The following is a 53,609-nucleotide window of genomic DNA, read 5'->3' on the forward strand; positions in this document are numbered from 1 at the left end:
GCCCCCGCCACCCCCGAACCCGCCGACCGCGCCCGTGAGCAGCGGGCCGAACAGGCCGAGGAAGATCAGCGGCTGGAGCAGCGAGAAGATCAGCGTGAACGGGTCGCGCAGGACGAGCAGGATCTCGCGCGTGAAGACGGCCCAGGTGTCGGCGAGGAACTTCGCGACCCCGGTCCGCAGGAACGCGTCGGTGCCGGGCGTCGTGCGGCTCGCCGGCGTCGAGAGGTCGGTGCGCGTGCTCATGCGGCCTCCTCTCGCAGGCTGCGCCCGGTGAGGTTGAGGAACACGTCGTCGAGGCTCGCCTGCTTGAGCTCGGCCGAGCGCACCGCGAGGCCGCCGACGCGCAGCGTCTCGATGGCCTCGGGCAGCCGGTCCGCGCCGTGGGTCGTCGAGATCCGGACGGTCACGACGCCGTCGGCGCCGCTCGTGGTCTCGACCTGGCCCACGTCCTCGGCGAGCGACGCGCGGACGCGGCCGACGACGTCGGGCACCGCACCCGCCCCCTCGCCGGCGACGCTGCTCCCGCCCGCCGTGGGGACGACCGCGAGCGTGATGACGTCGTCGGCGTGGCTGTGCTTGAGCGCGTCCGGCGTGGCGTCCGCGATGATCTCGCCGTGGTCGATGACGACGACGCGCTCGGCCATGCTGTCGGCCTCGTCGAGGTAGTGCGTGGTGAGCACGATCGTCATGCCGTACCGCTCGCGCATCGCGGCGATGTGCTCCCACAGGTTGGCGCGCGCGTGCGGGTCGAGTCCCGTCGTCGGCTCGTCGAGGAACAGCAGCGGCGGGTGGTTCATGAGCCCGAGCGCCACGTCGAGCCGCCGCCGCTGGCCACCGGAGAGCGACTGGACCGTGCGCTTCTCGAGCCCGCCGAGGTCGAGCGCCTCGAGGAGATCGGTGGCGCGCCGCGTGTACTCGGCGGGCGGCAGGCCGTAGAAGCGGCCCTGGTTGTGCAGCTCGTCGAGCACGCGGTAGGAGTACCCGCCGCCGTTGCCCTGCCCGATGAAGCCGATGCGGGAGCGGACCCGGGCCGGGTCGCGCGCGACGTCGTAGCCGGCGACCTCCGCGGTCCCGGCGGTCGGTTCGAGGAGGCTCGTCAGCATCCTCAGGGTCGTGGACTTGCCGGCCCCGTTGGGGCCGAGGAAGGCGACGAGCTCGCCCTCGCGGACGTCGACGTCGATGCCCTTGACGGCCTCGACGGTCTCTTTCTTGCGGTGGAAGGTCTTGGTCAGGCCACGGGCTCGGATCACCGGAGCCACCCTTTCGTACGCCGTACCGAAATTGAGGATCCACGTTAGCATACGGTGTACGGGAAGAGGCAAGCCTTGGGCCCGCCGAGCTTGTCCGGGCGGGACGCGACCGAAGTCGGAGAGGATACGCACGTGACGACCGACCGCACCGACGAGCGCGACGGCGACCTCGCGCCGTCGGGCACCCCGCAGACCTCGCCCGCGACCCCGGAGCCGGAGGAGCCGGAGCGTCTGCGCGGCGTCGTCGCGGCCGCGGACGCCGGGGTCGCCTCCGCCGTGCAGGCCGCGGAGCACGCACGGGCCCAGTTCACCGAGGTCGTCCGCACGCCGGAGATCACCCGGCGCCTCGCGCTCCTGTGGGACCCGCCCGCGCCCGCGACCCGCGGGCGCAAGCCGCGGCTCACGCTCGAGGACGTCGTGAAGGCCGGGATCGTCGTCGCGCAGGAGGGCGGCCTCGACGCGCTGTCCATGCGCCGCGTCGCGACCGAGCTCGGGGTCGGGGCGATGTCGCTCTACACGTACGTCCCGGGGCGCACCGAGCTCGTCGACCTCATGATCGACCGCGCCTACGCCGAGCTCGACCTGCCCGCGGCGGGAGCCCCGTGGCGGCCCGCGCTCGCGCAGTACGCGCACGAGCTGTGGAACCTCTACCTGCGCCACCCGTGGATCCTCCAGACCAACATGTGGCGCGCCCCGCTCGCGCCCCACGTGCTCGACGCCCAGGAGGCGGGCCTGCGCACCATCGTCGACACCGGCCTCTCCGAGCTCCAGGTCGTCGACACGCTCGGCCTCGTCGACAACTACGTCCAGGGCCTCGCGCGCGCGACGGTCGCCGAGCGCACCGAGCGCGACGCGACCGGCGTCGGCAACGACGAGTACTGGACGACGCTCGGCAGCTTCTGGGAGGACTGGTTCGACGTCGAGCGCTACCCCGTCATGACCCGCGTCTACGTCGCGGGCGGGTTCGACGCCCCGCAGGGCCCCTTCGACGCGAGCCTCGACCGCCTCCTCGACGCCGTCGAGATGGCGATCGACCGCGCGAACGCCGGACCGTCCGAGCAGACCCGACCGGACGGCGGTCCCGGCTGACGCGCGGGCGTCACCCCTGGCAGGATCGACCCATGGATCCCCGCGCCGGCACGCCCGCCCAGCCCAGCGACCTCATCGACGTCGACGCCGTGGTCGGCGCCTACTACGACCTCGCGCCCGACGTCGACGACCCGGCCCAGAAGGTCGTCTTCGGCACGTCGGGCCACCGCGGGTCGAGCCTCGACCACGCGTTCAACGAGGCGCACATCATCGCGATCACGGCCGCGATCGTCGAGTACCGGCGCTCGCAGGGCACGGACGGCCCGCTGTTCATCGGGCGCGACACGCACGCGCTGTCGCTCCCGGCGTGGCAGACCGCGCTCGAGGTCCTCGTCGCGGCGGGCGTCCAGACGTACGTCGACGCGCGCGACTCGTTCACCCCGACCCCCGCCGTCTCGCAGTCGATCCTCCTGCACAACGAGGCGACGACGGTCGACGGCGTCCGCACCACCGGCCCCGGCCTCGCGGACGGGATCGTCGTCACGCCGTCGCACAACCCCCCGCGCGACGGCGGCTTCAAGTACAACCCGCCGCACGGCGGCCCGGCCGGGTCCGAGGCGACCGGCTGGATCGCGGACCGCGCGAACGAGATCCTGCGCGACGGCGTCGCGAGCGTGCGCCGCGTGCCGCTCACCCAGGCGCTCACGTCGGAGCACGTGCACAAGCACGACTTCCTCACCACGTACGTCGACGACCTCGCGAACGTCCTCGATCTCGACGCGATCCGCGACTCCGGCGTGCGCATCGGCGCCGACCCGCTGGGCGGCGCGTCGGTCGAGTACTGGGGCGAGATCGGCGAGCGGTACGGGCTCGACCTCACGGTCGTGAACCCGCAGGTCGACCCGCGGTGGGCGTTCATGACGCTCGACTGGGACGGCAAGATCCGCATGGACTGCTCCTCGCCGTACGCGATGGCGTCGCTCGTGTCGGGGATGACCGGCGACTCCGGCGACGCCGAGGGCGGCGCGCCGTTCGACGTCGCGACCGGGAACGACGCGGACTCCGACCGCCACGGGATCGTCACGCCCGACGCCGGGCTCATGAACCCCAACCACTACCTCGCCGTCGCGATCCAGTACCTCTACGGCGGCGCGCGTGAGGGTTGGCGCGACGACGCGGCGATCGGCAAGACGCTCGTGTCGTCCGCGCTCATCGACCGGGTCGCGGGCGGCCTGGGCCGCCGGCTCGTCGAGGTGCCCGTCGGGTTCAAGTGGTTCGTGCCCGGCCTGCTCGACGGGACCGTCGGGTTCGGCGGCGAGGAGTCCGCCGGGGCCTCGTTCCTGCGCAAGGACGGCCGCGTCTGGTCCACGGACAAGGACGGCCTGCTCCTCGCGCTCCTCGCGTCGGAGATCATCGCGACCACGGGCCGCACGCCGTCCGAGCACCACCGCGACCTCGTCGAGCGCTACGGCGAGTCCTGGTACGCGCGCGTCGACGCGCCGGCGACGCTCGAGGAGAAGGCGACGCTCGGCAAGCTCTCGCCCGAGCAGGTCACCGCGACCGAGCTCGCGGGCGAGCCGATCACCGCGAAGCTCACGAACGCGCCCGGCAACGACGCCCCGATCGGCGGGCTCAAGGTGACGACCGAGAACGCGTGGTTCGCGGCCCGGCCGTCGGGCACGGAGAACGTCTACAAGATCTACGCCGAGTCGTTCGTCTCGGCCGAGCACCTCACCCAGGTCCAGGCCGAGGCGAAGGACGTCGTCTCCGCTGCCCTCGGGAGCTGACGACCCCGCCGAGGTAGAGGCGTGGTCACGACCACGCCTCTACCTCGCGGGACCAGGGCTCTACCTCGTGAGGATCACGTCGTCCGACGGCGCTCGCGCGCGTCCCACGTGTCCGTCGCGACGCGCTGGGCGTCGCGGAGCGCGCGGGCCGGGTCGACGCCCTTGGGGCAGACCTGGGTGCACGCGCCGACCTGGATGCACGGCCAGGCGCCGAACTCGGTGTCGAGGACGTCGGCGCGGTCGAGCTCGCCCGCGTCGCGCGAGTCCTCGTCCCAGCGGCGCGCCGTCGCGACGACGGCCGGGCCGAGGAAGTTGGGCGCGACGTCGAGCTGCGGGCACGCGGCGTAGCAGAGCATGCAGTCGATGCACTCGGCGAAGCCCTTGAACGCGGCGAGCTCGCCCGGCGTCTGCCGGTGGCCCGACGACGGTCCGTGCGCCCGCAGCGCGTCGTCGCCGTCCGGCGTCGGCGGGTCGGTCACGTCCTCGCTCTCCTCGACCCCAGCCCCCACCGAGGGCGGGTCGACGAGCGGGAGCCGCGTCGCGCCGTCGGGCACGAGCCAGGGCTGCACGGTGGCGAGCTTGCCGAGGAACGTGTCGGTGTCGACGACGAGGTCGCGGAGCACCTCGGCGTGCGCGAGCGGCTCGACGACCAGGCCGGACGTGCGGTAGCCGCGCACGAACGTCTCGCACCCGAGCACCGGGCGGCCGTTGACCATGACGCCGCAGCTCCCGCAGACGGCCATCTTGCACGACCACCGGAACGTCAGCGTGGGGTCGGCGTGGTCCTTGACCCACTGGAGCGCGTCGAGCACCGAGGTGCGGTCGTCGTAGGGGACGTCGAACACGTCCCGCCGCCCGGTGCCCGCGCCGTCGGGCGAGGACCGCGCGACCTCCAGCCGCACCGTCCGCGCCTCCACCGGCACCTCTGCCTCGCTCACGACCCTGCTCCCTCCTCCGCCGAGAACGACATGAGGGTCGTCGTCGGGCTCTTTCCGGCCCTCAAGTCGTGCTCGGCGCCCACGGGGTGGGGCGCGGCGTCGGCGCCCACGGGGTGGGGCGTGACCTCCATGCCCCCGTCCCGGGCGAGCCGGACCTCCGAGTGGCGCGGCACGTCGTCGGCGTCCGGGAAGTCGAGGCGCTGGTGCGCGCCGCGGGACTCCTCGCGCGCGAGCGCGGCCGCGACGGTCGCGTGCGCGACGAGCAGGGTCGCGCCGAGCTCGACGGTCGTCGCCCAGTCGGTGTTGAGGACGGCGCTCGTGTCGGCGACGCGCACGTCGTCGTACCGCGCGCGCAGGACCTCGAGCGCCGCGAGCGCCCGCCGCAGCCCGTCGGCGTCGCGGTAGATCCCGGCGTCGGCGTCGAGGACGCGGCCGAGCTCGGCCCGGATCGCGGCGGGCGGCTCGGTGCCGCGCCCGCGCATCGCGAGGTAGCCGTCGGCGATCTCGGCGGCTCGGTCGACGACCTGACCGTCCGCCGACGCGGGACCGACGCCGGCCCCCGCGCCCGCCGCGCCGCCGTCGGACCCGGGGTGCCCGGCCGCGCGCGACCACGCGAGCGCGGCCTCGCCCGCCGCGCGCCCGACGACGAGCGTCTCGACGAGCGAGTTCGACCCGAGCCGGTTGGCGCCGTGCAGGCCGGTGGAGGCGCACTCCCCCGCGGCGAACAGCCCCGCGACGCCGGTCGTGCCGCGCGCGTCGGTGCGGATGCCGCCCATCGTGTAGTGCGCCGTCGGGCGGACGGGAACGGGCTCGGCCGCCGGGTCGACGCCCGCGAACTGCTTGGCCAGGCCGGTCACGAGCGGCAGCCGCTCGGCGAGCCGCTCCTTGCCGAGGTGCCGCAGGTCGAGCAGGACGACGCCGCCGTCCGGCGTCGGGATCGTGCGCCCGTCGCGGTCGGCGTGCCAGAACGCCTGCGACAGCCGGTCGCGCGGCCCGAGCTCCATGGTGCGCGGCACGGGCGCCCCGACGGGCGTCTCCGGGCCGAGGCCGTAGTCGGCGAGGTAGCGGCGCCCGTCGGCGTCGAGCAGCACCCCGCCCTCGCCGCGTGCGGCCTCGGTGAGGAGGATGCCGCTGCCGGGCAGGCCGGTCGGGTGGAACTGGAGGAACTCCAGGTCGCGCAGCGGCACGCCCGCGCGGAGCGCCATCGCGGTGCCGTCGCCCGTGCAGATGCCCGCGTTGGTGCTCGTCCCCCACGCGCGCGCCGAGCCGCCGGTCGCGAGGACCACCGCGGGCGCCTCGAGCAGCAGCGGCTCGCCGCGGTGCTGGTCGTGCACGACGACGCCGCGCACCCGGGCGTCCGGCCCGCCCGGGTCGTCGACCACGAGGTCGAGCACGTGGTGCTCGTCGTACCGGCGGACCGGTCCGTCGGCGCCCGAGTACCGCAGCGAGGTCTGGAACAGGGTGTGGAGCAGGTGGAAGCCGGTCTTGTCGGCGGCGAACCACGTGCGCGCGCGGCTCATGCCGCCGAACCGGCGCACGGCCACGTCGCCGTCCTCCGTGCGCGACCACGGCAGGCCCCAGCGCTCCAGGCGGTAGAGCTCGCCCGCCGCACGCTCGACGACGAACCGGACGGCGTCCTCCTCGCAGAGCCCGGCGCCACCGGCGAGGGTGTCGGCGACGTGCTGCTCCAGCGAGTCGTCGTCGCCCACCACGCCCGCGGCCCCGCCCTCCGCGGCGACGGTGTGCGAGCGCATCGGGTAGACCTTCGAGACGAGCGCGACGACGGGCGCGCGGCGGTCGTCACGAGACGCGGCCTCCGCGACCGCGAGCGCCGCGCTGAGCCCGGCCGCGCCGCCGCCCACGACGACGACGTCGGCACGCTCGACGCGCAGGGCGGTCACGCGCACCCCCACCGAGCGGCCGTCGCGGGGCGAACGCGCAGGTCCGCGCACGCGGGAGTCGTCGGGGAGAGGCGGTGCCGAGGCATAGGGGAAGGGTCCTCGCGCTCCGGCGGCGGCGCAACAGGCGAAGGTCCCGGAGCCGGGCCCGTCTCATGGGCACCGCTCCCCATCGATCCGGAGGCTCGACTCTGGGTAAGGTCCGTGCGGCACCCCTCCCCGAAACACCGGAGCTCCTCATGCGTCCCGTCCGTTCCGCCGCTCGCCTCACCGTCGCCGCCGCGCTCGCGCTCGGCCTCACCGCGTGCACCATCAACCTCGGCGGCGGCACGCCCGAGACGCCGACGCCGGACGAGACGTCCGCCGAGGAGACCGCTCCGGTCGAGGACGCGGAGGAGGTCGACGACGCCGCGGCGGAGGAGACCGGGGCGAGCGGCGAGCTGCCCGACTGGGCGAACCCCGTCACGAACCCGGGCGAGCAGATCTCGACCTTCAACGTCGGCGACGTGCGCATCGACGTCTACCAGGTGGGCGTCACGCAGGCGACGAAGGACGGCCTGTTCGTCGACCCGGAGAACAACCAGCCGATCATCGCCGAGGGCGACGACATCGTGTTCATCAACTACGTCATCACGAACGAGGGCGCGCCGATCGACCTCGGCTCGAGCCTCGTGAGCATCGACGAGCGCTACGACGACTGGCCCTACATGCAGGGCATGGACACGATCGTCGACGACGAGCTGTACGAGGCGCAGGGCGTGAACGACGACGGGATGGCGCCGGGCGCGTACCGCGAGCCGACGGTCTACACGTTCGGCACCGGCCAGTCGTACTCGTACGGCGTGAACTTCCGCTACCAGTCGGGCTCGCCCATCACGTTCGACGGCACGATCGTCCCGGTCGACGCCGAGGGCGAGCTGCTGCACGACGAGCGCATGGAGGGCGAGGGTACGGGCACCATCTCCTGATCCCTCGCGACCCCTCGCGGGTTCGCTGCGGCACGCGAGCGCCCTGGTCCCGTGGGACCGGGGCGCTCCGTCGTCTCAGCGGCGGGCGTCGCACCGCCGCCGGGCGTCGCCTCACCGCCGGGTGAGGTCCTCGTAGTCCGGGTGGCGCTCGATGTAGGCGCGGATGAACGGGCACAGCGGCACGACGCGCTCTCCCGACGCGCGGACCTGGTCGAGCGCGCCCGCGGCGAGCGCGGAGCCGATGCCCTTGCCCTCGAACGCCGGGTCGACCTCGGTGTGCGTGAAGATCACCTTCCCGGGCTCGCGGACGTACGCGGCGAACCCGGCGACGACGCCGTCGTCGGTGCGGGCCTCGAAGCGGTCGCCCTCGTCGGTGACGGTGACGGTCGTGGTGCGGGGTGCGGGGCTCTCGGTCATGGCGCCCATCGTCGCCGCCGGGCGGCCGCCGGACAACCGGCGCGCCGGGGCCGTGCGCCGTGGCGAGACGGTCGTCACGTCCCGCCCCGCGCCGCGAATTCGCTACCGGGCGGACGGCTTCCGGGTGCGACACTGGGACGGTGGTCCAGGATTCCCCGTCGCGCGCTGACGACCCCGAGAACCCCGAGCACCGGCGGGACGACCTGACGACCGACGAGACGACGTCGGGCACCCCCGCGGAGGCGGGGGCGACGTCCCGGAACCCCTACCGCGCCGTGCTCACGCTGCCGGGCGCGTGGCGGTTCTCCGCCGCGGCGCTGGTCGCGCGCCTGCCGATGTCGATGGTCGGCATCGGCACGATCCTCATGATCCAGGGCATCTACGGCGAGTACGCGCTCGCCGGACGCGTCGCGGCCGCGCTCGTCGTCGCGCAGGCGATCGTGTCGCCCCAGATCGCGCGCCTGGTCGACCGCACCGGGCAGCGCGTCGTCATGCTGCCGATGCTCGCCGCGACGACGTTCGGGCTCGGCGGGCTCATCCTGTGCGCCGTGCTGCGGGCGCCCGAGTGGACGCTCTACGTGTTCGCCGCGATCTCCGGCGCGACGCAGGGGTCCTACGGGTCGATGGTCCGCGCGCGCTGGACGCACACCGTGCCCGACGCGCGGCGCCTGCACACCGCCTACTCGCTCGAGTCCGCGCTCGACGAGCTCGTGTTCGTGGTCGGGCCGGTGCTCGCGACGGTGCTCGCCACGAGCGTCTCCCCCTCGGCGGGGCTGGTCGTGCCGCTCGTCGCGGCGGTCGTCGGCGGGCTGTGGTTTCTGTCGCAGCGCGCGACCGAGCCGCCCGTCGTCGTGCCCGAGGCCGGCGTGAAGCAGCGCTCCGCCATGCGGTCGACCGGCATGATCGTGCTCGCCGTGATCTTCGTGGCGATGGGCATCGTGTTCGGCGCCACCGACGTGTCGACCATCGCGTTCGCCGAGGAGCAGGGGCAGAAGGGCGCGGCCGGGCTGATCCTCGCCGTCTTCGCGATGGGCTCGCTCATCTCCGGCCTCGTCTACGGCGCGCGCCATTGGGTGTCGCCGCTGTGGCGCCGGTTCGTCATCGGGATCGTCGCGCTCGCCGCCGGCGTCTCGCTGTTCTTCTTCGTCACGTCGATCCCCGTCCTCGCCGCGGTGATGTTCGTGACCGGGTTCGCCATCGCGCCCACGCTCATCAACGGCAACAACCTCGTGCAGAACCTCGTCGCGCCGAACCAGCTCACCGAGGGGCTCGCGTGGGTCGGCACGTCGCTCGGCGTCGGCGTGTCGATCGGGTCGTCCGTCGCGGGGTCGCGCATCGACGCGGGCGGCGCGCACGCCGGGTTCGAGGTCGTCGTCGCGGCGGCGGCGCTCGCCGTCGTGCTCGTGCTCGTCGCGCTCCGGTCGCTGCGCCGCAGCGCGGACCGCGAGGACGTCGCGCCGGCGCACTGACGCCGTCAGGACGGGTCGGTGCCCGAGAGGTGGGCGCGCTCACCCTCCTGGTCGAAGATCGTGAGGATCTCGACCGGGCCGTCGTGCGCGCCGAACGAGTGCGGCACCATCGTCGAGAACTCCGCCGCCTGCCCCTCGTGCACGAGGATCCGGCGGTCCGCGAGGTAGACGACCGCCGTCCCCGACAGGACCGTGAACCACTCGTGCCCCGGGTGGACGCGCTGGTGCTCGGGGCCCACGGCGCGCTCGGGCGTCAGGCGCATCTTCGCCACCATCGTCCCCGGCCGGTCGCGGGACAGCAGCCACGTGGTCTCCCCCGGCCGGCGCTGCGGCTCGGGCCGGATGACGACGTCCTCGTCGTCGACCGGCTCGACGAGCTGGTCGAGCGTCGTGCCCAGGGCGCGGGCGATCGGCACGAGCTGGTCGAGCGCGATCCGGCGGTGCCCGGTCTCGAGGCGGCTGAGCGTCGACGGGCTGAGGAAGCACCGCGCCGCGAGCGCGTCGAGGGTCCAGCCGCGCGCGAGGCGCAGGCCGCGGATGCGCTGCCGGACGACGGCGTCGAGGTCGGGTTCTTGCGTCATGAGCAAGATCCTATGTCTCAGGCGCAGAATCGTCCTACGGTGGAGGCATGGACTCCCCTCGGCACGACCACCGTCACGGCCACGGCCATGGGCCCGATCACGGGCACGACCACGCCCAGCACGACCACGACGCGGACGGGCTGGCCGAGCTGCTCGAGCTCGACGCGTCCGTCTTCGGCGGGCTCCTCGACCAGGCCGTCGCGGTCGCGGTCGAGCACGCACCGACCCCCACGCGCGTCGTCGTCGACCTGGGTGCCGGGACCGGCACCGGGACGCGCGCCCTCGCCCGCGCGTTCCCCGACGCGGAGGTCGTCTCCGTGGACGCGGACCCCGCGATGCTCGAACGGCTACGCGACGGGCTCGCCGGACCCGGGCTCGAGGCACGCGTGCGCACCGTCGAGGCCGACCTCGACGGCGGGTGGCCCGACGTCGGCACCGCCGACGTCGTGTGGGCGTCCGCGTCGCTGCACCACGTCGCCGACCCGGCGCGCGTCCTGCACGACGCACACGACGCGCTCGCGCCCGGGGGTCTGCTCGTCGTCGTCGAGATGACGGCGACGTCGCCCGTCCTGCCCGACGACGCGGCGCACGCCGACCTCGCCGCGCACCTTGAGAGCGCCGTGGCGCACGCCGGCTGGAACCGCTACCCCGACTGGACGCCCTACCTGACCGATGCCGGGCTGGAGGTCGTCGACCGGCGCGAGCCGACCGCCGTCGTGCCGCCGGGACCGGACGCGTCCCGCTGGGCGCACGCGACCGCCGCGCGCCAGCGCGAGCACCTCGCCGACCACCTCGACCCCGACGACCTCGCCGCGCTCGACGCGGTGCTCGCCGCGACGGCACGGACGGGTCGCGGCGACACCAACGACCCTGCCGACCCGGCGCCCGCGCACACCGTCGGCGCCCGCGGAGGCCGCATCGTCTGGGCCGCCCGCCGCCCCCGCTGAGTGCATGAAATAGTCGCCGTCCGCGCCGAATCCCGCGACTATTTCACGCACTCAGCAGCGAACCCCTTCCCCTGCTGAGGAGAGACATGGACACCACTTCCGAGAACACCGTCCACGACGTCGCGATCGTCGGCGGCGGGCCCGCCGGGCTGAGCGCCGCGGTGACGCTCGCGCGGTCGCTGCGCTCCGTCGTCGTGCTCGACGCCGGCGAGCCGCGCAACGCGCCCGCGGAGGGCGCGCACAACCTGCTCGGGCGCGAGGGCGTCCCGCCGCGCGAGCTGCTCACCGCGGGTCGCGCCGAGGCCGAGGGCTACGGCGCCGAGGTCCGCGACGCGCGCGTTGCCCACGCCTCCGGCGACGCCGAGTCCGGCTTCGTGCTGACGCTCGACGACGGCGCGACCGTCCGGGCACGCCGCGTCCTGCTCGCGACGGGGCTCGTCGACGAGCTCCCCGCCGTCCCCGGGGTCCGCGAGGGCTGGGGGTCGAGCGTGCTGCACTGCCCGTTCTGCCACGGGTGGGAGGTGCGGGGGCAGCGGATCGCGGTGCTCGCGACCGGGCCCGCCGCGGCGCACCAGGTGCTGCTGTTCCGCCAGCTCACGCCGCACGTCACGCTCTTCCAGCACACCGCGCCCGACCTCGACGACGCCACGTGGGAGCAGCTCTCCGCGCTCGGCGTGCGCGTGGTCGAGGGCGAGGTCGCGCGCCTCGACATCGAGGGCCGGGCCGTGCGGTCGGTCGTCCTCGCGGACGGGACGTCGTTCGCGGTGGACGCCGTCGTCGTCGGGCCGCGGTTCGTCGCGCGCGGCGAGCTGTTCGAGCAGCTCGGCGGCACGCTCGAGGAGCAGCCCTTCGGGCGGTTCGTGCCCGCCGACCCGCGCGGCCAGACCGCCGTACCGGGCGTGTGGGCCGCAGGCAACTCGAGCGACCTCATGGCCCAGGTCGGCGCGTCCGCCGCGGCGGGGGTCATGGCCGGCGCGGGGATCCACGGGGAGCTCGCGCTGACCGACGCCGCGGCCGCCGTCGCGCGCCGTCGCACCCCGTCCGCAGCGGCCCGGGCCTGACGCCGAGCCGCCGCCGTCCGCGGCCCCGGGGCCGTCGTCGAACCCGGGGTTGTCACCCAGGACCGTGCCGAACCCGGGGACATCCCCGGGTTCGGCGACCTGGGGTGCGGCAACCCCGGGTTCGACGCCGGGCGGGGCGCGCCGCGACCGTGACGCACGAGACGCCGCCTCACGCTGCGGCGCGCGCGCCCCCGGCGCACGATGGAGACGAACCCGAGCCCACCCGCTGGAGGTACGTCATGCCGTTCGGAATCGGTCGCTCCCCGCAGGACAAGCGCAACCGCACGGTCGCGGACCTGCTCGTCGCGCAGCTCATCGAGGCGGGGGTGCGCCGGATCTACGGCATCGTCGGCGACAGCCTCAACCCCGTGGTCGACGCGGTGCACCGGTCCAACACGGGCGAGAACGCGGGCAAGGGCATCGAGTGGATCCACGTGCGCCACGAGGAGGCGGCGGCGTTCGCGGCGGCCGCGGAGGCCGAGGTCACGGGCAGCCTCGCGGTGTGCGCGGGGTCGTGCGGGCCGGGCAACCTGCACCTCATCAACGGCCTCTACGACGCCAACCGGTCGCGCGTGCCCGTGCTCGCCATCGCGAGCCACATCCCGAGCAAGCAGATCGGCACCGGGTTCTTCCAGGAGACCCACCCCGACCGCCTGTTCACGGAGTGCTCCGTCTACTCGGAGATGATCTCGAGCGCCGACCAGGCGCCGCGCGTCATCAACTCCGCGATCCACCACGCGTACGGCGCGCGCGGCGTCTCCGTCCTCACGCTCCCCGGCGACGTCGCCGACCTCGACGCCCCGGCCGCCGTGCCCGACGTCGCGTGCCGGCCCGCGCCCCCGCGCGTCGTCCCCGACGCGACCGCCGTCCAGCAGCTCGCGGACGCGATCGACGCCGCGAAGAAGGTCACGATCTTCGCCGGGGCGGGCGTGCGCGGCGCGCACGACGACGTCATCGCGCTCGCCGACAAGATCGCCGCGCCCGTGGGCCACTCGCTGCGCGGCAAGGAGTTCATCCAGTACGACAACCCGTTCGACGTCGGCATGTCCGGCCTCCTCGGCTACGGCGCCGCGTTCGACGCCATGCACGACTGCGACCTGCTCGTGCTGCTCGGCACCGACTTCCCGTACGACCAGTTCCTCCCGGAGTCGGTCCGTACGGCACAGGTCGACGTCGACCCGACGCACCTCGGGCGCCGCACGCGCCTGGACCTCGCCGTCGTGGGCGACGTGGGCGAGACGGTGCGCGCGCTCCTGCCGCTCGTGAAGAAGGCGCGGTCGCGCAAGTTCCTCGACTCGATGGTCGCCAAGCACGAGAAGGCGATGACCGGCGTCGTCGGGGCGTACACGAAGAAGGTCGAGCGCACGACGCCGATCCACCCCGAGTTCGTGGCCGACACGCTCGACCAGGTCGCCTCCGACGACGCGGTGTTCACCGTCGACACGGGCATGTGCAACGTGTGGGCCGCGCGGTACATCACGCCCAACGGGAAGCGCCGCGTCATCGGTTCGTTCATCCACGGCTCGATGGCCAACGCGCTCCCCCACGCGATCGGCGTCGCGGCCGCTGGGCGTGAAGGGGGCCGCGAACGCCAGGTCGTCGCGATGTCCGGCGACGGCGGGCTCTCGATGCTGCTCGGCGAGCTGGTCACGCTCAAGCACTACGACCTGCCGGTCAAGGTCGTCCTCTTCGACAACGCGAGCCTCGGCATGGTGCGCCTGGAGATGCTCGTCGACGGGCTGCCGATGTTCGGCACCGAGTCGCCGCAGGTCGACTACGCCGCCGTCGCGAACGCGATCGGCATCCCGGCGGTGCGGGTGGAGAAGCCGAAGGACCTGCGCCGCGCCCTCCAGGAGGCGCTCAACAGGCCCGGGCCGGCGCTCGTCGACGTCGTGACCGACCCCCGCGCGCTCTCGATCCCGCCGAACATCACCGCGGGCCAGGTCCGCGGGTTCGCGGTCGCGATGAGCAAGGAGATCCTCGGCGGCGGCATGGGCGAGGTCGTCTCGATGGCGCGCGCCAACCTGCGCAACGTGCCTCGCCCGTGACGGACGAGCCCACCCTCGCCGACGTCCGCGTCACCGCCCGGGAGGTCTTCGGCTACCGCGACCTGCGCCCCGGGCAGCGCGAGGCGATCTCCGCGCTCCTCGACGGGCGCGACGTCCTGCTCGTCCTGCCGACCGGGGCCGGCAAGTCGGCGGTGTACCAGGTCCCGGGCCTCGAGCTGCCCGGGCCGACGCTCGTCGTCTCGCCGCTCATCGCGCTCCAGCAGGACCAGGTGCGCTCCCTGCTCGAGCTCGGCGACGACGACGCGCGGGCCGCCGCCGTGAGCTCGGCCGTGCCCGCGGCCGAGCGCCGCGCCGCGCTCGAGGCCGCCGCGTCGGGCGAGCTCGAGTTCCTCTTCCTGTCGCCCGAGCAGCTCGCCAACGACGAGGTCCTCGACGCCGTCCGCGCGGCCCGGCCCAGCCTCGTCGCGGTCGACGAGGCGCACTGCGTCTCGACCTGGGGGCACGACTTCCGGCCCGAGTACCTCCGGGTGGGCGAGCGCCTCGACACCCTGGACCCGCGGCCGCCCGTGCTCGCGCTCACCGCGACGGCGTCCCCGCCGGTGCGCGAGGACGTGGCGGAGCGCCTGCACCTGCGCGACGCCGCGGTGATCGTCCGCGGGTTCGCCCGCCCGGGGATCGCACTGGAGGTCGTCCGCGCCGTCGAGGCGGCGGACAAGGACCGCGCGGTCGTGGAGCGCGTGCGCGCGGAGGCGGAGCACGGCGTCGGGATCGTCTACGTCGGCACGCGGCGCCGCACGACCGAGGTCGCGGACGTGCTCGCGCAGGCGGGGTTGCGCACCGCCGCCTACCACGGCGGGCTGCGGCGGGCCGAGCGCGACGAGGCCCAGCGGCGCTTCACCGAGGACGAGCTCGACGTCGTCGTCGCGACGTCCGCGTTCGGCATGGGCATCGACAAGCCGGACGTGCGGTTCGTCGTGCACGCGGACGTCCCCGGCTCCCCGGACTCCTACTACCAGGAGGTCGGGCGCGCGGGCCGCGACGGCGAGCCCGCCGTCGCGGTGCTGTTCTACCGGCCGGAGGACCTGGGTCTGCAGCGCTACTTCGCGGTCGGCGTGCCCGACCGCGACGACCTGCGCGAGGTCGCGCGCGCCCTGGGCCGGGGTGGTCCGGACGACCAGGCGCCGGGATCCTCGGCGCCGGGCGGGCGGGCGCGGCTGCCCCGGCGCCTCGCGCGCCTGCGCGCGCTCGTGGAGGACGCGCGGGCTCTCGCCGGCGAGGACGCGCGCCCGGCCGCGGTGGCCGACGTCGCGCACGAGCTCGCGGAGGCCAGGCGCCGGGTCGACGACTCGCGCCTGCAGATGATGCGCGCGTACGCCGAGACCACGCAGTGCCGCCGCCAGTTCCTGCTCGCGTACCTCGGGGAGGACCTGCCCGAGCCGTGCGGCCGCTGCGACACCTGCTGGGCCGGCACGGCCGCCGAGCGGTCGGCCGACGACCGCTCCGCCCCCTGGTCGACCGGCACCACGGTGCAGCACCCGGAGTTCGGTGCGGGAACGGTCATGGGGTACGAGGGCGACGACCGGGTGACCGTCCTCTTCGAGACCCACGGGTACCGGACGCTGAGCCTCGACGCCGTGGCCGAGCAGGACCTCCTCACCCCGTCCTGACCGGGCCCGGGGGCGCGTACGGGGCCGGTAGCATCGCCGCGTGCTCACCAAGGCGTCGGTCACGCAGGACCAGGTCGCGGCTCTCGTGGCGCCGCTCGGCGAGGCCGTCCGCGTCGAGCCGCTGAGCGGTGGGATGTTCGCGAGCGTGTTCGCCGTGGACCTCGCCGCGACGCCCGGGAGCCCGCCGCCCGACGGCGTCTCCGCGCGCGTCGTCGTCAAGGTCACCGGGGCGGACACGTCGCGCCTGCTGCGCTACGAACACGGCATCCTCACCACGGAGGACGCCGCCTACCGGGCGGCCCACGCCGCCGGGCTCCCCGTCCCGCGCGTGCTGCACGCCGACCTCACGCGCGAGCACGTGGACGGCGACGCGCTCGTCGTCACGTTCGTCGACGGCGCCCTGTGGAGCGGTCGCGAGCTCGACGCCGCGGCGACCGCGGTGGTGCGCCACGGGCTCGGGTCGTTCATGGCCCGGCTGCACCGGATCACGGGCGACCGGTTCGGGTACCCCGCCCCGGCGTCGGACCTCGCCGCGGCGTCGTGGCCCGACGCGTTCGCCCGCATGGTCGGGGCCGTGCTCGACGACGCACGCCGGTGGGGCGTGACCCTCCCCGAGGCCCGTCTGCACGACGCCGTCGCGCGCCACCGCGAGCTGCTCGCCCGCGTGACGGTCCCCCGGCTCGTGCACGCGGACCTCTGGCCCGGGAACGTGCTGCTCGGCCGCACCGACGACGCGGCGGACGCGCCCGGCGACGCGGCCGACCTCGCGATCGTCGGGGTGCTCGACGCCGAGCGGTCGCTGTGGGGAGACCCGCTCTTCGAGCTGGCCGGCGCGGACCAGCTCGGCGCCGGCGCGGTCGACGCCGACCTGCTCGCAGGCTACGTCGCCGCCGGCGGCGACCTCGGCCTGGGCGACGGCACGCCGGGGTCGGGCGATCCCGAGGCCTGGACGCGGCTGAGCCTGTACCGGGCGTACCTCGCGTGCGTCCTCACCGTGGAGGTCGTACCGCGCGCCTACGAGGGCGACTGGGTCGAGGGGTACGCCGGCACCGCGCGCGCGAACCTCCTGCGGCTGCTGGACGAGCTCGGGTCCTGACCGCGCGTCGGACCTTGGGGAGTGCTCCCCATGCCCGGACGGCTTGGGCGGGCTCTCGGCACGGTCGGGTCACGATAGGGTGTGCGTACGTTCACGACAACTCCACACGCCACGTCGACACGACGGTCCGCACGGCCGTCCGCACGGCACCGACACACGCACGGCCGCCCGCCGCAGCAAGGGGACCTCGCATGATCGCGTTCATCGTCATCGGCATCGCCGGACTCGCCCTCCTGCTCCTCTCGCTGCTCGTCGGCGAGATCGTCGACCTGGGTGACGGCGCCGTGTCCGGGACGTCGCTCGGCGTGGGTGGTGTGGTCTTCGGGGCCGTCGGCGTGATCGTGGCGTCCAACGACCTGCCGACGTGGCTCGCGTACGTGGGGTCGCTCGTCGTGGCACTGGTCGTGATGGTGCTGGTCCAGGCGCTGGTCAAGCATCTGCGGGAGTCGGAGGACGGCGTCCCGACGTCGCTCGTCGGCGTGCAGGGCACCGCGACGACCGCGATCGACCCGGCGCGCGGCGAGGTCTCGCTCGACGCCGCGCACGAGCTGGAGCGCCGTCTCGCGTGGGCGGACGAGCCGATCCCGGAGGGCGCGCGCGTCGTCGTGCTCGAGCAGTCCGGGAGCCGCGTGCGCGTCCAGCGCCACTACCCCAACGACTGAGGTCCTCCGAGGACCGACAGCGACGCCCCGCGCGTCGACCCGTGGGTGCCGCGCACCCGCACGCACCACCGGCGGGCCGGCCGGGCACCACCCGGCCTGGCCACCGAGCACTGCCGCACGCCCTGACCTGCCCGCACCCACGGAACGAGACGCGCCCCGGCGCGGACCATGTTCGACGACACGAACCTCATCACGACCCTGGCGATCGTCGCCCTGGTCATCGCGTTCTTCGCGGTGGTCATCTTCATCAGCAAGCGCATCCGCCGCGTCCCGCCGAACGAGGCCCTGGTCATCGTCGGCCGCGGCGCGGGCCGCAAGGAGGCCGCGGGCAGCGGGCAGAAGGTCGTCGTCGGCGGCCGCACGTTCGTGTGGCCGATCCTCCAGCAGGGCTTCTCCATCTCGCTCGAGCAGCGCCAGATCGGCATCACGGTCGAGGGCGTGGACAAGAACCGCATCAAGATCGCCATCAAGGCGTCCATCAACTTCAAGGTCCGTGGTGACGAGGAGGGCGTGCGTCGCGCGGCCCAGCGCTTCCTGTCCCAGCAGGGCACGCTGACGGAGATCATCAAGGAGTCCCTCGAGGGCTCGCTGCGCTCCATCGTCGGCGACATGACGATCGAGCAGATCATCTCCGACCGCAAGGGCCTGTCCGACCGCGTGGTCGAGTCCACCAAGGCCGACCTCTCGGAGCAGGGCCTCCAGGTCGACCTGCTCAACATCTCCGACATCTCGACGCCGGGCTCGGACTACCTCGCCAACCTCGGTCGCGCCGAGTCGGCGCGTGCCCGCCAGGTCGCCGAGGTCTCCGAGGCCGAGGCGCAGCGCGCCTCGGAGTTCGCCGTCATCGACGCGGCCGAGCAGATCGCCGAGCGCCAGAAGGCGCTCGACCTCAAGCGCGCCGCGATCAAGGCCGACACCGACCGCGCGAACGCCGAGGCCGAGGCCGCGGGCCAGCTCGCCCGCGCCGAGCAGGACCGCCTCGTCGCGCAGCAGGAGCGCGAGGCGCTCGCCGAGCAGGCCCGGGTGACGCAGGAGCGCCTCGACATCGAGATCCGCAAGCCCGCCGAGGCCAAGGCGTACGCCGAGGTCCAGGAGGCCAACGCGCGCCGTGACGCCGCGAACGCCGCGACCGAGGCCGACGCGTACAAGCGCACCGTCATCGCCGAGGCGAACAAGACGGCCGCGATCCAGGACGCCGAGGCGTCCGCGCAGGCCGTGCGCCGCGCCGGTGAGGCCGAGCGCGACCGCCAGGTCGCCCTCGCCGCCGGAATCAAGGCCGAGGGTGAGGCGCGCGCCGCGGCGATCGAGGCCGAGGGTCGCGCCGAGGCCGTGGCGACCGACGCCAAGGCCGACGCGCTCCAGAAGTACGGCGAGGCGGCCCTGGTACAGGAGCTCATCGAGCGCCTGCCGGAGATCGTGCGTGCCGCGGCCGAGCCGATCGGCAACATCCAGGGCATGACCGTCGTCTCGACCGACGGCGCGTCCGCGGTCACGAAGAACGTCGCGTCGGTCCTCGGCGAGGGCCAGGGCGTCATCAAGCAGCTCACCGGCGTCGACATCAACCAGCTCATCGCCAACCTCGCGGGCACCCAGCTCGCGCCGTCGCGCGAGTCGTCGACGAACGGCAGCTCGAACTGACCGCCTGACCGGCTCATGCCGGTGGCACGGCGACGGCCCGCCCGGAACGTCCGGGCGGGCCGTCGCCGTGCGGGACGCGCGACCTGCTCAGGTCCAGCCGAGGCGGCCGAACGCGTTGAGCGCGAGCAGGACGCCGAGGATCCCGAGGACCCAACCGGTCATGTCGGTCGCGTTCTTGGTCAGCCACGCGTCGAGCCGGCGCAGCAGCGGGTCGACCGCGCGTGCCGCGACGAGGCGCCCGAGCAGCAGCAGGAGCGCGGGCGCGACCATCACGACGCAGTAGGCCGCGAGGATGCCGCCGGTCGCGGGCCAGCCGACGCCCGATGTCGTGAGCAGCCCGATCGCGGCGAGGTACGGCAGCATCGTCCCGACCTCGATCGCGACGGCGCCCAGCGCGAGCCCCATGAGCGGCAGCACCGAGGGCCGGGTGCGGACCGTGCCGGCACCGGCGGCGTCCGCCTCGATCCCCAGCGCGCGCTCGCGCCAGCGGGACAACCGCCCCGGGCGCGGGGCCGACGTCGTCCCCGTCGTCGCGCCGGGAGCGTCGCCCGCGCCCTCCCCCGGGACGGACGGCCGCGCGACGACCGTCACCGGTCCCGTGGCGGCCGCGCGCGCGTCCCGCCGGGCCGCACGCTTGCTGTCGAACCGGAAGCTCAGCGCGAACAGGCCGATGCCGAGCAGCAGCTGCACGATCGCCGCGGCGCGGGTGTCGAGGGCGTCGCCGAACCGGTCGAGGAAGGCCCCCGCGCCCAGCAGGACGACGATCCCGACGGCCAGGTAGAACGCGGCGACCGTGCCGAGGTAGACGAGCACCCGCCCGGCACGCAGGCGGCCCGGGGCGAGGAGCAGCCAGACGGGGATCAGCAGCGTGCCGAAGCTCGTGGAGTCGATGAGGGCCAGCACGACGAGCACGCCCGCCATCGCGGCGAGCCCGAGGCCCGGCCCGCCGACGGCGTCGAGGTCGAGAGGGATGTCCATGGCGTCGAGCCTCGCGTCCGAGGCACCGTCCTGGCGTCGGGCGAACGACCGACCCGCTGCCCGCGGCGAGCCCGCCCGGGGGACGGTGACGCCGCCGTCGTACACCGTTCGACCGATCCGGGGAACGGCGCGCTGTGCTGGGATGGGTGCGTGAGCACGGAGGACGGCGGCACGGACGAGGTGCGCCCCGTCGCGCCCGGGCGCGACGGCACCTGGCAGGCGGCGGTCCGGTCGCTCCCCCAGGTCTGGCGCATCGAGGACCGCCGGAACGACGCCTTCTCCGCCGTCACCACGTTCGTCCTCGGGTGGGTCCTCCTCGAGGTGGGCCTCGTCGGGATCGTCCGGGCACCGTTCGTCGTCGAGCCGGCGGAGGCGTGGTGGCGGGTCGCCCTGCTCGGTGTCGGGTGCCTCCTCATCCTCGTGAAGCGCGCCCACCCGATCCTGGCGCTCCTCGGGGGCGTCGCCGTCACCGCCGTCGACATCCGGTGGGGCGGCAGCCTCGCGATCACGCTCGTCCTGTGGGACCTGCTGTACGCCGCCGCGCTGTGGTCGGGGCCGCGGGCGCGCGCGTGGCTCTGGGGAGTGGCCGTGACCGTCGCCGTCCTGGGCTCCGTCGCGGCGGGCGAGGCCGCACGCGACGTGCGGCAGTTCGTCTACATGGGTCTCCAGCTCGGCGCCGTGCTTCTCGTGCCGATGTGGTGGGCGACGAACGTACGGACCAAGAGCGAGCTCGCCGAGCTCGCGGGCGAGCGCGCCGACCTCGCGGCGCGCGAGGCCGAGGCCGCGGCACGCACGGCGGACCTGGAGCGGCAGCGGGCGAGCGACCTCGAACGCATCGCCGAGCTCGACCGGCACGAGGCGGTGCAGGCGGAGCGCGCCGCGATGGCGCGCGACCTGCACGACGTCATCGCGTCGCACCTGTCCACCATCGCGATCCACTCCGGCGCCGCGCTCGCACTGCCGCCCGACGCGACGAAGGACCGGGCTGCGCTCCAGCAGGTGCGCGCGAGCGCCGTCGCGTCCCTGGACGAGATGCGGTCGATGATCCTGCTGCTACGCACGGAGGGCCGGCGCGACGACGTCCCCGACGCCGTCGCCGCGCCAGGTCGGCTCGCGGGCCTCGACGCGCTGCTCGACGCCGCGCGCGCGACCACCGCGGTCACGCTCGACGACCCCGACGACGTCGCCGCGTCGGCCCTGCCCGCCGCGGCGGACCAGGCCCTGTTCCGGATCGCGCAGGAGGCCGTGACCAACGCGCTCAAGCACGCGCCGGGGTCGCCCGTGACGGTGCGGCTCGTCCGCGACGGGTCGGCCGTCGTGCTCGAGGTGCGCGACGACGGCGCGCCGGGCTCGGCGGCGCCGGTCGAGGCCCCGCTCAGCGCCGGCACCGGGCTGCTGACCATGCGCGAGCGGGCGGACGGCCTCGGCGGGACGTTCGAGGCCGGGCCGACCACGGACGGCGGGTGGGTCGTGCGCGCGGCCGTCCCGGTCGCCGAGCGCCAGATCGAGAAGGAGAACGCGTGACGCCACGACCGGTCCGGGTGCTGCTGGCCGACGACCACGCGGCGATCCGCGCGGGCCTGCGCCTCCTGCTCGACGCCGCCGACGACGTCGAGGTCGTCGGCGAGGCGTCCGACGGCACCGCGGCGATCACCAACGCCCGGGCGCTGCGCCCCGACGTCGTGCTCATGGACCTGCGCATGCCCGGCGTCGACGGCATCGAGGCCACGCGCGTCATCACGAGCGAAGGGCTCGCCGACGTCCTCGTGCTCACGACCTTCGACCTCGACGAGTACGTCGACGGCGCGCTCCGGGCGGGCGCCGCGGGCTTCCTCCTCAAGTCCGCGGAGCCCGCCGCGCTGCTCGACGCCGTCCGCCGCGTCGCCGACGGAGACGGCGTCCTCGCGCCCGAGGTCACCCGCCGTCTCCTCGCCGCGTTCGCCCGCGGCCCGGCCCCCGACGGCGCCCCGCGCCCTGCGCCGACCACCCGCCCGGGCGGGACGGCCGACCCGGCCGCGGGTCCGCCGTCGGGCACGGCCGGCGCCGCACCGGCACCCGCCGCCGGGCGGAACGCCGCGCGCGGACCGGACCAGGACCCACGGCTCGCCGACCTCACCCCCCGCGAGGTGGACGTGCTCGCGGCGCTCGGCCGCGGCCTCTCGAACCAGGGCATCGCGACGGACCTCTACATCACCGAGGCCACGGCCAAGACGCACGTCTCGCGCGTCCTCGCCAAGCTCGGCGTCGCCACCCGCATGCAGGCGGCCATCGTCGCCCGCGACACGGGCCTCGCCTGACCGCGCCCACGGGCGCGAGCCCGGCATTGCCCCGGTGGTCGTGCCGTCAGCGCGGGAGGTGGCGGGTCGTGCGGTCGAGGTAGGCGTCGGCGTCGAAGTCGTCCATGAGCGCGCTCTGGACGATGAAGCCCTGGCACGCGGCGACGAACAGCGGCGCCTGCTCGGCGCCGAGCTCCGCCGCGCGTGCGGGGTCGAGGCCGTGGGTGCGCACGTGCCAGGCGGCGACGTAGTCGGCGAAGACCGAGCGCAGGCGGGCGAGGACGGCCGAGGCGAACTCGAGGATGCGGGGGTCGGTCACGGCCTCGCCCCAGACCTGGAGCAGGATCGCGGTGCTGCCGATCTCGCGCACCACCCCGTGCATGAGCACGGCGACGAGGTCGGACGGCGGAGGGAGCGGGTCGCGCTCGGCGAGCCGCTCGACGTCGGCGATGCGTCCACCGACGATCCGGCCCGCGACGTCGTGGACGATCGCCATCTTGGAGTCGTAGTAGCCGTAGATCGCGCCGGCGGACAGCCCGGACTCGGCGATGATCTCCGCCATCGAGGTCGCGGCGAAGCCCTTGCGGCGGAACACGCGCAGGGCTGCGGCGGCGATGTCGTCGCGTCGCTGCGCTCGGTACTCGTCACTCACCCGGGGCATCCGCCCACCCTAAACCGAACGAACGTTCTTGACAGGAGGCGACGGGCAGGTCGACCCTATAGAGAACGAACATTCGTTTTACGAGAGGTCTCCCCATGAGCTCCGCCGCCGCCCCGCACACGCACTGGCCGCGCGTCGTGACGACCGCCGTCGGGCTCGTCGCCCTCGTCGCGGTCGTCGTCCTCGCTTTCCTCTGGCCGTCGGTCACCGCCGAGCCGAAAGACCTCCCGGTCGCGGCCGCGGGCGACCCCGCCGTCGTCGCCCGGGTGCAGGCCGGGCTCGACCAGAACGCCGAGGGCGCGATCGAGCTCGTCGCCGTCGCCGACCGCGACACGGCCGTCGACCTCGTCGAGTCCCGCGACGCGTACGGCGCGCTCGTCCTCGGGCAGCAGCCGGAGGTGCTCACCGCCTCGGCGGCGAGCCCCGCCGTCGCGCAGCTCCTCGCCGGGCTCCAGCCCGCGCTCCAGGCCCAGGTCTCCGCCGCCGCGACCGCCCAGGGCGCGCCCGCCGAGGCCGTCCCGACCGTGGCGGTGACCGACGTCGTCCCGCTCTCGGTCGACGACCCGCGCGGCTCCACGCTCGCCGCGGCATCGTTCCCGCTCGTGCTCGGCGGCATGGTCGGCGGCATCGCGATCTCGCTCGCCGTCGTCGGGGTGTGGCGGCGCGTCGCGGCGCTCGGGGTCTACTCGGTGGTCGGTGGGCTCGCGATCGCGGGGATCCTGCACGGGCTCGGCGGCCTGCACGGCGCGTACCTCACCGACTCGCTCGCGGTCGGGCTCACGCTGCTCGGCATCGGCGGCACGATCGTCGGCGCCGTCGCGGTGCTCGGGCGTCCCGGTATCGCCGTCGGCCCCGTCCTGTTCCTGCTCGTCGCGAACCCGCTCTCCGCCGCCGCCATGCCGGTCGAGTTCCTGCTCAGCCCGTGGGGCGCCGTCGGCCAGTGGTTCCCGCCGGGCGCGTCCGCGACGCTGCTGCGCGACCTGTCGTACTTCCCCGGCGCGGACACGACCTTCCCCTGGCTCGTGCTCACGGGCTGGGCCGCGCTCGGGCTCCTGCTCTCCCTCGTCGGCCACTTCCGCGACCGCGGCGCGGCGACCGCCGCCGCCCTGCGCGAGGCGGACGACGTCGCACCCGCGGCCGATCCCGTCGGCGCCGCACGCTGACCCAGCGCCTCGCGCCGACGCCGGGCCGGCCGTCAGGCCGGGACGAGGTCCGGGCTCTGCACGACGAGCGCGGCGTGCCGGGCACCCGCCGTCATCGCCTCCTCGACGCCCGCGCCCCGCAGGTGGGCGTCGAGGAAGCCCGCGAAGAAGCCGTCGCCCGCACCGTTCGTGTCGACGACGCGCGGCACGTGCTGCGCGGGCACCTCGACGAAACCTCCCTCGGGAGTGAGCGCGACGGCGCCGCGCGACCCGTGCGTGCACACCACGAGCCGCGCGCCCGCGTCGACCCGCGCCGACATGAAGCCGCGCCAGTCCTCGAGGCGGTCCCCGCTGAGGAACACGTGCGTCCCCGCGTCGACCCACGGCCGGTGGAACGCCGACTCGCCGTCGTAGTCGTGCAGGTCGACCCAGACGTCGCGCCCGCGGGAGACCGCGAGGTCGAGCACGGGCAGCGCCGGGACCGCGAGGTCGACGACGACGGCCCGCGCCGCGTCGAGCGCCGCGACGGCGGCGTCCCACGACGGGCCCTGCGTCGGGACCTCGCCGGGGGCGCGCAGGTAGACCGAGACGCGCCCGCCGTCGTCGTCCATGAGGTTGAGGTGGCTCTCGGTGCACCCGTCGGGCGAGGGTTCCGCGAGCACCCGGACGCCCGCACCCTCGAGCACGGACCGGACGCGCGCACCGTCGTCGTCCGCTCCGAGGACGGTGCGCAGCAGCACCGACCGGCCGAGCCGCGCGAGGTTGAGCGCCTTGCCCGCCGACGTCCCGCCCACGGTGGCGCGGTGCGACCGGGCGAAGACGGTGTGCGGCGTGGGCGCGGGCAGCTCGTCGAGCTGGACGAGAAGGTTCCACGACGCCGGTCCGGCGACGAGGACCTCGGTCCCGGCGGGGTCGGGCAGCGCGGTGGACGGGTGCGTCGCGTCGGTCACGTCGCGCACCCTATCTCCCGGTCAGTCGGTGACCGTGATGCCGAGGCTGTGCGCGAACGTCGCCGCGAGGCGCGCGAGCTGGGTCGAGTCGATCGTCGAGCCCCGCAGCGACTCGATGCCGCTCAGCTCGTCGATCTCCGCGCCGCGCAGGTCGACGTGCGCGAGCGTGGAGGCCTGCACGTCGAGCCGGCGCACGCGCGTGCCCTCGAACGCGACGCGCAGCGCGTCCGCCGCGACGAGGTCCAGCTCGTCGATCGTGCAGTCGGTGAACATCACGTCGCGCAGGGTCGCGCCCCGCAGGTTGACGAACCCGAGCTTGCAGCCGACGAACCGGACCCCCGCCCACGACGACTCGTAGAGCTCGGCCGACCCGAGGCGCGCGCCCCGCACCTCGACCTCGCGCCACCGGCCGCGCGTCCCGCGCAGCACAGGCACGTCGAGGCGGTCGAGCACCACCTCCGTGAGCGTCACCGCCCCGAGGTCGGCCTCGTCGGCGCGGACCTGGTCGAGCCGCGTCGAGAACACGCTCGCGCCGTGCAGGTCGAGCCGGTCGAGGCGGAGGTCGACGAGCTCGAACCCCTCGAGGTCGGCCTCCGCCTCGAGGTCGTACGCGTCGCCGCGCTGGAGGTCGTCCAGGACGACCGGGTCGATCACGGGCGGCTCGGTCGTCGGCTTCTTGGGAGGCACGCCCCGAGCCTAGAGTGCGGCACCGACGGCGAACGATGCGTTCCCGTCCGAGTGATGCGCTCCGGGACGCATCACTCGGACGGGAGCGCATCACTCGACGGGCGCCGTCTCGGGGACGGCGGCCCGCGGCGCCCTGATGACCTCGAAGATCGCCGTCCAGCTGTCCCGACCGTGACCCGCCGCGAGCGCCGCCTCGTAGTGGGACAGGATCGCGCGCGGCAGCGCCGTGTCGACCCCCAGCTCCTCGCTCGCCCCGAGGACGTGCGCCGCGGTCGCGCCCATCATCGTCGCGGTGCTGAGGTGGCCCGGGTGCACGCCGGTCTCGAACTCCGACCCCGGCGCGCCGTCGCCCCCGATCATCGCGGGCGTCTCGACGAGCGTCCGCAGCGCCTCCGGGACGAACTGCGTGGGGGCGATCCCCGCCGCCTGCGCGAGCGCGGCGGCGTGCGCGACGCCCGACAGGGCGGTGAGGAACACGTCGAGCTGCGCCTGGTACAGGAGCTGCGCGAGGCCGGGATCCTCCCCGAGGTAGCGCGGCGCACCCAGCAGCGCGAGCGTGGCCTCGTGCGCCCGGAAGGCTGCCTCCGGACCGCTGTAGTACACGTACGCGTCGGCGGTCCCGACGCCCGGCGCGGGCGTCATGACGCCACCCGCGACGAGGGTCGCGCCGTGCTCGGCCGCCCACCGGGCCGCGCCGCGGGTCGCCCCGGGGGTGTCCGAGCTGAGGTTGACGACCGTCCGGTCGCGCAGGACGTCCGTCGCCCCGCCGAGGACGTCGTACATCGCCGCGTAGTCCGTCAGGCTCAGCAGGACGACGTCGCTCGCCGCCACCGCCTCGGCCGGGGTCGCGGCGAGGACCGCGCCCTCGGCCACGAGCGCGTCGGCGCGCGACGGCGTGCGGTTCCACACGGTGACGGGGTGGCCCGCGGCGAGCAGCGCGCGGACCATGGCCTGGCCCATCGGGCCCAGGCCGATCAGGGTGACGGGGGCGGGTGCGCTCATCGTGCTCCTCCTGCGGTGACGGTGCTGACGGGGGTGCGGGCTGGTTCTCGGATGCTCTCGACGGCGCGTGCGAACCCGTCGGCGCCGTGGCCGGCCTCGATCTGACGGCGGACCAGCGCCTGGACGGCCGCGACGACGTCGGTCGCGAGCCCGGCCTCCGCGCTCGCCCGGACCATGTCGGACAGGTCCGAGAACTCGAGGCTCTGCTGGCCGGGGCCGCCGTAGTCGCGGCGGTCGATGACGTCGGCGTAGCCCGCGAGCTCTGCCGTCATCGCCGCGATCCAGGGCGCCGCCCGGCGCGCGAAGTCGCTCGCGCTCACTCCCGCGGTCCCGACCATCGCGACGCCGTGGAAGAAGCCCGCGAACATCGCGTACATCCCCGCGAGCAGCGCGAGGTCGTAGAGCGGCGCGAGGCCCGGGTCCTCGCCGAACCACGTGCTCCCGCCCCACGTGTCGAGCACGGGACGGGCGTCGTCGAACGCCGCGCGCGACCCGCTGTACAGGACCTCGGACCCCGGCCCGCCGATCATCCCGGGGACGGCCATGATCCCGCCGTCGAGGTAGCCGATGCCGTGGGCCGCGGCCCAGGCGGCGAGCTCGCGCGACTCCTCGGGCGTCGTCGTCACGAGGTTGACGAGCGTCCGGCCCGCGAGCGCGTCCGAGACCGGGTCCAGCGTCTGGTGCACCGACGCGTGGTCGAGGAGGACCGCGACGACGAGCGGCGAGGCGGTGACGGCGTCGCGCGCCGACGCCGCCTCGCGGGCGCCGGACTCGACGAGCGCGCCCGCCCGTCCCGGCGTGCGGTTCCAGACAGTCGTCGGGTGACCGGCGGCGACGGTCGCGGCAGCGAGCGCGCTGCCCATCGCGCCGAGGCCGAGGACGGTGACGGCGACAGCGCGTTCCGAGGGTCGTGCAGGCTGGTCAGACATCGTTCCTCCGGGTCGGGTGGCGGTGCTCGGGCGGGCCGACCGCGCGGCGCGCCCTCGCCGTCCACCCTCCCCGGCGTACGGTCGCCCGGGAAGAACGCACTTCGAGGTGGGGTTCTCACCTCAGGGTGAGCGTGCAGGTCAGGGCGCTGACCCGCACGAAGACCGGTCTGCGACGAAGGAGCGAACGATGACGACGACGGCGGTCCGCACCTCCCCCGGCGCGGCGACGCCCGGCGGCACCTCGACGAGCACCTCGACGGGCACCTCGACGAGCGCTGCGCGACGAGGCCCCTACGTGTGCGGGCTCGACGCCGCGATGGACGTCGTGAGCGGCAAGTGGAAGTCGCTCATCCTCTGGGAGCTCGAGGACCACGGCGTGCGCCGGTACGCCGAGCTCAAGCGCGGCCTGCCCGGGGTGAGCGACAAGGTGCTCGCGCAGCAGCTCCGCGAGATGGAGGCGGACGGCCTGCTCGTGCGCGAGGTGTTCGCGGAGGTGCCGCCGCGCGTCGAGTACTCCCTCACCGCGCACGGCAGCGCGCTCAACGCGGCGCTCGAGTCCCTCGGGGACTGGGGTCGTGACCGCATCGAGCGGATCGGCGCCGCACGCGTCGGCTGAGCCCTCGCTCAGGGCTCGGGGTGCAGGGCGTCGTAGCGCCAGAACTTCCGTTGCGACCGCAGGACGAGCCACAGCACGACGACGCACGCCGCGCCCCCGGCGACGGCGGCCCACGCCTCGCCGACCCACGTCGCCTGTGCCCCGAGGACGAGCTCGCCCAGCCGCGGCCCGCCCGCGACGACGACGATGAACACGCCCTGGAGCCTGCCGCGCATGTCGTCGGGGGTCGCGGTCTGGAGGATGGTCTGCCGGAAGACGGCGCTCACGGCGTCGGACGCGCCCGCGAGCGCCAGCGCGACGCTCGCCGCGACGACCCCGCCCACGAGGACGGTCGTCGGGGAGGTCGCCCCGACCCCGACGAGCACGAGGCCGAACAGCACGATCGACAGCCCGTACGCGGTGACCGCCCAGACGATGACGCGGCCCTGCCAGCGCACGCGGGACAGCCCGCCGGAGAACACTCCCGCGAGCACGGCGCCGATCGCGAACGCCGCGGTGAGGACGCCCGTGGTCGCCTCCCCGCCCCCGAGGAACACGACGCCCGCAGCGGGCAGCAGCACGCGCGGCGACGCGAGCACCATCGCGGCGAGGTCGACGAGGAAGGTCGTGCGGACGTTGGGCTGCGTCGCCAGGTACCGCAGGCCGTCGACGACGGACCGCCAGCCGACGACCCGGCGTCGCCGCCCCGCGGGCGCGGCCTGCGGGGTGTGGTCGTTGCCGAGGGGCGGGATGTCCGGGAGCCGCCACACCGCCCACAGCGCGGCGGTGAAGAGCACGGCGTCGATCGTGTACGCGACCTGGTAGCCCCACAGCGCGACGAGGAACGCGCCGCCCAGCGGGCCGACGGTGAGCGCGACGTTCCACGCGATCGTCTGGAGCGCGTTCGCCGCGGGCAGGAGCCGGGGCTCGACGAGTCGCGGGATGATGGCCGAGCGTGCCGGGTTGTTGATGGCGAACGCCGCGGACTGCGCGGCGACGAGCGCGTAGAGCACGCCGACCGAGTTCAGGTGCAGCCACGCCTGGACCGCGATGAGCGCGGTGACGACCCACAGGGCGGTCGACGCCGCGAGCGCGACCTTGCGGCGGTCGTACGCGTCGACGAGGGCGCCGCCGTAGAGCCCGAGCACGACGAGGGGCACGAGGGCGCACAACCCGAGCACGCCGACCGCGAGGGACGAGCCGGTGAGCGCGTACACCTGGAGGCCGACGGCGACGACGGTGAGCTGCGAGCCGAGGTTCGAGATCCCCAGGCCCCACCACAGCCGGCGGAACGGCGGGGAGGTACGCAGCGGCGTCGTGTCGGCGAGGAGACCGTTGACGCGAGCCACGATCGCCGAGCCTACGTCAGCGCTGCCACGCCCGCGGCCGACTGACGGTGAGAAAGGCCGTCCGTGGGATCCTGAGCGATCCCTCCGGACCCGGGAAGAAACATGGAACCCCTGCCGCCCTCCGCTGCGTCTAGCACTCGTGAGGAACCGACGTCGGCCGGAGCGCCGACCGCAGCAGGGGGGCTGTCGGGCATGACCGACGTCGCGATCGACCGGGCGGACGCGCCCCACGTGCGGGTCGTGCGCGTGGGCCAGACCGCGGAGGAGCGCTTCACCGAGTTCGCGCGGGCGAGCTCCGCGGACCTCTACCGCTTCGCGTACCTGCTGTGCGGCGACGCGCACCGCGCGCACGACCTCGTCCAGCTCGCGCTCGAGCGGACGTTCCGCGCGTGGTCACGGGTCGGCGACGGCGAGCCGTTCGCCTACGCGCGGCGCGTCGTCGCCACGGCCCGTATCGACACCTGGCGGCGGACGAGACGGGAGGTCTCCGTGGAGCACGAGACCCTGGCGGGCCTCGAGCGTCGCTCCACGACCGACCCGCCCGGGGTCGAGGACCGCGACCGGATCGTGCGCGCCCTGCTCGCCCTACCGGTCAAGCAGCGGCGGGTCGTCCTGCTGCGCTACGTGCTCGACCGGTCGGAGGCCGAGACGGCCGCGGAGCTCGGCATCGCCGTCGGCACGGTCAAGTCCACCGGGTCACGAGCACTGGCCCGCCTGCGCACCCTCGTGACCCCCGAGAACGGAACGGAGAGACAGCGATGAGCGCGACGCCCGAGCCCGTGGCGGTCGAGGAGACCGAGGTCGTCGCCCGCGTGCGCGCGGCACAGGATGCGGTCGAGGTGCCGGCGACGCTGGACCCCGACGCCCTCGCGCACCGGGCGGTGCGGCGCGTGCGCGTCCGCCGGACCGCCCTCGCGGCCGGCGGGTCGACCGCGGTCGTCGGCGTCCTGGCCGCCGCCGTGGCGTTGTTGCCCGGGGTGCTGCCCCGCGGGTCCGACCTCGCTCTCACCGTGCCGCCGGCGCAGTCAGCCGCGCCCGCCCCGGTGGAGCCGACGGCGGACCCGGTTCCCGACCCGACGACGGAGCAGCCCGAGCAGCCCCTGCGCTACCTGCCGGTGGGCGACGGCGAGCTCCCGGAGCTGCCGGGCGTCGAGCACGGCATCGCCGAGACGCACCACTCGGACTACACGATGCAGGGCGGTCTCACGTACACGCTGCCGCCCGGGGGGTGGGAGGTCGACGGCGAGGCGTTCGGCGAGCCGGCGTCGGTGACCTGGATGTCCCCGGAGGGCTGGAACGCGCCGGGGTCGGACACTCCCGCGGACGCGGTCCCGCCGCCCATGAACGATTCCGGCGCCGTCCTGACGATCGACGTCGACCCCGGCGCCGCGTCGTGGACCGCCCCGGCCAGGGACTCCGGGGCCTGGACGGTCGAGATCCCCGGCGCGGACTTCGTCGCGGTGACGCGTGGCCCGTCCGACGACCCGGGTCTCGCCCGCTGGGAGGCGCACGTCCGCCACGGGGGCACGGGCACGGGTTGGACGGTCGTCCTCGAGTTCACCGACGACGAGGTGGGCGACGAGCTGGCACGTGCCTTCCTGGGCAACCTGTGGTTCGAGCCCGACGGAGCGCCGGAGTGGTTCAGCCCGACGTACACGTATCCCGAGGTCGGGATCGTCGTCCCCGGTGTCCCCGCGGGGTGGCAGCCTGTCTCGACCGAGGACCTCGGCTACGCCGTCCCGCCGGGGTGGACGTCCCGCGACGTCGAGGGCAACTTCGGACCGGGGGTCGAGTGGTCCGGCCCGCCGGTCGACGGCGCGCCGTCCGACGTGCGCTGGAACATGTTCGTCCAGGTCGGCGGGAGGGGCACGAGCTCGTTCAGCACCGCCGCGGACCAGTTCCACCCGCAGACGATCGTCGTCCCGGGAGCCGACTTCGCCCAGGTGCTGACGAGCCAGGGCCCGCACTGGGCGGTAGACACCGTCCCCGCCCTGAGCGCGGACGTCCAGCTCCACGGCGAGGACGGCGGTCCGGACGTCCTGGTCTCGATCACGCTCCCCGGCGACGAGGCAGGGCTCGAGACGCTGCGCGGGGTCCTCGGGTCGTTGCAGTTCTGACCCGGCGGCGTCAGGCCGTCCCGGCAGCCTTCGCGACGTCGTCGTCCGTGCCCGCGTCCGCCGCGCCGTCCCGTGCGTCCTCCTCGCCCCAGGCGTCGGCGTGGCGGTGCGCGTGCCCGGGCGGCGGCGCGTAGCCCGGGTGCGGACCGGGCGTGAGGTAGGTGCGCGCGAAGAACAGGGACGCCGCGAGGTCCTCGCGGCGCTCGGCCGCGGTCCGGGCGCGGCGCGTCGAGATCTCGACGACCACGTCCCCGGACCAGCCGCGCTGCACGAGCTCGGCGAGCACCTTGTCGCACGGCTGGTCGCCGCGCCCCGGGACGAGGTGCTCGTCCGTGATCGACGACGACCCGTCGGCGAGGTGCACGTGCGCCAGGCGCCCGTCGAACACGTCGAGCAGCGCGAGCGCGTCCTGCTGCGCGACGGCGGCGTGCGACAGGTCGAGCGTCACGTGCTCGTAGCCGTGCTCGGAGGGGTCCCAGCCCGGCAGGTAGGCCTGCATCTCGCGCTTGCGGCTGCGCCAGGGGTACATGTTCTCGACCGCGATGGTCACGCCCTCCGTCTCGTCGAGCTCGCCGACGAGGTCCTCGAACTCGCGCGCGTACCGGTACTGCCAGCGGAACGGCGGGTGCACGACGACGGTGCTCGCCCCGACCTCCTGCGCGAGCTCGACCGTGCGCCGGAGCTTGGGCCCGGGCGCACGCCCCCATACGCGCTGGCTCACCAGGAGCGTGGGCGCGTGGATGCTGCGGATCGGGACGTCGTGCTCGGCGGCGAGCCGCCGGAGCGTCGCGGCGTCCTGGGTCGTCTCGTCGGACCACACCATGACCTCGACGCCGTCGTACCCGAGGTCGGCCGCCGCCTCGAAGGCGTACGGGGCCTTGCGCGGGTAGACGCTGGCCGTCGAGAGCGTGACGTGGATGCGCTGCGCCTCCCCGGGGACCGGGGACGCCTCGGGGGACGCCGCGCTCGGCGTCGTCGCGTCGGACATGCCGGTCACCCTAGACCCGTCGGCTGTGCCCCACACCCAGCGGGCGCTCGGCTGGGGAGAACCGGTGGTCCGCCCTAGCCTGGGGCCATGGCGGCGACGGCGCGCGTCATCGACATCCACGTGGTCGCGGACTCGACGGGAGACACCGGGACCCGCGTCGCGCGCGCCACGCAGGCGCAGTTCCCCGGGCAGCCGGTCCGGGTCGTGCGCCACCCGCGGCTGCACAGCCCGCAGGGTGTGGACGACGTCGTCGCGCAGCTCCGCGCCGACCCCGCCGCGGCCGTGGTGTTCTGCACCGTCGTGGACGACGCGCTGCGCTCGCGCGTGCTCGACGCGTGCGCGGCGCTCGACGTCCCGTGCGCCGACCTGCTGGCCCCCGCGCTCGACGCGTTCACCGCGCGGACGGGCGCGCAGCCGGCGCGCGTCGTGCAGCCGGTCGGGCTCGCCGCGGACTACTTCGACCGCATCCACGCGATGGAGTTCGCGGTCGCGAACGACGACGGCCACCTGACCGACGGTCTCGACGAGGCGCAGGTCGTGCTCGTCGGGGCGTCGCGGACGGGCAAGACCCCGCTGTCGATGTACCTCGGCTATCTCGGCTACCCCACCGCGAACATCCCCCTCGTCCCGGGCGTCGCACCGCCGCGCGAGCTGTTCGAGGCGGAACGCTGGAAGGTCGTGGGCCTGACGATCGACCCCGAGCGCCTGCTCGAGATCCGGCAGCGCCGCGTGCACGCGATGGGCGCCGCGGGCCACGGTGGCGCGGGCGGCACGGCCCTCGGCGGGTACGCCGACCTCGCGCGGATCCACGACGAGCTCGACGAGGTCGCGCGGCTCCAGCGGCGCCTCGGCTGCCCGGTCCTCGACACGACGACCCTCGCGCTCGAGGAGGCCGCGGGGCGCGTCGTCGAGCTCGTCACCGCGCGCCGTCGCGCCCTCGCACCCGACGGTGCGCCGCAGCCACCGGGCGGCGACCACGCCCGGGCGACCCCGCAGACCCCGCCGGCGGACCGCCGTCGGGCAGGAGACAGCGCGGCCACCGCCGCCGACCACGAGGAGCAGCCATGAGCGACCGGTACGTCTACGACCTCGCGGAGGGCCGCGCGGACATGCGCGCCCTGCTGGGTGGCAAGGGCGCGGGGGTCGCGGAGATGCGCCGCATCGGCGTGCCCGTACCCGACGGCTTCACCGTGACGACGGCAGCGTGCGTCGCGGCCATGGAGCGTGGCGGGTCGTGGCCGGACGGGCTGTGGGACGAGGTCGTCGCGCACCTCGACGCGCTCGAGGAGCGCACGGGACGCCGGCTCGGCGCGCGCGAGCGCCCGCTGCTCGTGTCGGTGCGCTCGGGCGCCGTGTTCTCCATGCCCGGGATGATGGACACGATCCTCAACCTCGGGATCTCGGACGACTCGGTCGAGGGGCTCGCGGCCGAGTCCGGGAACGCGCGCTTCGCCTGGGACTCCTACCGGCGGTTCGTGCAGATGTACGGCGAGGTGGTCGAGGGCGTGCCCGCCCACGCGTTCGCGGACGAGCTCGACGCGCTCAAGGCGCGCCGCGGCGTCGCGCAGGACACGGACCTGGACGCGGACGACCTGCGCGGGCTCGTCGCGACGTTCCGCGCCGTCGCGCGGCAGCACACGGGCGAGGACCTGCCGACCGACCCGCGCGAGCAGCTCCGGCGGTCGGTCGACGCGGTCTTCGCGTCGTGGGGCAACCCCCGCGCGGCCGTGTACCGGAAGGCGAACGACATCCCCGACGACCTCGGCACGGCCGTGAACGTCATGCAGATGGTGTTCGGCAACAAGGGCGCGACGTCCGCGACCGGGGTGTGCTTCACGCGCAACCCCGCGACGGGCGCGAAGGAGCTCTACGGCGAGTTCCTCGTGGACGCGCAGGGCGAGGACGTCGTGGCGGGCATCCGCACGCCACGGCCCCTCGCGGAGATGGAGACCGTGCTGCCCGACGCGTTCCGCGAGCTGCGCGCGACCATGGACCGGCTCGAGCAGCACTACGGGGACATGCAGGACATCGAGTTCACGGTGGACGACGGCGCGCTCTACCTCCTCCAGACCCGCACCGGGAAGCGCACCGCCCAGGCCGCGCTGCGCGTCGCGCGCGAGCTCGTCGACGAGGGCGTGATCGACCGCGACACCGCCCTGCGACGCCTGGACCTGGCGCAGCTCGACCAGCTCCTGCACCCGGCGCTCGACCCCGGCCACGGCGCGACCCCGCTCACGCGCGGGCTCAACGCGTCGCCGGGCGCCGCCGTCGGGCGCGTGGTGCTCGACGCCGAGACCGCGGCCGAGCGCGGCAAGGCCGGCGAGGCCGTCGTGCTCGTGCGGTGGGAGACGAACCCGGACGACATCGCCGGCGTCATCGCCGCGCAGGGCGTGCTCACCGCGCACGGCGGCATGACGTCGCACGCCGCGGTCGTCGCGCGCGGCATGGGCAAGCCGTGCGTCGCGGGGGCCGGCGCGCTGCGGATCGACGTCGAGGGGCGCCGCGTCCACGTCGGGGACCACGTGCTCACCGAGGACGACACGATCACGCTCGACGGCACGACCGGCGACGTCTACGCGGGCGCGCTGCCGCTCGTGCCGCCCCAGGTCACCGACGACTTCCGGGCCGTGCTCGGCTGGGCCGACGACGTGCGGCGCCTCGGCGTCCGGGCCAACGCCGACACGGGCGAGGACGCGGCCAAGGCGCGCGAGCTCGGCGCCGAGGGCATCGGGCTGTGCCGCACCGAGCACATGTTCATGGCGCCCGACCGGCTGCCCGTCGTGCGCGAGATGATCCTCGCCGAGACCGACGCGGCGCGCACCGCAGCCCTCGACCGCCTGCTGCCCATGCAGCAGGCGGACTTCGAGGAGATCTTCGCCGCGATGTCCGGGCTGCCCGTGACGATCCGGCTGCTCGACCCGCCGCTGCACGAGTTCCTGCCCGACCTCGTCGAGCAGTCGCTCCTCGTGCAGCGGCTCGAGGACGAGGTCGGCGACGCCGGCGCTCCGTTGCACGGGACGGACGCCGTCTTCGAGGGCTGGGCCGCCGCGGGCGGCGGCGGGGAGACGACGGCGCGGCTCGGCCGGGCGCGCCGCCTCCTCGCGCAGGTGCGGCGGCTGAGCGAGGCGAACCCCATGCTCGGTACGCGCGGCGTGCGGCTCGCGCTGCTGCACCCGCAGATCGCCGCGATGCAGGTGCGGGCGATCGCGCGCGCGGCGCTCGCGGTGCGCGCGGCCGGGCACGACCCGCGCGTGGAGATCATGGTGCCGCTCGTCGGGTTCTCCGAGGAGCTGCGGCGCATGCGCGAGGTCGTCGACGCGACCATGGCCGAGGAGCTCGGTGGCGTGGACGCCCCGCTGCCGTACGCCGTCGGGACGATGATCGAGCTGCCGCGCGCGGCGCTCGTCGCGGACCGCATCGCCGAGCACGCGGAGTTCTTCTCGTTCGGCACGAACGACCTCACGCAGACGACGCTCGGCATCTCGCGCGACGACGCCGAGGGGTCGTTCCTCACCGCCTACCTGGAGGCGGGAGTGGTTGGCACGAACCCGTTCGCGACGATCGACCGGGACGGGGTCGGCGAGCTCGTGCACGTCGGGCTCGAGCGCGGACGCCGCGCCCGGCCGGGTCTCCACGCCGGCGTGTGCGGGGAGCACGGGGGCGACCCGGCGTCCGTCGCGCTGTTCGACGAGATCGGCCTGGACTACGTGTCGTGCTCGCCGTACCGCGTCCCGATCGCGCGCCTCGCGGCGGCGCGCTCGACGCTCGACCGGCGGGACGGCGCACGCACGACGCGTGAGGCGTGAGTACCAGGCAGCCGCCTTCCCTGACGACCCGAGCAGTGAGGACGCGGGGCGAGGCTGCGGCACGGAGGGTCCTCCGCCCCTCGCCTTGCGTCGGGCTTTCCCCTAGGATGCACTGGTCCAGACCACTTGTCTGCCGGAGGAGCAACCATGGACCGTGCCGTCGTCGTCGCGATCACCGAGGGCCTTCACGCCCGCCCCGCCGCCCTGTTCGTCAAGGCGGCCGCTGCCCAGCCCGCGCCCGTGCGGATCGCCAAGCAGGGCGGTGACCCCGTCGAGGCGGCGAGCATCCTCAGCGTCATGACGCTCGGCGTGGCGGCCGGGGACGAGGTCGTGCTCTCGACCGACGACGAGGGCGACGACGCGAGCGCGTCGATCGACGCGCTCGCGACCTTCCTGGAGCAGACCGAGGTCGCCTGAGCACACCGGGCCCGTCGCCCGCGGCCCTGCCCGCGGGCGACGGGCCCGACCCGCGCCGGGCGCTCAGTGCCAGTCGCTGATCTGCACGTCGCGCGGCGCGGGCGCGCCGGCGCCCGTCTCCGCGAGCGCCTTGAGGCTCAGCAGGTACGACGCCCACTTGGTGCTGCAGTGGTGCATGAACTCCACCGGCTCGGCCCAGCCCCGGTGGCCGAACAGCACGATCGTCCAGTCGCCGTCCTGCCGCAGGTCCCACTCGACGGTCGTGCCGACCCACTCCTCCGGCCCGTCGACGACGCGCCACACCACCCGCTCCGACGGCCGCAGCTCGACGACCTCCATGTCGAACCCGCCGACCGGCGGGAAGCGGAACGCGAGGACGCCCCCGACGCCCTCGTCACCGGTCGTGTCCTCGGTCCACCAGCCCGCGAGGCCGTCGACCGTCGTCAGCGCCCTGTACACCGCCTCCGGCGTCGACCCCTCGACGCCCACCCTGTGCAGGATGTCCACCATCGCCGTTCTCCCGTCGTCCGTTCGTGCAACCAATTGGTTGCACATCACGCTAGACCGAGGACCGCCCACACGCAACCCCCCGATTGCACATGGTCACCCCCGGTGCGCCGAACCCGGGGTTGTTCCTCACCGCCACGAGTGGGTGAGGAACGACCCCGGGTTCGGGAGCGAGGTCGGACGCTTGCTAGAGGCCCAGCTCCGCCAGGATCGGGAGGCGGGCGCGCACGGCTGCGCGTGCGGCGTCGGGCGTGGGCTGCTGGAGCGCGAGGAATGCGAGCTCCTCGCACTGCTCGGACGTCGTCGCGGCCAGCACCGCCGCGACGTCGGCCAGCGCGCGCGGCGTCATCGACAGCGACGTCACGCCGAGCCCCACGAGCACCGGCGCGAGCACCGGGTCGGCCGCGGCCTCGCCGCAGACGCCGAGCGGGCGCCCCTTGAGCGCCGCGCCCGAGCCGGTCGCCCCGACGAGCGCGAGGACCGTCGGCTGCCACGCCGTCGAGAGCCGCGCGAGGTCGGAGACCTCGCGGTCCGCGGCCATCGTGTACTGCGTGAGGTCGTTCGTGCCGATGCTCGCGAACGACGCCTTGGCGAGCACCCAGCGCGCCCCGAGGGCCGCTGCGGGCACCTCGATCATCACGCCCGCGGTGCCGAGGCCGTGGTCCGCGCACAGCGCGACGAACGACTCCGCCTCGTCGGGCGTCGCGATCATCGGCGCCATGACCCACACGTCGGCCGACTCCGCCGCCGCGGCGCGAGCGATCGCCGTGAGCTGGCGGTCGAGCACCTCGGGGTGCCGGCGCGCGGTGCGCAGGCCGCGCACCCCGAGCGCCGGGTTGGGCTCGACCTCGGGCGTGACGAACGGGAGCGGCTTGTCCGCGCCCGCGTCGAGCGTGCGCACGACGACCTTGCGGCCGCCGAACGCCGCGAGCACCTCGCGGTAGGCCGCGACCTGCTCGTCGATCGTCGGCTCGACCGTGCGGCCCAGGAAGCACACCTCGGTGCGGAAGAGCCCCACGCCCTCGGCGCCCGCCTCCGCGGCGGCCCGTGCGTCCTCCCCGTTCGCGACGTTGGCGAGGAGCTCGACGCGACGACCGTCCGCCGTCCGCCCCTCGCCGTCGAAGCGGCGCCGCTCGCCGCGTGCACCGCGCGCCGCGACGACGGCGGCCACGTCCTGGGCGGACGGGTCGCGCTCGACCGTGCCGATCCCGCCGTCCACGAGCACCGTCGCGCCGTCGTGCAGGGTCAGCGCGCCCTCGACCGCCACGACGGCCGGGATGCCGAGGGCGCGCGCGAGGATCGCGGTGTGCGACGTCGGCCCGCCGCCGCGCGTCACGACGGCGAGCACCCGCTCGGGGTCGAGCTGCGCCGTGTCGGCGGGGGCGAGGTCGTCCGCGACGAGCACGAACGCGTGCCCCGGGTCGGGCACGCCCGGCGCGGGGAGGCCGAGCAGCGTCGCGACGATCCGGTCGCGCACGTCGCGCACGTCGCGGGCCCGCTCCGCCATGAGCCCGCCCAGCGCCTCCAGCTGCCCGACGACGACGCCCGCCGCGTCCCACACGGCACGCGCCGGGGTGGAGCGCTGCTCGCGCACGCGCCCGACGGCGTCGCGCGCCAGCGCGGGGTCCGCCGCCATCGCGGCGGTCACGCCCAGCACCTCCGCCGCGGTGCCCTCGGCCCGCGCGGCGCGGGCCGTGAGGTCCTCCTGGACGGTCGTCACCGCCGCGAGGACCTGCGTCACCGCGAGGTCCACGTCGGCGTCCGTGCTGTCCGCGGCGAGGGGGGCCGGGTCGGGCTCGGGGACCGGGTCGGGCATGCGCACGACCGTCCCCGCCCCCCGCCCGGGGCTGACCGGCACGCCGGTCAGCCCCGGGTCGGAGACCCGCGCAGGTGCGCGCGTCGCGTCGTCGGCGACCGTCACGCCGCGCCTCCGCCGCCCGAGCCGGTGCGGCTCGGGACGTCGGCCTCGGTGCCACCCACCGCGCGGTCGTCGCGCCCCGTCGCCGGGACGTCGGACGCCGACGCCTCGGCCACGGGGGCGTCGGCCGCACCCGCGGCTCCCGTCGCCTCGACGGCGCCGTCGGTGTCGTCCTCACGGCCGGGGGTCCGCAGGTTCCACCGCGTGATGACGAAGCGGAAGAGGAAGTAGTAGATCAGCGCGTACCCGAGCCCGATCGGGATGAGCAGGAGCGGCATCTCGGCGATCCGGAAGTTCAGCAGGTAGTCGATCGCGCCCGCCGAGAACCCGAAGCCGTCACGGATCCCGAGAGCGTTGACCAGGGCGAGCGACGTACCCGTGAGGACCGCGTGGATGACGTACAGCGGGTAGGCCACGAACACGAACGCGAACTCGAGCGGCTCGGTGACGCCCGTGACGAACGAGACGAGCGCGGCGGAGCCCATGATGCCCGCGACGACCTTGCGCTGGGCCGGCTTGGCGGTGTGGACGATCGCGAGCGCCGCGGCGGGGAGCGCGAACATCATGATGGGGAAGAAGCCGGTGAGGAACGTGCCGGCGGTGGGGTCGCCCGCGAGGAAGCGGAAGATGTCGCCCTGCGCGACCGTGCCGTCGGCCGAGGTGTACTCGCCGAACTGGAACCACGGCAGCGAGTTGAGCAGGTGGTGCAGACCGATGGGCACGAGCAGGCGGTTGAGGGTGCCGAAGATGAACGCGCCCAGGATCGTCGAGCCCGTGACGAACCCGCCGATCGTGTCGTTGATCAGCCAGTCGAAGGCCGGGTAGATCAGGGCACCGACCACGGCGATGAGGACCGACACTCCCGCGGTGACGATGGGGACGAAGCGTCGTCCGCCGAAGAACGCGAGGTAGGGGGGCAGCTTGATCCGGTAGTACTTCTGGTAGAGCAGCGCCGCCGTGAGACCGATGACGATGCCACCGAGCACGCCGTAGTTGATGAGCTCCTGCGCGTCCCCCTCGGCGGGCTTGCCGAGCACGTACGGCGAGAGCGAGTCGCTGACGCCCTTGAAGACGAGGTAGCCGATGAGGGCAGCGAGGCCCGTCGTCCCGTCGGACTTCTTCGCGTACCCGACCGCGACACCGAGGGCGAAGATGACCGGCAGATTGGCGAACAGCGCGTTGCCGGCCGCCCCGAGCACGTCGGCGACGGGCTGCATCCACGCGAAGGTGCCGGCCACGCCGTCGGCGCCAAGCATGTCGGGCTGGCCCAGGCGCAGCAGCAGCGCCGCCGCGGGCAGGGACGCGATGGGCAGCATGAGGGAGCGCCCGACGCGCTGGAGCTGCGCGAAGCCGGGCACCCCCTTCTTCGTCCTCGTCGGTTCGGCGACGGTGGTCATGTGTCGTTCTCCTCCTGGGTGGGCCTGGGGCGCAGGCCGAGGTGCGTCGTGCGGCAGCTGTGGCGCGACGTCGTACGGGCGTCGTTGCCGGTCTCCGGGCACGCCGAGGACGACTGGGGTCGTTCCTGCGTCGTCGTGCCGGACATCCGGTCCAGGTTGTCTGGACCACTTGCAGGAAGAGTGGTCTAGACCTCATGATGTGTCAACCCCTGAAGGTGACCCGGGACACACGGACAGGTCCGCGACGCGCGTCGCCGCAGGTCGCGGCACGGGCGGACGACGGACAATGCACCCGTGGAGATCGAGGCACCGACGCAGGGACGTCCGCCCGGACAGGGCGCGGACGAAGGACCAGGACGAGGACGAGGACGCGGCACGACGATGAGCAGGTCACGATCGCAGGCGAGCGAGCACAAGTACCTCACGGTGCGCGCGTACCTCGCCGACCTCGTGGCGAGCGAGCTCTCGGTCGGCGACGCCGTGCCGTCCGAGCGCAGCCTCACCGAGAAGTTCGGCGTCTCGCGCATGACCGTGCGCCAGGCGATCGACGCGCTCGTGACCGAGGGCGTGCTCGAGCGCGCGCAGGGCCGCGGGACGTTCGTCGCCCCGCCGCGCGCGGACTTCGAGATGCGCCTCACGACCTTCGGCGAGGAGGCGCGACGCCGCGGGATGGAGCCGGGCACCGACGTGCTCGAGGTCGGCACGGCGCCCGCGCCGGCATCGGTCGCCGAGTCGCTCGGGCGCGCGACGGGCGACCCCATGCACCACGTGGTGCGCCTCCGCTCCGCCGACGGGTCGCCCATGAGCGTCGAGGAGGCGTGGATCCCCGTCGACCTCGCGCCCGACCTGCTCGACGACGGCGTCCCCGAGAGCCTGTACGGCGCCCTCCGCGAGCGCGGCCTGGCCCCCACGTGGGGCGAGGACACCATCACGGCGTCCGACGCCACGGTGCAGGAGCAGAAGCTTCTCGGGCTGCGGGCCTCGCGGGCCGTCATGCGCACCGTCCGCCGCACGTTCGCGGGCGACGCGCCGCTCATGTACTCGCGGTCCAGCTACCGCGGCGACCGGTACAGCGTGTTCGTCCCGCTGCGCGAGGCGCGCCCGACGCTCGTGCCGCGCACCGGAGCGACCGACGCGACGAGCACCCCGGACCCGACGCCCACCGACCACCTCGACCCCGTGCCAGTGCCGGCCCGGGCGACCGAAGGGAACGACCGATGACACAGTCCGACGCAGAGCGCGCCGCGACGATCCTCGCCGGGCTCGGCGGGGTGGCGAACATCGACGAGATCGACCCGTGCACCACCCGGCTGAGATCGCTCGTCAAGGACCCCGCGCTCGTCGACGCCGCGCTCCTGCGGCGCGCCGGAGCGTTCGGCGTCATGGTCAACGGCCGGGTCGTCCAGGTCGTCGTCGGCCCGCAGGTCGACACGATCGCGTCCGACCTCGCCGACCTCATGTGAGGACCCGGCACCACCGCAGCACCACCGCCGTCGCACCACCCCGACGACGGCGCCCCGACCCCGCGCGCCCCGCGCACCCCGACCGGCACGGCAGCCGGCCGGGACACCTGACCCGGCCCCGGCCGGAGCACGACCACGAGGAGCACCCGTGAGCAAGGCAGAGCAGATTCTCCGAGGCCTCGGCGGCGACGCGAACGTCGTCGACCTGGAGGCGTGCATCACGCGCCTGCGCGTCGAGGTCGAGGACCCGGCGCTCGTCGACGACGCGACCCTGACCGCCGCCGGGGCGATCGCCGTGGTGCGGTCGGGCGCCGCGATCCAGGTCATCGTCGGCCCCGAGGCCGACAACATCGCCTCCGACATCGAGGACCTGCGCTGATGGCCGCGCCGCTCACGGTGCTCGTGCCCGTCACGGGCACGGTCATCGACGTCTCCGACGTCGACGACCCCGTCTTCTCGGCCGGTCTCGTCGGGCCGGGGCTCGCCGTCGAGCCCGACGACGCGCAGGGCGGCGAGGCCGTCGCCCCCATCCCGGGTACGGTCGTCAAGCTGCACCCGCACGCGTTCGTCGTCCAGCACGACGACGGCCGCGCCGTCCTCGTCCACCTCGGCATCAACACCGTCCAGCTCGGCGGCGAGGGCTTCACCACCCACGTCGCGCAGGGCGACCACGTCGAGCGCGGCACCGTCCTCGTCTCGTGGGACCCGAAGGCCGTCCGCGCCGGGGGCCGCTCGGCCGTGTGCCCGGTCGTCGCGCTCGAGGCCGCCCCCGACGACGTGACCTCGCTCGCCGAGGTCGGCGCATGGGCCGCCCACGGCGAGGAGCTCCTCACCTGGGCCTGACGCCACGCGTCGCGCCGGCCGTCCTACCGATGCCGAACCCGGGGTCGTTCCTCACGAGTAGGTCGCGCTGGGGAGCAGTCCCGGGTTCGACGGCGCCGTTCAGCCCCGCAGCGGGAGCGTGAGCGACGGGACGTCTCCCGGCTCGCCCCGGTCGACGACGCGGACCGGGACGCCCCAGTCCTGCTGGGCGAGGTGGCACGCGGGGAACACCTCCGGGTCGGGCTCGCCGTCCGGGCCGAGCGGGACGACGTCGCACGACGCCGCCCGCGCCGTCACGTGCAGCACGCCCTCGCGGACCTCGGGGTTGATGACGAGGTCGCGTCCGAGCTCGACGCCGGTCCCGCCCCCGGACAGCAGCAGCTCGGGCGGCGTCGCGCTCACGCGCAGCTCCGTCGACGGGCCGAACCGGTCGTCGAGCTTCTGGCCCGGCGCCGGGACGAACGGGACGTCGAGCCACAGCGGCCCGGCCTCGATGTCGGTGACGGGCCGCTGCGTGCGGTGCGCGCCGCCGTCGAGCACCTCGCCCGCGAGTGTCGCGGGCAGCGCGATCCGGGTCAGCCGGTGCGCCGCGGACTCGACCACGAGCAGGTGCACCTGCGGCTCGCCGCCCGGGCCCTCGCCCACCTGCACGACGACGCCGCTCGGCTCCGCGAGGCCCGTCGCGAGGGTCGTGACCTCGCCGGCGAGGCGGGTTCCGGAGGTGTCGTCCCCGACGCTCCCGGCGTCGCCGGCCGCGGGCGCGAACCGGCGGAGCGCGCCGTCGTAGGTGTCGGCGACGACGACGCTCCCGTCGGGCAGCGTCGCCACCCCGAGCGGGTGCTGCATGAGCGCCTGCTCAGCCGGGCCGTCGCGGTGGCCGAAGTCGAACAGCCCCTGCCCGACGGCGGTCCGGACCTCGACGACCCCGCCGGGCGCCGGGGTCACGCGGCGCAGCGCGGACGTCTCCGAGTCCGCGACCCAGATCGCCCGGTCCGCACCGACGGCCAGCCCGGACGGCTGGGCGAACCAGGCCGACGCACCGGGCCCGTCCTCCAGACCCTCGTTCATGGTCCCGGCGAGGTGCGTCATCGAGCCCTGCTCGCCGTCGAAAGCCCACAGCGTGTGGTTCCCCGCCATCGCCACGACGAACGCCGCGAGGTCCTGCGACCAGGCCACGTCCCAGGGTGACGAGAGGCGCACGTCGAGTGGCGCGTACTGCCCGCCCGCCTCGGCCGGACCGCGGCCCGTGACGTCGGCGCCCCGTCGACCCTCCCGCAGCACGACGTTCTCGACCCCGCCGACCATGAACTGCTCGCCCGTCCCCGCGACGGTCGTCACGTAGCCGTCGGCGAGGCGCACGCCGCGCAGGACGTGGTTCGCCGTGTCCGCGACGACGACGTCGTACTCGAGCCACGGCCGCAGCTCGACCGGGACGAGGCACAACCCGTTCGGCTCGGCGAACCGTGCGTCGTCCGGGCGGCCGTCGGCGAGCCCGCGCTCGCCGGACCCGATGCGCCGGACGAGGGTCTCGCCGTCGGGCAGGAGCTCGGCGAGAGAGTGGTGCCCGGCGTCGGCGACGAGGAGGTTGCCGCCGGGCAGCTCGATCGCCTTCGCGGGGAAGCGCAGCGTGCCCGACGACGGCGCGGGCGGCACGTACGGGCCGTCGCTCCGGTGGAGCGTGCCCTTCACATCGTGCTCCGCGACGAGCTCCTCGACGAGGGCGGCGATCGCGGACGCGTGCCCCTCCCCCGCCATCTGCGCGACGACGTAGCCCTCGGGGTCGACGACCACGAGCGTCGGCCAGGCGCGCGCTGCGTAGGCGGACCACGTGACGAGCTCCGGGTCGTCGAGCACGGGGTGGTGGACCTCGTACCGCTCGACCGCGGCCGCGAGCGCCGCCGAGTCCGCCTCGTGCTCGAACTTGGGCGAGTGCACCCCGACGATGACCAGCACGTCGCGGTGGGCCTCCTCGAGCTCGCGCAGCTCGTCGAGGACGTGCAGGCAGTTGACGCAGCAGAAGGTCCAGAAGTCGAGCACCACGACCTTTCCGCGCAGGTCGGCGAGGGTCACGTCCCGGCCGCCGGTGTTGAGCCAGCCGCGCCCGACGAGCTCGGACGCACGGACGCGGGGAAGTCGCTCGGTGGTCACGTCCTCCATTGTCGCGCGACCTCCGACCCTTGACCCACATACCCCTGGTGGGTATATTCACGATCGTTCGATACCCCACCGGGGTATCCGAGACGAGGAGGAGCGCGATGAGCATCGTCGAGATCGAGTACCAGGTGACCGGCATGACCTGCGGCCACTGCGAGATGTCGGTGCGCGAGGAGGTCGAGCAGGTGCCCGGCGTCACCGCGATCGACGTCAGCGCGACCACCGGTCGGCTCGTCGTCACGGCCGACCAGCCCCTCGACGACGCCGCGGTCGTGGCCGCCGTCGACGAGGCCGGGTACCAGGCGGTACGGGTGCCATGAGAGCCCCCGCCCGGATCGGGCTGTACGCCGTGGGGCTCGGCGTCGTGTTCGCCGCCTCGGCCGCGGTCGCCGCCGCCGTCGTCCCCGAGGGAGCAGCCCCGGCACCGGCCGCCTCGCACGCCCCCGAGCAGCACGTCGCCACGGGCGACACCCCCGAGCAGGAGAGCACGAGAGGAACGGACGTGACGCGCGGACTGTCCCTGGAGCAGGCCGGGTACACGCTGGGCGAGGTCACGGCTCCCTCGACCGTGGGCGAGGCCGGAGAGCTGGCGTTCACCGTCACCGACCCTGCGGACGAACCCGTCACGGAGTTCGACGTCTCGCACGAGCAGCGGCTCCACCTGATCGTCGTGCGCTCCGACGGCGCGCACTTCCGGCACGTCCACCCCGTGATGGACGCGGACGGGCGCTGGTCGCTCCCCTGGACCTGGGACGCCGCCGGGACCTACCGCGTCTACGCCGACGCCGCGCCCAGCGCGGGCGACGCCGTCACGCTGACCCGCACGGTCGACGTCGCGGGCGACGTCGTCCCGGTCCGTGCCGCCGAGGTCTCCACCACGGCGTCGGTCGACGGCTACGACGTCGCGCTCGACGGGCAGCTCGAGGCCGGGACGTCCTCCCGACTGACCGTCGAGGTCACGCGCGACGGCGAGCCGGTCACGACGCTCGAGCCCTACCTCGGGGCCTACGGGCACCTCGTCGCGCTGCGCGACGGCGACCTCGCCTACCTGCACGCGCACCCCGAGGGCGACGAGCCGGAGGCGGGCCAGGGCTCGGGTCCGACCGTGTCGTTCGGCGTCGAGGCGCCCACACCGGGCCGCTACCTGCTCTACCTCGACTTCCAGGTGGAGAGCCAGGTGCGGACCGCGGCGTTCGTCGTCGAGGCGACCGCCGACGGCGCCCCCGCACCCGACGACGCCCCCGCGGCCGGTCACGACCCGGCCACGCACGACCACTGACCGCACCCGCACGCCCGGCAGCGCGCTTCCGGGCCGGAAGGAGGACCTCATGACAGCACCGGCCGCCCCGTCACCGGGGACGTTCGTCGAGCTCGAGATCGGCGGGATGACGTGCGCCTCGTGCGCGATGCGGATCGAGAAGAAGCTCAACCGCCTCGAGGGCGTCACCGCGACCGTGAACTACGCGACGGAGAAGGCGAAGGTCACCGTCCCGGACGGTGTCGACGCCGCCACGCTCATCGCCGAGGTCGAGAAGACGGGCTACACCGCCCAGCTCCCCCGCGTCGAGGACCCCGAGGTCCCGGAGCCGGCCGAGGCGGAGGACGCCGACCCCGAGCTCACCGCGCTGCGGCAGCGCCTGGTCGGGGCCGTGGTGCTCTCGGTCCCGGTCATCGCGATGGCGATGGTCCCCGCGCTCCAGTTCACGTACTGGCAGTGGGCCAGCCTCGCGCTCGCCGCGCCGGTCGTGGTGTGGGCGGCCTGGCCGTTCCACCGCGCCGCGTGGACCAACCTGCGCCACGGCGCGGCGACGATGGACACCCTCATCTCCGTGGGGACCGGCGCCGCGTTCCTGTGGTCGCTCTACGCGCTGTTCCTCGGCACGGCCGGGGAGCCGGGCATGACGCACCCGTTCACGCTGTCCGTCGCGCCCACCGACGGCGCCGGGAACATCTACCTGGAGGTCGCGGCCGGCGTCACGACCTTCATCCTCGCCGGCCGCTACTTCGAGAAGCGGTCCAAGCGGCAGGCGGGCGCCGCGCTGCGCGCCCTGCTCGAGCTCGGGGCCAAGGACGTGGCGGTGCTGCGCGACGGCGCCGAGACCCGCATCCCGATCTCCGAGCTCGCCGTGGGCGACGAGTTCGTCGTGCGCCCCGGCGAGAAGATCGCCTCGGACGGCACGGTCGTCGCCGGCACGTCCGCCGTCGACGCCTCGATGCTCACGGGCGAGTCCGTCCCCGTCGAGGTGGGCGAGGGCGACGCCGTCACCGGCGCGACCGTCAACGCGGGCGGACGCCTCGTCGTGCGCGCCACGCGCGTCGGCGGCGACACCCAGCTCGCGCAGATGGCCCGGCTCGTCGAGGACGCCCAGTCCGGCAAGGCCCAGGTCCAGCGGCTGGCCGACCGCGTCTCGGCCGTCTTCGTCCCGATCGCCATCGCGATCGCCGTCGGCACCCTCGGTGCGTGGCTCGGCGCGGGCGCGCCCGCCTCGGCCGCGTTCACGGCCGCCGTCGCGGTGCTCATCATCGCGTGCCCGTGCGCCCTCGGCCTCGCCACCCCGACGGCGCTGCTCGTCGGGACGGGGCGCGGCGCGCAGATGGGCGTCCTCATCAAGGGCCCGGAGGTCCTGGAGTCCACGCGCTCCGTCGACACGGTCGTGCTCGACAAGACGGGGACCGTGACCACGGGCGTCATGACGCTGACCGACGTCGTCACCGGCACCGGGGTCGACCGCGCCGAGCTCCTGCGCCTCGCCGGGGCGCTCGAGGACGCGTCCGAGCACCCGGTCGCCCGGGCGATCGCCCGGGGCGCCGTCCAGGAGGTCGGCGCTCTCCCCGTGCCCACGGAGTTCACCAATGTCGAGGGCAAGGGCGTGCAGGGCGTCGTCGACGGGCACGCCGTCCTCGTCGGCCGCGAGTCGCTCCTGGCCGAGTGGGCGCAGCACCTCCCGCGCGAGCTCGCCGACGCCAAGGCCCGCGCCGAGGAGCAGGGCGGGACGGCCGTCGTCGTCGGCTGGGACGGGCGCGCCCGCGGCGTCCTCGTGGTGGCCGACGCGGTCAAGCCCACGAGCGCCGAGGCGATCCGCCAGCTCCGCGCGCTCGGCCTCACCCCGGTGCTCCTCACCGGCGACAACGCCACCGTCGCGCGCCGGATCGCGGCCGAGGTCGGCATCGACGAGGTGATCGCCGAGGTCCTGCCGCGCGACAAGGTCGACGTCGTCAGCCGGCTCCAGGGTGAGGGCAAGGTCGTCGCGATGGTCGGCGACGGCGTGAACGACGCCGCGGCCCTCGCCCAGGCGGACCTGGGCCTGGCCATGGGGACGGGCACGGACGTCGCGATCGAGGCCGCCGACATCACGCTCGTGCGGGGCGACCTGCGCTCCGCGGCCGACGCGATCCGCCTCGCGCGGCGGACGCTCGGCACGATCAAGGTGAACCTGTTCTGGGCCTTCGCCTACAACGTCGCCGCGATCCCGCTCGCCGCGCTCGGCCTGCTCAACCCCATGCTCGCAGGGGCCGCGATGGCGTTCTCCAGCGTCTTCGTCGTGGGCAACAGCCTGCGGCTGCGGTCGTTCTCCAGCCGGGCCACGAGCCCGGCCCCGACGGCCACCACCCCGACCACGCCGACCGCGCAGCTCGCCGGCGTCTGACCGCAGGACCGCCCGGTCCGGACCTCCCGTGCCCGGTGCTGCACCTCCCGGTGCGGTGCCGGGCACGCCCCGTGCGGGAGGCTCAGGCGCGCGAGGCGCTCACCTGGCCGACGACGCGCACCTCGACCTCGACGCCGTCGACGGTCTCGGGGACGTCGACCTCGTCGGAGGTCACGTTGACGCGCAGCAGCCAGTCGTCGACGACGTCCTGCGCCCGCGGACCGCGCACGGGCGCGCCCGACGCGTCGGCGCGGGCGATTCCGACGCCGGTCACGCCGTCGAGGCCCGCCAGCTCGTCGCGGAGCGCGGCCTTGGCCTCGCGGGCTCGTTCGAGGGTCGCCACGGCGAACCACCTCCCGGACCCATTGTGCGCCCGTCGGGGCGTTCGCGGCAGGGCCAGGAGCCCGTGCCGGGCGCCGTCAGTCGAGCAGCGTCGCGCCGAGCCGCTCCAGCACCGTCCCGATCGGGTTGCAGTACGTGAGCCCGGTGCCGTTCGCGCCGCCCGTCTCCGACCCGGCGAACAAGAGGCCCAGCGCCACGCCGTCCTCCCGGTACACGAGCGACCCCGAGTCGCCGCCGCGCGAGAACGGCCCGTCGCGCGTCGACTCGACCTCGATCTGGTCGTCGAACCGCAGCGCGCCGAGCCCGTCGCCGTAGCCCACCACGACGTCGTCGAGCTCGATGGCCGTGACGCGGCCCGTCGTGACGCCCGTGGTCCGGCCGGACTTGCCGACCGCCTCGCCGCCCAGCGCGACCGCCGTCTCCGTGACCCGGCCGACGGGGTACTCCGCGTCCACGGCCGGGTCGTCGAGGAGCGCGACGGCGGCGTCGACGGTCTGCGTGACGCCCGCCTCCAGCGGGACGAGCGCGGCGAGGGTCCCGACACGGTCGTCGGGCGCGCTGCCGCCGTCGGCGGGACCGGGCTGCACGACGACGTCCCCGACCCGGGCGGACGGCGACCCCGCGAGCACGTGCCAGTTCGAGAGCGCGTAGACCGACGCGGCGTCCGCGCCCTCCACGGGCGGCTCGCCGAGGCGCACGAACGCGCCGAGCGTCCCGGCGGTGACGTCCACGTGGGCGATCGAGACGCCCGGACGCAGCGGCCGCACCCGGCCGGTCTCGCCGGTCGCGTAGGCCGTGACGACCGGAGGCCGCAGGCCGGGCCCGCTCTCGCCACCACCACCCCGACCTGCACCGGTCAGCGGGCGGATGCGGCCCGTGCGCCGCACGTCGACCGTGTCCCCCGCCTCCGACGCGACCTTGCGCGCGATGCTGCGCGCCGTCGGCACGCCCAGCCGGTACCGGACCGCGATGGCGTACCCGCCGTCGTCGTGCGGGGCGAGGCCGATCGCGAGGGTGGGCGCGCGCACGACCTCCGCCGCGTCGGGCACGTCGCGCGCCTCGATCGCGGTGCCCGACCGGCCCGGCAGGCCCGACCGCTCCGCGAGCTCGCGCGCGTAGTCCGCGAGCTGCGACTTGATCTCTCGTGCCTTCTGCTGGTCCATCGGTGCACCGTCCCCTCGCCCGACGGACGGCTCCCGCCGTCCGCGTCCTGCCGAGCGAGTCTGACGGCAGCCGCCCACACCCGCACCGCGCCACGCCGACGCAGCCGGTGACACGGCGCGATCAGGATCGCGTGGCCTCGAGGGCAGGACCCGGCCGCGAGCTCCGCGCCCGACGGCCGACGGCCCCGAGCAGCCCCGCGACGACGAGCGCGACGACCGCCGCGACGAGCGTCGCGTGCGCCTGGTGCAGACGGTCGTACACGTACCACCAGTCTGCGCCGTCCGGCTCGCCCGCGGACCGCGCGAACATCTCCGCGCCGTACCACCGGTTCGCCCACGCGACGAGCAGGCTCGCGCCGACGACCGCCGCGACGACCCCCAGCACGCTCGCGAGCCGCCCCGCGCGCTCGGTCCACCGTCGTCCCGCTGCCTGGCCCCCGAGCGTCATGCGGGGCATCCTCTCGTGCCGGCGGCGCTCGGCGCCAGACCCCGGCTCATGCGCGGAGCAGCTGCTCCACGCGGACCGACCGGCGGCGGGCGACGACGAGCGTCGTCACCGCCACCGACGCGAGGCCCCAGAGCACCAGCGCGACGGCGTCACCCGCTCCCCCGGCCGCCCCGGGGTCGACGATCGACGTGAGCAGGCGGAGCGCCGAGCCGACCGGCGGGACGTCGCGCAGGCCCGTGAGCGCGGGCGGGACGGTCGCGACGATGCCGGTCGCGACGAGCAGCACCGCGACGAGCAGGCTGATGGCCCGCCCCACGTTCCCGAGGAGCGCGGCGAGCGCCTGGTTGAGCGCGACGAAGACCACCGACGCGAGCGCCCCGGTCGCGAGCAGACCGATCCAGCCGCCCGCGCTCGCCCCCTCGACCGCGGCGAGGACGCCGCCGACCACGAGGCCGGTCGCGGCGGCGATCCCCGCGGGCAGCGCGAGCGCGGCGAGCGCGAGCCGCCCCGCGGTCCGCGTCGACCCGATGAGCTTGGCGGGCACGGGCGGGAACGCGACGAAGATCGCGAGCGCACCGAGCCACAGGGCGAGGACCGCGAACAGCGGACCGGTCGACCCGGTGCCGAGGTCCTCGACGCCGGGAGCGGCCACGGGGTCCGCGACGACCGTGGAGAGGTTCTCCCGCTCGGCGTCCGTGTACGAGGGGATCTGCTCCGTCGCGTCGCCGAGGCCCTGGGCGAGCTCGGTCGTCCCGTCCGCGAGCTGCCCGACGCCGCCCGCGAGGTCGCCCGCGCCCGTCGCGAGGTCCTGGGTCCCGGTCGCGAGCTGGTCGGCGCCCGTCCCGAGCGCCCCGACACCCGTCGCGAGCCCTTCCGCCCCCGTCGAGAGCTCGCCCGCCCCGCCGGCGAGCTGTGCCGCGCCGTCGGCCACCTGGTCGGCGCCGGTCGCAAGCTGCCCCAGCCCCGTCGAGAGGTCGCGCGCTCCCCCGGCCACGCCCGTCGCGCCCGTGGCGGTCTGCGCCGCCCCGCTCGCGAGCCGGTCCGCGCCCTGCGCGGCCTGGTCGACCCCGGCCGCGAGGGCGTAGAGCCCGGTGGGCCCGTTCGCGCCCGACGGCGCCCCTGCCAGGGCGGCGTTGCCCGCCGCGACCTCGGCCGCGCCGACCGCGAGCGGCCGCAGCGCGGCGAGCTGCTGGTCGAGCGCCACGCAGGCGGGCGACGTCGGGTCGGCCGCGCACCCCGCCTGGACCTTCTGCTGCTCGATCCCGGCGACGACCTGCGCGAGCCCGCCGGCGACGTCTCGTGAGCCCGTCGCGAGCCGGGTCCCGAGCGCCGGGAGCGACGTGGACCCTCCGCCGGGGAGAGGGACGGCCGAGATCGAGGCGTCGAGCGTGCCGAGCCCGCTCGCGAGGTCGGACGCGCCACCCGAGACGCCCGTGACGCCGTCGGCCAGACCCTGGGCGCCGGACGCGAGCGAGCCCGCGCCGGACGCGGACTGCGCGACCCCGTCCGCGACCTGCCGCGACCCGGTGGCGACGCCCTGCGCCCCGGTCGCGAGGTCGCCCGCGCCGGACGCGAGCCGGTCCGCGCCCGAGCCGAGCTCGCCGACCCCGAACGCGAGCGCCCCGGCGCCGGTCGCGAGCTCGCCCGCGCCGGACGCGAGCTGCGTCGCCCCGTCGTTCGCCTGGGACGCGCCGTCGGCGAGCTGGTCGGCGCCGTCCGCGGCCTCGCCGAGCTGCTCGTTCAGGGTCGTGAAGCCGACGAGCACGCCGTCGACGTAGTTCTCGGTGAGCGTCGTGCCGAGCACGGAGGTCGCGGTCGTCGTGACGATGCGCGCGAGCGCCTCGTCCACGACCCGTCCGCCGGGCGCCGTCTCGACGGTCAGCGTGGCCTGGGTCGCGTCGGACGCGTCGCCGCTGAACGACGTGGCCGCGGCGGAGAAGTCCTCCGGGATCGTCACGACGGCGGAGTACGTGCCGTCGGCGAGCCCGGACGCGGCGTCGGCGGCGTCGGTGATGACCCAGTCGTAGTTCGTCGTGCCGGGGTCGGGCTGGACGGCGACCGGCCCGGTGTCCGTCGAAGCCGCACCGCCGCTCACCAGCCCGGCCGTGAGCTGGCGGCCCAGCGGGACCGTCTGGCCGTCGACCTCGACGGGCTCGTCGAGGTTGACGATCGCCGCCTTCACCGTGTCGAGCCGCTCCTGCGGGTCCCACAGCGCCCACAGCAGCAGGCCGAGCACCGCGAGCGGCAGCGCGACGGCGGCGGCCACGGTCCACACGCGTCGCGCGTCGACCCGGGTCCGGGCGCCGGCGGGCGACGGAGCGTCCGGGGTGGTCGGGTCGGTCTGCACCGTGTCGGGCGGGAAGACGCTCATGCGGGCACCTCCTCGGTGCGCGGGCCGACGGCGGACGCCGGGTCGGCGGGGGCGGGCACCGCG

General features: G+C 75.0%; 48 protein-coding genes and 1 pseudogene. 27 read left to right on the plus strand and 22 right to left on the minus strand.

Translation table 11 applies throughout. The annotated features are described in order from the left end of the window. Nucleotides 1–243 (minus strand): annotated as a pseudogene (locus A0J59_RS11425) (ABC transporter permease); the annotation flags it as partial. Further along, nucleotides 240–1,250, minus strand: coding sequence for an ABC transporter ATP-binding protein (locus tag A0J59_RS11430; protein ID WP_064316173.1), 1,011 nt, complete (start codon nucleotides 1,248–1,250; stop codon nucleotides 240–242). The pseudogene A0J59_RS11425 and the gene A0J59_RS11430, both read right to left, overlap by 4 nt. A gap of 132 nt (nucleotides 1,251–1,382) precedes the next feature. Between A0J59_RS11430 and A0J59_RS11435 the strand changes: the two genes are divergently transcribed. Both A0J59_RS11435 and pgm read left to right on the plus strand, forming a co-directional pair. Continuing rightward, entirely contained in the window at nucleotides 1,383–2,339 is a 957-nt protein-coding gene (locus tag A0J59_RS11435) for a TetR/AcrR family transcriptional regulator (RefSeq protein ID WP_052877478.1), read from the plus strand. Nucleotides 2,340–2,371: 32 nt separating this feature from the next. Next, nucleotides 2,372–4,066 carry a phosphoglucomutase (alpha-D-glucose-1,6-bisphosphate-dependent) gene (gene pgm / locus A0J59_RS11440; protein WP_047231900.1) on the plus strand — a complete coding sequence of 565 codons (1,695 nt, stop codon included), beginning with the start codon at nucleotides 2,372–2,374 and terminating at the stop codon, nucleotides 4,064–4,066. A 74-nt stretch (nucleotides 4,067–4,140) separates the two neighbouring features. On the opposite strand, the gene A0J59_RS11445 is transcribed toward pgm, so the two are convergent. Both A0J59_RS11445 and A0J59_RS11450 read right to left on the minus strand, forming a co-directional pair. Then, nucleotides 4,141–5,004, minus strand: coding sequence for a 2Fe-2S iron-sulfur cluster-binding protein (locus A0J59_RS11445; RefSeq protein ID WP_064316174.1), 864 nt, complete (start codon nucleotides 5,002–5,004; stop codon nucleotides 4,141–4,143). Next, entirely contained in the window at nucleotides 5,001–6,905 is a 1,905-nt protein-coding gene (locus A0J59_RS11450; RefSeq protein WP_172820049.1) for an FAD-binding protein, read from the minus strand. Before A0J59_RS11450 ends, A0J59_RS11445 begins: the two co-directional genes overlap by 4 nt. Nucleotides 6,906–7,141: 236 nt before the next feature. Between A0J59_RS11450 and A0J59_RS11455 the strand changes: the two genes are divergently transcribed. Then, on the plus strand, nucleotides 7,142–7,870 hold the full coding sequence (locus A0J59_RS11455) for a hypothetical protein (protein ID WP_064316176.1): 729 nt from the start codon (nucleotides 7,142–7,144) through the stop codon (nucleotides 7,868–7,870). 111 nt (nucleotides 7,871–7,981) lie between these two features. Here the strand turns inward: A0J59_RS11455 and A0J59_RS11460 are convergent, their stop codons facing one another. Further along, on the minus strand, nucleotides 7,982–8,287 hold the full coding sequence (locus A0J59_RS11460) for a GNAT family N-acetyltransferase (protein ID WP_047231899.1): 306 nt from the start codon (nucleotides 8,285–8,287) through the stop codon (nucleotides 7,982–7,984). Nucleotides 8,288–8,490: 203 nt separating this feature from the next. Here A0J59_RS11460 and A0J59_RS11465 point away from each other — a divergent pair, with 203 nt between their 5' ends. Then, complete coding sequence (locus A0J59_RS11465) at nucleotides 8,491–9,756, plus strand: MFS transporter (protein WP_047232021.1); 1,266 nt, start codon at nucleotides 8,491–8,493, stop codon at nucleotides 9,754–9,756. 5 nt (nucleotides 9,757–9,761) lie between these two features. Here the strand turns inward: A0J59_RS11465 and A0J59_RS11470 are convergent, their stop codons facing one another. Next, the gene (locus A0J59_RS11470) at nucleotides 9,762–10,337 is read right to left on the minus strand and encodes a helix-turn-helix domain-containing protein (protein ID WP_053369297.1); all 576 of its coding nucleotides are present in this window, start codon (nucleotides 10,335–10,337) and stop codon (nucleotides 9,762–9,764) included. Nucleotides 10,338–10,384: 47 nt separating this feature from the next. Here A0J59_RS11470 and A0J59_RS11475 point away from each other — a divergent pair, with 47 nt between their 5' ends. From A0J59_RS11475 to A0J59_RS11505, 7 genes are all read left to right on the plus strand, one after another. Beyond that, nucleotides 10,385–11,284, plus strand: a complete 900-nt coding sequence (locus A0J59_RS11475; protein WP_053369296.1) for a trans-aconitate 2-methyltransferase — start codon at nucleotides 10,385–10,387, stop codon at nucleotides 11,282–11,284. A gap of 86 nt (nucleotides 11,285–11,370) precedes the next feature. Beyond that, nucleotides 11,371–12,345 (plus strand): NAD(P)/FAD-dependent oxidoreductase, encoded by a 975-nt coding sequence (locus A0J59_RS11480; RefSeq protein ID WP_064316177.1) that lies wholly within the window; start codon nucleotides 11,371–11,373, stop codon nucleotides 12,343–12,345. Nucleotides 12,346–12,584: 239 nt separating this feature from the next. Then, on the plus strand, nucleotides 12,585–14,393 hold the full coding sequence (locus A0J59_RS11485) for a pyruvate dehydrogenase (protein ID WP_064316178.1): 1,809 nt from the start codon (nucleotides 12,585–12,587) through the stop codon (nucleotides 14,391–14,393). Then, nucleotides 14,390–16,021: an ATP-dependent DNA helicase RecQ gene (locus A0J59_RS11490; protein WP_053369293.1), complete on the plus strand. Its 1,632-nt coding sequence runs from the start codon at nucleotides 14,390–14,392 to the stop codon at nucleotides 16,019–16,021. The genes A0J59_RS11485 and A0J59_RS11490 overlap by 4 nt, the downstream gene beginning before the upstream one ends. Before the next feature lie 40 nt (nucleotides 16,022–16,061). Beyond that, nucleotides 16,062–17,117 carry a phosphotransferase family protein gene (locus A0J59_RS11495; RefSeq protein WP_064316179.1) on the plus strand — a complete coding sequence of 352 codons (1,056 nt, stop codon included), beginning with the start codon at nucleotides 16,062–16,064 and terminating at the stop codon, nucleotides 17,115–17,117. Between the two features lie 191 nt (nucleotides 17,118–17,308). Then, nucleotides 17,309–17,779, plus strand: coding sequence for an NfeD family protein (locus A0J59_RS11500; protein ID WP_047231893.1), 471 nt, complete (start codon nucleotides 17,309–17,311; stop codon nucleotides 17,777–17,779). 168 nt (nucleotides 17,780–17,947) lie between these two features. Next, a complete protein-coding gene (locus tag A0J59_RS11505) occupies nucleotides 17,948–19,417 on the plus strand; it encodes a flotillin family protein (RefSeq protein ID WP_047231892.1) in 1,470 nt (489 codons plus the stop codon). An 87-nt stretch (nucleotides 19,418–19,504) separates the two neighbouring features. Here A0J59_RS11505 and A0J59_RS11510 read toward each other — a convergent pair whose 3' ends face one another. Continuing rightward, the gene (locus A0J59_RS11510; protein ID WP_064316197.1) at nucleotides 19,505–20,395 is read right to left on the minus strand and encodes a GAP family protein; all 891 of its coding nucleotides are present in this window, start codon (nucleotides 20,393–20,395) and stop codon (nucleotides 19,505–19,507) included. Nucleotides 20,396–20,545: 150 nt separating this feature from the next. On the opposite strand from A0J59_RS11510, the gene A0J59_RS11515 reads away from it, so the two are divergent. Further along, nucleotides 20,546–21,919 (plus strand): sensor histidine kinase, encoded by a 1,374-nt coding sequence (locus tag A0J59_RS11515; RefSeq protein ID WP_082918953.1) that lies wholly within the window; start codon nucleotides 20,546–20,548, stop codon nucleotides 21,917–21,919. Continuing rightward, nucleotides 21,916–22,692: a response regulator transcription factor gene (locus A0J59_RS11520; protein WP_064316180.1), complete on the plus strand. Its 777-nt coding sequence runs from the start codon at nucleotides 21,916–21,918 to the stop codon at nucleotides 22,690–22,692. Before A0J59_RS11515 ends, A0J59_RS11520 begins: the two co-directional genes overlap by 4 nt. A gap of 46 nt (nucleotides 22,693–22,738) precedes the next feature. On the opposite strand, the gene A0J59_RS11525 is transcribed toward A0J59_RS11520, so the two are convergent. Continuing rightward, complete coding sequence (locus A0J59_RS11525) at nucleotides 22,739–23,332, minus strand: TetR/AcrR family transcriptional regulator (RefSeq protein WP_064316181.1); 594 nt, start codon at nucleotides 23,330–23,332, stop codon at nucleotides 22,739–22,741. 95 nt (nucleotides 23,333–23,427) lie between these two features. On the opposite strand from A0J59_RS11525, the gene A0J59_RS11530 reads away from it, so the two are divergent. Continuing rightward, nucleotides 23,428–24,495 (plus strand): hypothetical protein, encoded by a 1,068-nt coding sequence (locus A0J59_RS11530; protein WP_064316182.1) that lies wholly within the window; start codon nucleotides 23,428–23,430, stop codon nucleotides 24,493–24,495. 32 nt (nucleotides 24,496–24,527) lie between these two features. On the opposite strand, the gene A0J59_RS11535 is transcribed toward A0J59_RS11530, so the two are convergent. The 4 genes from A0J59_RS11535 to A0J59_RS11550 form a co-directional block, all read right to left on the minus strand. Next, entirely contained in the window at nucleotides 24,528–25,424 is an 897-nt protein-coding gene (locus A0J59_RS11535) for a carbohydrate kinase family protein (RefSeq protein ID WP_255365159.1), read from the minus strand. A gap of 21 nt (nucleotides 25,425–25,445) precedes the next feature. Further along, nucleotides 25,446–26,111: a pentapeptide repeat-containing protein gene (locus A0J59_RS11540; protein WP_047231887.1), complete on the minus strand. Its 666-nt coding sequence runs from the start codon at nucleotides 26,109–26,111 to the stop codon at nucleotides 25,446–25,448. A 90-nt stretch (nucleotides 26,112–26,201) separates the two neighbouring features. After that, nucleotides 26,202–27,113 (minus strand): NAD(P)-dependent oxidoreductase, encoded by a 912-nt coding sequence (locus A0J59_RS11545; RefSeq protein ID WP_064316183.1) that lies wholly within the window; start codon nucleotides 27,111–27,113, stop codon nucleotides 26,202–26,204. After that, entirely contained in the window at nucleotides 27,110–28,042 is a 933-nt protein-coding gene (locus A0J59_RS11550; RefSeq protein WP_064316184.1) for an NAD(P)-dependent oxidoreductase, read from the minus strand. The genes A0J59_RS11545 and A0J59_RS11550 overlap by 4 nt, the downstream gene beginning before the upstream one ends. Before the next feature lie 187 nt (nucleotides 28,043–28,229). Here A0J59_RS11550 and A0J59_RS11555 point away from each other — a divergent pair, with 187 nt between their 5' ends. Continuing rightward, nucleotides 28,230–28,658, plus strand: a complete 429-nt coding sequence (locus tag A0J59_RS11555) for a helix-turn-helix domain-containing protein (protein ID WP_082918954.1) — start codon at nucleotides 28,230–28,232, stop codon at nucleotides 28,656–28,658. An 8-nt stretch (nucleotides 28,659–28,666) separates the two neighbouring features. On the opposite strand, the gene A0J59_RS11560 is transcribed toward A0J59_RS11555, so the two are convergent. Then, on the minus strand, nucleotides 28,667–29,986 hold the full coding sequence (locus A0J59_RS11560; protein ID WP_064316185.1) for an MFS transporter: 1,320 nt from the start codon (nucleotides 29,984–29,986) through the stop codon (nucleotides 28,667–28,669). 192 nt (nucleotides 29,987–30,178) lie between these two features. On the opposite strand from A0J59_RS11560, the gene A0J59_RS11565 reads away from it, so the two are divergent. Together A0J59_RS11565 and A0J59_RS11570 are read left to right on the plus strand one after the other, a co-directional pair. After that, complete coding sequence (locus A0J59_RS11565) at nucleotides 30,179–30,748, plus strand: SigE family RNA polymerase sigma factor (RefSeq protein WP_047231883.1); 570 nt, start codon at nucleotides 30,179–30,181, stop codon at nucleotides 30,746–30,748. Further along, nucleotides 30,745–32,103: a hypothetical protein gene (locus A0J59_RS11570; protein ID WP_064316186.1), complete on the plus strand. Its 1,359-nt coding sequence runs from the start codon at nucleotides 30,745–30,747 to the stop codon at nucleotides 32,101–32,103. Before A0J59_RS11565 ends, A0J59_RS11570 begins: the two co-directional genes overlap by 4 nt. A gap of 10 nt (nucleotides 32,104–32,113) precedes the next feature. On the opposite strand, the gene A0J59_RS11575 is transcribed toward A0J59_RS11570, so the two are convergent. After that, entirely contained in the window at nucleotides 32,114–33,091 is a 978-nt protein-coding gene (locus A0J59_RS11575; protein WP_082918960.1) for a sugar phosphate isomerase/epimerase, read from the minus strand. An 87-nt stretch (nucleotides 33,092–33,178) separates the two neighbouring features. Between A0J59_RS11575 and A0J59_RS11580 the strand changes: the two genes are divergently transcribed. From A0J59_RS11580 to A0J59_RS11590, 3 genes are all read left to right on the plus strand, one after another. Next, the gene (locus A0J59_RS11580; RefSeq protein WP_082918955.1) at nucleotides 33,179–34,159 is read left to right on the plus strand and encodes a pyruvate, water dikinase regulatory protein; all 981 of its coding nucleotides are present in this window, start codon (nucleotides 33,179–33,181) and stop codon (nucleotides 34,157–34,159) included. Next, the gene (ppdK, locus tag A0J59_RS11585) at nucleotides 34,156–36,897 is read left to right on the plus strand and encodes a pyruvate, phosphate dikinase (RefSeq protein ID WP_064316187.1); all 2,742 of its coding nucleotides are present in this window, start codon (nucleotides 34,156–34,158) and stop codon (nucleotides 36,895–36,897) included. Before A0J59_RS11580 ends, ppdK begins: the two co-directional genes overlap by 4 nt. Nucleotides 36,898–37,044: 147 nt before the next feature. Then, on the plus strand, nucleotides 37,045–37,314 hold the full coding sequence (locus tag A0J59_RS11590; RefSeq protein ID WP_047231880.1) for an HPr family phosphocarrier protein: 270 nt from the start codon (nucleotides 37,045–37,047) through the stop codon (nucleotides 37,312–37,314). A 63-nt stretch (nucleotides 37,315–37,377) separates the two neighbouring features. On the opposite strand, the gene A0J59_RS11595 is transcribed toward A0J59_RS11590, so the two are convergent. The 3 genes from A0J59_RS11595 to A0J59_RS11605 form a co-directional block, all read right to left on the minus strand. After that, nucleotides 37,378–37,824: an SRPBCC domain-containing protein gene (locus A0J59_RS11595; protein WP_064316188.1), complete on the minus strand. Its 447-nt coding sequence runs from the start codon at nucleotides 37,822–37,824 to the stop codon at nucleotides 37,378–37,380. A 184-nt stretch (nucleotides 37,825–38,008) separates the two neighbouring features. Further along, nucleotides 38,009–39,742, minus strand: coding sequence for a phosphoenolpyruvate--protein phosphotransferase (ptsP, locus tag A0J59_RS11600; protein WP_082918956.1), 1,734 nt, complete (start codon nucleotides 39,740–39,742; stop codon nucleotides 38,009–38,011). Continuing rightward, nucleotides 39,739–41,136: a PTS transporter subunit EIIC gene (locus A0J59_RS11605; protein WP_082918957.1), complete on the minus strand. Its 1,398-nt coding sequence runs from the start codon at nucleotides 41,134–41,136 to the stop codon at nucleotides 39,739–39,741. Before A0J59_RS11605 ends, ptsP begins: the two co-directional genes overlap by 4 nt. A 381-nt stretch (nucleotides 41,137–41,517) precedes the next feature. Here A0J59_RS11605 and A0J59_RS11610 point away from each other — a divergent pair, with 381 nt between their 5' ends. The 4 genes from A0J59_RS11610 to A0J59_RS11625 all read left to right on the plus strand — a co-directional run bounded on the left by A0J59_RS11610 (nucleotide 41,518) and on the right by A0J59_RS11625 (nucleotide 43,442). Next, nucleotides 41,518–42,357, plus strand: coding sequence for a GntR family transcriptional regulator (locus A0J59_RS11610; RefSeq protein WP_064316189.1), 840 nt, complete (start codon nucleotides 41,518–41,520; stop codon nucleotides 42,355–42,357). Next, complete coding sequence (locus A0J59_RS11615; protein WP_024839826.1) at nucleotides 42,354–42,599, plus strand: PTS transporter subunit EIIB; 246 nt, start codon at nucleotides 42,354–42,356, stop codon at nucleotides 42,597–42,599. The genes A0J59_RS11610 and A0J59_RS11615 overlap by 4 nt, the downstream gene beginning before the upstream one ends. 148 nt (nucleotides 42,600–42,747) lie before the next feature. Further along, nucleotides 42,748–42,978, plus strand: coding sequence for a PTS transporter subunit EIIB (locus A0J59_RS11620; RefSeq protein ID WP_053369276.1), 231 nt, complete (start codon nucleotides 42,748–42,750; stop codon nucleotides 42,976–42,978). Further along, nucleotides 42,978–43,442 carry a PTS glucose transporter subunit IIA gene (locus A0J59_RS11625; RefSeq protein WP_064316190.1) on the plus strand — a complete coding sequence of 155 codons (465 nt, stop codon included), beginning with the start codon at nucleotides 42,978–42,980 and terminating at the stop codon, nucleotides 43,440–43,442. Before A0J59_RS11620 ends, A0J59_RS11625 begins: the two co-directional genes overlap by 1 nt. A gap of 99 nt (nucleotides 43,443–43,541) precedes the next feature. On the opposite strand, the gene A0J59_RS11630 is transcribed toward A0J59_RS11625, so the two are convergent. Then, complete coding sequence (locus A0J59_RS11630; protein WP_064316191.1) at nucleotides 43,542–45,578, minus strand: NHL domain-containing thioredoxin family protein; 2,037 nt, start codon at nucleotides 45,576–45,578, stop codon at nucleotides 43,542–43,544. Between the two features lie 98 nt (nucleotides 45,579–45,676). Between A0J59_RS11630 and A0J59_RS11635 the strand changes: the two genes are divergently transcribed. The 3 genes from A0J59_RS11635 to A0J59_RS11645 are packed head-to-tail and all read left to right on the plus strand — an operon-like array spanning nucleotide 45,677 to nucleotide 49,222. After that, on the plus strand, nucleotides 45,677–45,895 hold the full coding sequence (locus A0J59_RS11635; RefSeq protein WP_047231872.1) for a heavy-metal-associated domain-containing protein: 219 nt from the start codon (nucleotides 45,677–45,679) through the stop codon (nucleotides 45,893–45,895). After that, nucleotides 45,892–46,854 (plus strand): hypothetical protein, encoded by a 963-nt coding sequence (locus A0J59_RS11640; protein WP_064316192.1) that lies wholly within the window; start codon nucleotides 45,892–45,894, stop codon nucleotides 46,852–46,854. Before A0J59_RS11635 ends, A0J59_RS11640 begins: the two co-directional genes overlap by 4 nt. Before the next feature lie 49 nt (nucleotides 46,855–46,903). After that, on the plus strand, nucleotides 46,904–49,222 hold the full coding sequence (locus A0J59_RS11645) for a cation-translocating P-type ATPase (RefSeq protein ID WP_064316193.1): 2,319 nt from the start codon (nucleotides 46,904–46,906) through the stop codon (nucleotides 49,220–49,222). Nucleotides 49,223–49,304: 82 nt separating this feature from the next. Here the strand turns inward: A0J59_RS11645 and A0J59_RS11650 are convergent, their stop codons facing one another. The 4 genes from A0J59_RS11650 to A0J59_RS11665 all read right to left on the minus strand — a co-directional run bounded on the left by A0J59_RS11650 (nucleotide 49,305) and on the right by A0J59_RS11665 (nucleotide 53,546). Beyond that, entirely contained in the window at nucleotides 49,305–49,565 is a 261-nt protein-coding gene (locus A0J59_RS11650) for a hypothetical protein (RefSeq protein WP_047231869.1), read from the minus strand. Nucleotides 49,566–49,641: 76 nt separating this feature from the next. Then, nucleotides 49,642–50,727 carry a hypothetical protein gene (locus A0J59_RS11655; protein WP_064316194.1) on the minus strand — a complete coding sequence of 362 codons (1,086 nt, stop codon included), beginning with the start codon at nucleotides 50,725–50,727 and terminating at the stop codon, nucleotides 49,642–49,644. A 121-nt stretch (nucleotides 50,728–50,848) separates the two neighbouring features. Continuing rightward, nucleotides 50,849–51,175: a hypothetical protein gene (locus A0J59_RS11660; protein WP_064316195.1), complete on the minus strand. Its 327-nt coding sequence runs from the start codon at nucleotides 51,173–51,175 to the stop codon at nucleotides 50,849–50,851. Nucleotides 51,176–51,221: 46 nt separating this feature from the next. After that, nucleotides 51,222–53,546, minus strand: a complete 2,325-nt coding sequence (locus tag A0J59_RS11665; RefSeq protein WP_082918958.1) for a YhgE/Pip domain-containing protein — start codon at nucleotides 53,544–53,546, stop codon at nucleotides 51,222–51,224. Nucleotides 53,547–53,609: the final 63 nt, after the last annotated feature.

Source organism: Cellulosimicrobium sp. I38E, assembly GCF_001647255.1.
GTDB lineage: Bacteria > Actinomycetota > Actinomycetes > Actinomycetales > Cellulomonadaceae > Cellulosimicrobium > Cellulosimicrobium cellulans_E.

Coding starts and splice junctions, on each gene's coding strand:
- ppdK (WP_064316187.1), top strand. CDS start 34,156: ATGAGCGACCGGTACGTCTACGACCTCGCGGAGGGCCGCGCGGACATG.
- A0J59_RS11625 (WP_064316190.1), top strand. CDS start 42,978: ATGGCCGCGCCGCTCACGGTGCTCGTGCCCGTCACGGGCACGGTCATC.
- A0J59_RS11580 (WP_082918955.1), top strand. CDS start 33,179: ATGGCGGCGACGGCGCGCGTCATCGACATCCACGTGGTCGCGGACTCG.
- A0J59_RS11655 (WP_064316194.1), bottom strand. CDS start 50,727: ATGGACCAGCAGAAGGCACGAGAGATCAAGTCGCAGCTCGCGGACTAC.
- A0J59_RS11470 (WP_053369297.1), bottom strand. CDS start 10,337: ATGACGCAAGAACCCGACCTCGACGCCGTCGTCCGGCAGCGCATCCGC.
- A0J59_RS11460 (WP_047231899.1), bottom strand. CDS start 8,287: ATGACCGAGAGCCCCGCACCCCGCACCACGACCGTCACCGTCACCGAC.
- A0J59_RS11530 (WP_064316182.1), top strand. CDS start 23,428: ATGAGCTCCGCCGCCGCCCCGCACACGCACTGGCCGCGCGTCGTGACG.
- A0J59_RS11605 (WP_082918957.1), bottom strand. CDS start 41,136: ATGACCACCGTCGCCGAACCGACGAGGACGAAGAAGGGGGTGCCCGGC.
- A0J59_RS11525 (WP_064316181.1), bottom strand. CDS start 23,332: ATGCCCCGGGTGAGTGACGAGTACCGAGCGCAGCGACGCGACGACATC.
- A0J59_RS11595 (WP_064316188.1), bottom strand. CDS start 37,824: ATGGTGGACATCCTGCACAGGGTGGGCGTCGAGGGGTCGACGCCGGAG.
- A0J59_RS11570 (WP_064316186.1), top strand. CDS start 30,745: ATGAGCGCGACGCCCGAGCCCGTGGCGGTCGAGGAGACCGAGGTCGTC.
- A0J59_RS11575 (WP_082918960.1), bottom strand. CDS start 33,091: ATGTCCGACGCGACGACGCCGAGCGCGGCGTCCCCCGAGGCGTCCCCG.
- A0J59_RS11505 (WP_047231892.1), top strand. CDS start 17,948: ATGTTCGACGACACGAACCTCATCACGACCCTGGCGATCGTCGCCCTG.
- A0J59_RS11630 (WP_064316191.1), bottom strand. CDS start 45,578: ATGGAGGACGTGACCACCGAGCGACTTCCCCGCGTCCGTGCGTCCGAG.
- pgm (WP_047231900.1), top strand. CDS start 2,372: ATGGATCCCCGCGCCGGCACGCCCGCCCAGCCCAGCGACCTCATCGAC.
- A0J59_RS11510 (WP_064316197.1), bottom strand. CDS start 20,395: ATGGACATCCCTCTCGACCTCGACGCCGTCGGCGGGCCGGGCCTCGGG.
- A0J59_RS11610 (WP_064316189.1), top strand. CDS start 41,518: ATGAGCAGGTCACGATCGCAGGCGAGCGAGCACAAGTACCTCACGGTG.
- A0J59_RS11615 (WP_024839826.1), top strand. CDS start 42,354: ATGACACAGTCCGACGCAGAGCGCGCCGCGACGATCCTCGCCGGGCTC.
- A0J59_RS11565 (WP_047231883.1), top strand. CDS start 30,179: ATGACCGACGTCGCGATCGACCGGGCGGACGCGCCCCACGTGCGGGTC.
- A0J59_RS11485 (WP_064316178.1), top strand. CDS start 12,585: ATGCCGTTCGGAATCGGTCGCTCCCCGCAGGACAAGCGCAACCGCACG.
- A0J59_RS11645 (WP_064316193.1), top strand. CDS start 46,904: ATGACAGCACCGGCCGCCCCGTCACCGGGGACGTTCGTCGAGCTCGAG.
- A0J59_RS11480 (WP_064316177.1), top strand. CDS start 11,371: ATGGACACCACTTCCGAGAACACCGTCCACGACGTCGCGATCGTCGGC.
- A0J59_RS11660 (WP_064316195.1), bottom strand. CDS start 51,175: ATGACGCTCGGGGGCCAGGCAGCGGGACGACGGTGGACCGAGCGCGCG.
- A0J59_RS11455 (WP_064316176.1), top strand. CDS start 7,142: ATGCGTCCCGTCCGTTCCGCCGCTCGCCTCACCGTCGCCGCCGCGCTC.
- A0J59_RS11550 (WP_064316184.1), bottom strand. CDS start 28,042: ATGTCTGACCAGCCTGCACGACCCTCGGAACGCGCTGTCGCCGTCACC.
- A0J59_RS11500 (WP_047231893.1), top strand. CDS start 17,309: ATGATCGCGTTCATCGTCATCGGCATCGCCGGACTCGCCCTCCTGCTC.
- A0J59_RS11635 (WP_047231872.1), top strand. CDS start 45,677: ATGAGCATCGTCGAGATCGAGTACCAGGTGACCGGCATGACCTGCGGC.
- A0J59_RS11665 (WP_082918958.1), bottom strand. CDS start 53,546: ATGAGCGTCTTCCCGCCCGACACGGTGCAGACCGACCCGACCACCCCG.
- A0J59_RS11555 (WP_082918954.1), top strand. CDS start 28,230: ATGACGACGACGGCGGTCCGCACCTCCCCCGGCGCGGCGACGCCCGGC.
- A0J59_RS11640 (WP_064316192.1), top strand. CDS start 45,892: ATGAGAGCCCCCGCCCGGATCGGGCTGTACGCCGTGGGGCTCGGCGTC.
- A0J59_RS11475 (WP_053369296.1), top strand. CDS start 10,385: ATGGACTCCCCTCGGCACGACCACCGTCACGGCCACGGCCATGGGCCC.
- A0J59_RS11590 (WP_047231880.1), top strand. CDS start 37,045: ATGGACCGTGCCGTCGTCGTCGCGATCACCGAGGGCCTTCACGCCCGC.
- A0J59_RS11545 (WP_064316183.1), bottom strand. CDS start 27,113: ATGAGCGCACCCGCCCCCGTCACCCTGATCGGCCTGGGCCCGATGGGC.